This is a genomic window from Collimonas sp. (genome assembly GCF_035566555.1).
In the GTDB taxonomy this organism is placed as follows: domain Bacteria; phylum Pseudomonadota; class Gammaproteobacteria; order Burkholderiales; family Burkholderiaceae_D; genus Collimonas.
Genome location: NZ_DATMRB010000145.1, coordinates 1 through 40818 on the forward strand (window position 1 = coordinate 1; position 40818 = coordinate 40818).

29 protein-coding genes and 1 pseudogene are annotated in these 40818 nt (G+C 59.5%); 11 read left to right on the forward strand and 19 right to left on the reverse strand.

The window, feature by feature from the left end; genetic code table 11:
* From VNZ65_RS18085 to VNZ65_RS18095, 3 genes are all read right to left on the reverse strand, one after another.
* The coding region (locus VNZ65_RS18085) for a glutamate synthase central domain-containing protein (protein WP_325671458.1) at nt 1–2978 on the reverse strand (2978 nt) is incomplete at its 3' end.
* Between the two features lie 171 nt (nt 2979–3149).
* Nucleotides 3150–3881, reverse strand: coding sequence for a transposase (locus VNZ65_RS18090; RefSeq protein ID WP_325671460.1), 732 nt, complete (start codon nt 3879–3881; stop codon nt 3150–3152).
* A 97-nt stretch (nt 3882–3978) separates the two neighbouring features.
* A complete protein-coding gene (locus VNZ65_RS18095) occupies nt 3979–4872 on the reverse strand; it encodes a LysR substrate-binding domain-containing protein (protein ID WP_325671462.1) in 894 nt (297 codons plus the stop codon).
* 156 nt (nt 4873–5028) lie between these two features.
* Here VNZ65_RS18095 and VNZ65_RS18100 point away from each other — a divergent pair, with 156 nt between their 5' ends.
* Both VNZ65_RS18100 and VNZ65_RS18105 read left to right on the forward strand, forming a co-directional pair.
* Nucleotides 5029–6120, forward strand: coding sequence for a nitronate monooxygenase (locus tag VNZ65_RS18100; RefSeq protein ID WP_325671464.1), 1092 nt, complete (start codon nt 5029–5031; stop codon nt 6118–6120).
* A 58-nt stretch (nt 6121–6178) separates the two neighbouring features.
* The gene (locus VNZ65_RS18105; protein ID WP_414649169.1) at nt 6179–7357 is read left to right on the forward strand and encodes a YbfB/YjiJ family MFS transporter; all 1179 of its coding nucleotides are present in this window, start codon (nt 6179–6181) and stop codon (nt 7355–7357) included.
* A 1-nt stretch (nt 7358) separates the two neighbouring features.
* Here the strand turns inward: VNZ65_RS18105 and VNZ65_RS18110 are convergent, their stop codons facing one another.
* The 6 genes from VNZ65_RS18110 to VNZ65_RS18135 all read right to left on the reverse strand — a co-directional run bounded on the left by VNZ65_RS18110 (nt 7359) and on the right by VNZ65_RS18135 (nt 15530).
* On the reverse strand, nt 7359–7589 hold the full coding sequence (locus VNZ65_RS18110; RefSeq protein ID WP_325671466.1) for a hypothetical protein: 231 nt from the start codon (nt 7587–7589) through the stop codon (nt 7359–7361).
* Nucleotides 7589–9082 carry an AMP nucleosidase gene (locus tag VNZ65_RS18115; RefSeq protein ID WP_325671468.1) on the reverse strand — a complete coding sequence of 498 codons (1494 nt, stop codon included), beginning with the start codon at nt 9080–9082 and terminating at the stop codon, nt 7589–7591. Before VNZ65_RS18115 ends, VNZ65_RS18110 begins: the two co-directional genes overlap by 1 nt.
* 131 nt (nt 9083–9213) lie before the next feature.
* Entirely contained in the window at nt 9214–9885 is a 672-nt protein-coding gene (locus VNZ65_RS18120) for a glutathione S-transferase (protein WP_325671470.1), read from the reverse strand.
* Between the two features lie 112 nt (nt 9886–9997).
* The gene (locus tag VNZ65_RS18125) at nt 9998–11566 is read right to left on the reverse strand and encodes a thioredoxin family protein (RefSeq protein ID WP_325671472.1); all 1569 of its coding nucleotides are present in this window, start codon (nt 11564–11566) and stop codon (nt 9998–10000) included.
* A gap of 154 nt (nt 11567–11720) precedes the next feature.
* Nucleotides 11721–14456, reverse strand: coding sequence for a TonB-dependent receptor (locus VNZ65_RS18130; protein WP_325671474.1), 2736 nt, complete (start codon nt 14454–14456; stop codon nt 11721–11723).
* Nucleotides 14457–14642: 186 nt separating this feature from the next.
* Complete coding sequence (locus tag VNZ65_RS18135) at nt 14643–15530, reverse strand: HTH-type transcriptional regulator ArgP (protein ID WP_325671476.1); 888 nt, start codon at nt 15528–15530, stop codon at nt 14643–14645.
* 151 nt (nt 15531–15681) lie between these two features.
* Here VNZ65_RS18135 and VNZ65_RS18140 point away from each other — a divergent pair.
* Nucleotides 15682–18041, forward strand: a pseudogene (locus tag VNZ65_RS18140) (penicillin-binding protein 1A).
* Between the two features lie 9 nt (nt 18042–18050).
* Nucleotides 18051–18668 carry a trimeric intracellular cation channel family protein gene (locus VNZ65_RS18145; protein WP_325671511.1) on the forward strand — a complete coding sequence of 206 codons (618 nt, stop codon included), beginning with the start codon at nt 18051–18053 and terminating at the stop codon, nt 18666–18668.
* 126 nt (nt 18669–18794) lie between these two features.
* On the opposite strand, the gene VNZ65_RS18150 is transcribed toward VNZ65_RS18145, so the two are convergent.
* Complete coding sequence (locus VNZ65_RS18150; protein WP_325671478.1) at nt 18795–19070, reverse strand: hypothetical protein; 276 nt, start codon at nt 19068–19070, stop codon at nt 18795–18797.
* A 309-nt stretch (nt 19071–19379) separates the two neighbouring features.
* On the reverse strand, nt 19380–20555 hold the full coding sequence (gene chrA, locus VNZ65_RS18155; protein WP_325671480.1) for a chromate efflux transporter: 1176 nt from the start codon (nt 20553–20555) through the stop codon (nt 19380–19382).
* Nucleotides 20556–20719: 164 nt separating this feature from the next.
* Here chrA and VNZ65_RS18160 point away from each other — a divergent pair, with 164 nt between their 5' ends.
* A complete protein-coding gene (locus VNZ65_RS18160; RefSeq protein ID WP_325671482.1) occupies nt 20720–21424 on the forward strand; it encodes a glutathione S-transferase N-terminal domain-containing protein in 705 nt (234 codons plus the stop codon).
* Nucleotides 21425–21473: 49 nt separating this feature from the next.
* Here VNZ65_RS18160 and VNZ65_RS18165 read toward each other — a convergent pair whose 3' ends face one another.
* A complete protein-coding gene (locus VNZ65_RS18165; RefSeq protein WP_325671484.1) occupies nt 21474–22664 on the reverse strand; it encodes an acetyl-CoA C-acyltransferase family protein in 1191 nt (396 codons plus the stop codon).
* A gap of 348 nt (nt 22665–23012) precedes the next feature.
* Between VNZ65_RS18165 and VNZ65_RS18170 the strand changes: the two genes are divergently transcribed.
* Nucleotides 23013–23789: an alpha/beta hydrolase gene (locus VNZ65_RS18170; protein ID WP_325671486.1), complete on the forward strand. Its 777-nt coding sequence runs from the start codon at nt 23013–23015 to the stop codon at nt 23787–23789.
* Nucleotides 23790–23846: 57 nt separating this feature from the next.
* Here the strand turns inward: VNZ65_RS18170 and qhpG are convergent, their stop codons facing one another.
* The 7 genes from qhpG to VNZ65_RS18205 form a co-directional block, all read right to left on the reverse strand.
* Nucleotides 23847–25331, reverse strand: coding sequence for a flavin-dependent monooxygenase QhpG (qhpG, locus tag VNZ65_RS18175; RefSeq protein WP_325671488.1), 1485 nt, complete (start codon nt 25329–25331; stop codon nt 23847–23849).
* A 1-nt stretch (nt 25332) separates the two neighbouring features.
* Entirely contained in the window at nt 25333–26763 is a 1431-nt protein-coding gene (locus VNZ65_RS18180; protein WP_325671490.1) for a radical SAM/SPASM domain-containing protein, read from the reverse strand.
* Complete coding sequence (locus tag VNZ65_RS18185; RefSeq protein WP_325671492.1) at nt 26753–27577, reverse strand: hypothetical protein; 825 nt, start codon at nt 27575–27577, stop codon at nt 26753–26755. Before VNZ65_RS18185 ends, VNZ65_RS18180 begins: the two co-directional genes overlap by 11 nt.
* Entirely contained in the window at nt 27567–28982 is a 1416-nt protein-coding gene (locus VNZ65_RS18190) for a hypothetical protein (protein WP_325671494.1), read from the reverse strand. The genes VNZ65_RS18185 and VNZ65_RS18190 overlap by 11 nt, the downstream gene beginning before the upstream one ends.
* Nucleotides 28983–28991: 9 nt before the next feature.
* Nucleotides 28992–30524, reverse strand: coding sequence for a ferritin-like domain-containing protein (locus VNZ65_RS18195; protein ID WP_325671496.1), 1533 nt, complete (start codon nt 30522–30524; stop codon nt 28992–28994).
* 645 nt (nt 30525–31169) lie between these two features.
* Nucleotides 31170–31673: a single-stranded DNA-binding protein gene (gene ssb / locus VNZ65_RS18200; RefSeq protein WP_325671497.1), complete on the reverse strand. Its 504-nt coding sequence runs from the start codon at nt 31671–31673 to the stop codon at nt 31170–31172.
* Between the two features lie 55 nt (nt 31674–31728).
* Nucleotides 31729–32925: an MFS transporter gene (locus VNZ65_RS18205; protein ID WP_325671513.1), complete on the reverse strand. Its 1197-nt coding sequence runs from the start codon at nt 32923–32925 to the stop codon at nt 31729–31731.
* 630 nt (nt 32926–33555) lie between these two features.
* Between VNZ65_RS18205 and VNZ65_RS18210 the strand changes: the two genes are divergently transcribed.
* The 5 genes from VNZ65_RS18210 to VNZ65_RS18230 all read left to right on the forward strand — a co-directional run bounded on the left by VNZ65_RS18210 (nt 33556) and on the right by VNZ65_RS18230 (nt 40744).
* Nucleotides 33556–35493, forward strand: coding sequence for a S53 family peptidase (locus VNZ65_RS18210; RefSeq protein WP_325671499.1), 1938 nt, complete (start codon nt 33556–33558; stop codon nt 35491–35493).
* Between the two features lie 407 nt (nt 35494–35900).
* On the forward strand, nt 35901–36314 hold the full coding sequence (locus VNZ65_RS18215) for a hypothetical protein (protein WP_325671501.1): 414 nt from the start codon (nt 35901–35903) through the stop codon (nt 36312–36314).
* A 514-nt stretch (nt 36315–36828) separates the two neighbouring features.
* Nucleotides 36829–37224 (forward strand): hypothetical protein, encoded by a 396-nt coding sequence (locus tag VNZ65_RS18220; RefSeq protein WP_325671503.1) that lies wholly within the window; start codon nt 36829–36831, stop codon nt 37222–37224.
* Between the two features lie 5 nt (nt 37225–37229).
* A complete protein-coding gene (locus VNZ65_RS18225) occupies nt 37230–39242 on the forward strand; it encodes a DUF6531 domain-containing protein (RefSeq protein ID WP_325671505.1) in 2013 nt (670 codons plus the stop codon).
* A gap of 23 nt (nt 39243–39265) precedes the next feature.
* A complete protein-coding gene (locus VNZ65_RS18230; protein WP_325671507.1) occupies nt 39266–40744 on the forward strand; it encodes an RHS repeat protein in 1479 nt (492 codons plus the stop codon).
* Nucleotides 40745–40818: the final 74 nt, after the last annotated feature.

A 40818-nucleotide genomic window follows, 5' to 3' on the forward strand; every position in this document is an offset into this window, starting at 1 on the left:
CCCGGCTTGGCGCCTTGCGCCATCTTGATCTGGATCTGGTCGGCCGAAATCAGGTATTCCGCGGTGACGCCGAAACGTCCCGACGCCACCTGCTTGATGCGCGAACGCAGCGAATCGCCGGCTTGCAGCGGGATATCTACTTCGATGCGGTCCTTGCCGATCACCGACGCCAGCGTCTCGCCCTGCTTGATCGGGATGCCCTTGAGTTCCTGGCGATAGCGGTTCTCGTCCTCGCCGCCTTCGCCGGTATTCGACTTGCCGCCGATGCGGTTCATCGCCACTGCCAGCGTGGCATGCGCTTCGGTCGAAATCGAACCGAGCGACATCGCACCGGTAGCGAAGCGCTTGACGATTTCCTTGGCCGGCTCGACTTCGTCCAGCGGGATCGCCTTGCTCGGATCGATCTTGAATTCAAACAGGCCGCGCAGGGTCATGTGGCGCTTGGACTGATCGTTGATCAGCTGGGCGTACTCTTTATAGCTGTTGAAATTGTTGGAACGAGTCGAATGCTGCAGCTTGGCGATCGCATCCGGCGTCCACATGTGTTCTTCGCCGCGGATACGGAAAGCATATTCGCCGCCGGCGTCGAGCGCGTTGGCCAGCACCGGATCGTCGCTGAACGCGGCGCGATGCAGGCGCAAGGCTTCTTCCGCCACTTCAAACACGCCGATGCCTTCGACATTCGATGCGGTGCCCTTGAAGTACTTCTGCGTCATGGCCTTGTTGAGGCCGATGGCTTCGAAAATCTGCGCACCGCAATACGACATGTAAGTCGAAATACCCATCTTCGACATGACTTTCAGCAAGCCCTTGCCAACCGCCTTCTGGAAATTGTAGATGGCTTTTTCCGGCGACAGCGCGCCCGGCAAGCCGTGCGCCAGCTCGGTCAGGGTATCCATCGCCAGGTAGGGATGGATGGCTTCCGCGCCGTAACCCGCCAGCAGTGCAAAGTGATGCGTCTCGCGCGCCGAACCGGTTTCAACCACCAGGCCGGTCGAAGTGCGCAGTCCCTTGCTCACCAGATGCTGGTGGATGGCCGAGGTGGCCAGCAGGGCTGGAATCGCCACCTGCTCGGCATCGACCTTGCGGTCCGACACGATCAGGATGTTGTGGCCGGACTTGACCGCATCGACTGCCTTGGCACACAGCGAGGCCAGGCGCGCTTCGATGCCTTCCTTGCCCCATGCCACCGGATAGCAGATGTTCAGCTCATGCGATTTGAACTTGCCGCCGGTATGGGCGCTGATGTTGCGCAGCTTGGCGATATCGTCGTAGTTGAGGATAGGCTGCGACACTTCCAGCCGCATCGGTGGATTTATGTTGTTGGTGTCCAGCATGTTCGGCTTAGGACCGATGAAAGACACCAGCGACATCACCATCGCTTCGCGGATCGGATCGATAGGCGGGTTGGTGACTTGCGCGAACAACTGCTTGAAATAGTGATACAGGGTCTTGTTCTTGTTGGACATGACCGCCAGCGGCGAGTCGTTGCCCATCGAGCCGATTGCTTCTTCAGCGGCGGCCGCCATCGGCGACATCAGGAACTTGATGTCTTCCTGGGTGTAGCCGAACAGCTGCTGGCGATCCAGCAGCGGGATGGTGGAGCCGGATTCGGACGGCTCGGCTTTCAGCTCGTCCAGCTTGACCCGTACCGATTCGATCCATTGCTTGTATGGCTTGGCGTTGGCGAAGGTGTCTTTCAATTCCTTGTCGTCGATGATGCGGCCGGCGTCGAGGTCGATCAGGAACATCTTGCCTGGCTGCAGGCGCCATTTCTGGATGATCTTGGATTCCGGGATCGGCAGCACACCTGATTCGGATGCCATCACCACGAAGTCGTCGTCGGTGACGATGTAGCGCGCCGGACGCAAGCCGTTGCGATCCAGGGTGCCGCCGATGTGACGGCCATCGGTAAACGCCATCGCTGCCGGGCCATCCCATGGCTCCATCATCGCAGCGTGGTATTCGTAGAAGGCGCGGCGGTTGTCGTCCATGGTGGTGTGGTTTTCCCACGCTTCCGGGATCATCATCATCATCGCCTGGGCAATCGGGTAACCTGCCATCAGCAGCAGTTCCAGCGCGTTGTCGAAGCAGGCGGTGTCGGACTGGCCTTCATAGATCAGCGGGAACAGCTTCTTCAGGTCGTCGCCCAGCACGTGTGATTTCATCACGCCTTCGCGCGCGCGCATCCAGTTGAAGTTGCCCTTGACGGTGTTGATTTCGCCGTTGTGCGCCAGCAGGCGGTACGGGTGGGCCAACGGCCATTCCGGGAAAGTATTGGTGGAGAAGCGTTGATGCACCAGCGCCAGCGCCGACAGGCAGCGTGGGTCCTGCAGATCTTTATAGTAGACACCGACCTGGTCAGCCAGCAGCAAACCCTTGTAGACCACGGTGCGGGCCGACATCGATGGCACGAAGAATTCCTTGCCGTGCAACAGGTTCAGCGCCTGGATCGCGTGGCCGGAAGATTTACGGATCACGTACAACTTGCGCTCCAGCGCATCGGTGACCATGATGTCCGGACCGCGACCGATGAAGATCTGGCGGATCACCGGTTCCTTGTCGCGCACGGTCGGCGACATCGGCATCTCGATATCCACCGGCACATCGCGCCAGCCCAGCACGACCTGGCCTTCAGCCAGCACCGCGCGTTCGATTTCCTGTTCGCAAGCGATGCGCGAAGCGTTCTCTTTTGGCAAGAACACCATGCCGACGCCGAATTCGCCCGGTGGCGGCAAGGTCACGCCCAGCTTCGCCATCTCTTCGCGATAGAACTGGTCCGGCACCTGGATCAGGATCCCGGCGCCATCGCCCATCAGCTTATCCGCGCCAACCGCACCCCGGTGATCGAGATTCTTCAGGATCAGCAAACCCTGCTCAATGATCGAGTGGCTCTTGTTGCCTTTGATGTGAGCAATAAAACCGACGCCACAGGCATCGTGTTCATTAGCCGGATCGTATAAACCTTGCGCTTGCATAACGTTGCTCCACCACTTTGAGAGTAAGGACATTAAGAATAGTGCAGACGCTTCCAGACTTCAATCACAATAAATAGGGTCAGAGTCAAATTAATGAATCCATTTTTTGCACCAAAATTAAATAGGGACAGAGTAAATTTGGTGCATTTGATGGTTTCTTGATCATTTCTGTTATTTTTTTATTGCCGGGGCCGCCGACTCCTCCGCCACCTCAGGCTGCGCCTTGAACGGCCGCCCGCGCCGGGCCGGGCGCACCCGTACGGCGCCCTGCTTTTCCAGCTTGGCCTTGAAAACGTCCGAACCCAGCGGCCAGCCTTTGTTAGTGGCATCCATCAGTTGCTTTGATTGCTCGGATGTAAGCGCTTGCTCAGCCATTTCCTTATATGCTGCTTCACGGTCAAAGGGCGTGTTGCCCAAGGCCCAATACAATGCATGGTCAGTCACCAGCGGATCCGGCTTGACGCCAACATGGTGCAAGTAGCTCGACCAGGGATACTCTCCAGGCGTCGAAGTAATACCCGCACGCACCGGATTCTGGTCGATGTAGCAGCTGCACAACATGAAATAGCGCTCTGAATCGATCACTGTGGCCCTGTAGCGCCCTTGCCACAAAGTGCCTTCCCGCGCATATTTCTGATTGAAATAAGGTACGTAATGACGCCCTACCCATTGCATCATCCGTGCCAAGCCCTCCAAGTCGCTCGGCGTTGCCAGCAAGTGGATATGGTTAGTCATCAGCACATAACCATGGATGGCAACCTTGAACTGCCTGGCCGCATCGCGCAAACGGCCAAGAAAATTCACATAATCTTCTGTTTCGCGAAAAATTGCCTGCCGGTCAACACCTCGCTGAATAAGATGGTGCGGCTGATTGGGGATCACGAGACGAGGTAAGCGAGCCATGGCAAAAAGAAAGCAGTTTAGATGCCTTCATTTTATCCATTAATTCGACTCTGACCCCATTAGTGCTTTCTTAAATCGACTCTGACCCTAATTATTTTTACTTAATTGGGGTCGGAGTCGATTTTTTTGCTTCTTTCTGGAGGATCTGGCTGAGGGCGTCGAAGGCCGGGGAGCTGTAGTCGTGGCGGCAGATCAGGTAGGTTGGGACCTGGCCGGCGGGGCCGATGGGGTAGATGGACAGGCTTTCGTTGCGGTTGTGGAGTTCGAGTACGGAGCGCGGCGCCAGGGCGATGCCGGCGCCGGCGGCGACGCAGGCCAGCATGGCGTGATAGGAGCCTAGCTCGAGAATGCGGTCGGGGCGGCGGCCGGGGATGCTGCCTGAGGCTAGCCAGTTTTCGGCGTGGCGGCGATAGGCGCAGCCGTTTTCGAAGGCGATCAGGGTGTGGGTCTGCAGGTCGTCCGGGCCGTTGATCGGGGGGTGGTTACGCGGAGCCAGCAGCACTAGTTCTTCGGTATACAGGGGCAAGATCGTCAGCAGCGGGTCTTCCAATGGTCCGGCAACCAGTGCCGCATCGAGGGTGAAGGCGCGTACGCGGTCAATCAGTTGCTGGGTCGGGCCGGTGCTGAGTTCCAACTGCACCGCGGGCCATTGCTGGTGGAAGCGCGCCAGCGGCAACGGCAAACGGCTGGCAGCGGTGCTTTCCATGGATCCGATGCGTAGGCGCCCTTGCGGCACGGCCGGCTGCACCGCCTCGCGCGCTTCAATGGCAAGGTTCAGCAGGCGTTCGGCATAGCCCAGCAGGGTTTCGCCGGCCGGCGTCAGCACCAGACGCTTGTGGTTGCGCGAAAACAGGCTGACGCCCAGCGATTGCTCCAGTTGGCGGATGCGGGTGGTGACATTCGATTGCACCCGGTGCAACTGTTCCGCCGCCCGGGTAATGCCGCCCTCGCGCACTACCGTGCGGAAAATTTCCAGAGACAAGAGATCCATGGTTCATCTCATTTAAAGATGGGTAACATTCTTATTATTCATTTTTCAGGATGATAATGTCAAGGTAGGATGAATGCCATCCAGCCCGGTGCAGTGCCGGCGCCATGTCGCTAGAGTACAACCGCACCAAGATGGTCTTTCCTCAGGAGCCTCAACATGCCCAGCATCCACTTGCAATCCGCCCCGCACAGCGCATCGTTTGCAGCACAGCTCAACCTGCGCTATCCGATCGTGCAAGGCCCCATGAACGGCGGCTCGCCGATTGAGCTGGTGACGCAAGTCTGCAACGCCGGCGGCCTGGGTTCGTTTGCGGCCGCGCTGCTGTCGCCGGCGGCGATCATCGCAGCGGTCCAGAAAATCCGCACGCTGACGACGCGGCCTTTCAACGTCAATTTATTCATCCTGGAAACCAGCCAGCCTGCCGAAGCAGAAATCGCCAGGGCAGAAGAACTGCTGCTGCCGTTCCGTGACGCGCTCGGCCTTGGTCCCGCAACACGGCCGCAGAAATTCAGCGAGAACTTCGAAGAACAGTTGGCGGCCCTGCTGGAAGCCGCGCCGCCGGTGGTCAGCTTCACCTTCGGCATCCTGTCCGCCGATACGGTGGCGCAGTTCCATGCCAAAGGCAGCAAAGTGATCGGCACTGCCACCACGGTGGCTGAAGCGGTGGCATGGGAACAGGCCGGCGCGGATTTTGTTTGCCTGCAAGGCGCTGAGGCAGGCGGCCATCGCGCTACCTTCCTCGGCGACATCGAACAGTCCAGCGTCGGCCTGATGACGCTGATTCCTCAGGCAGCGGCGGCGGTCAAGCTGCCGCTGATCGCCGCCGGCGGCATCATGGATGGCCGCGGCATCGCTGCCGCCTTGCTGCTCGGCGCCCAGGCGGCGCAGCTCGGCACCGCCTTCCTGGCTTGCCCGGAATCCGGCATCGCGCCGGCCTGGCGCGCACAGCTGGCGGTCGCGCGCGACGACAGCACGCGCCTGACCCGTAGCTTCTCGGGCCGCCACGCGCGCGGCATCGTCAATTCCTACATGGAACAGATGGCGCTCCATGAAAGCGCCCTGCCAGCGTATCCAGTGCAAAATGCCCTGAGCGCCGAAATCCGCCAAACCGCAGCCAAGCTCAGCCGGCCGGAATTCATGTCACTCTGGGCCGGCCAAGGCGTGGCCATGGCGCGGCCGATGCCGGCGGCGCAGCTGGTCGCCACGCTGGCGGCTGAATTGCAGGCGCCGCATGCCATCAATTACTAATGTGAGAATTCAATTGAATGAAGCCCGATCCGCGGCAACTGACGGCATCGCGATGAAGATGGAGCAGCATCGGGAAGCATGGCGCGTAGCCTTGGCCGGCGCACTGTGCCTGGCAGTGGCGATGGGCATAGGCCGCTTCGCTTTCACGCCGCTGCTGCCGATGATGCTGCACGATGGCGTGATCGACCTGACGGCAGGCGGCTGGCTGGCGACGGCAAATTACCTTGGTTATTTCATCGGCGCCCTGCTGTGCATGGTATTGCGCGGCAGCGCCACCCGTTTCATCCGTATCGGCCTGGCCGCAACGGTGCTGCTGACCCTGGGCATGGGGCTATTGCAGTCTCCCGGCTGGTGGCTGGTGCTGCGTACGCTGGCAGGCATCGCCAGCGCCTGCACCTTCGTGTTCGCCTCCGGCTGGTGTTTGCAGCGCCTGGCGCAGCTGCAGGCGCCGGCGCTGGGCGGCATCATCTATTGCGGCCCCGGTCTCGGCATCCTGCTGACCGGACTGGCAACCAGCGCGATGGTGTCGCATCACTGGAAAGCATCTTATGGCTGGCTCAGTTACGCGCTGCTGGCATTGCTGCTGACGGCAACCGTCTGGCGCACCTTCGCCGGGCCTGCAGTCAGCTTGACTCCGGCTGCCGCGGCCGCTCCCCAGGCACTCCCGCCAACCCAGATCGTGCGGCAGACACGCGGCCTGACCATCGCCTACGCACTGGCCGGATTCGGTTACATCATCACCGCGACTTTCTTGCCGGTGATTGCGCGCCAGGCGTTGCCCGGCTCCAGCTGGCCGGACCTGTTCTGGCCCTTGTTCGGGATCAGCGTTTCACTGGGCGCGTGGCTGGCGACGCACTTGCCGGTGCATTGGGATAACCGTCTGCTGCTGGCTGCCTGCTACCTGCTGCAGGCAGGCGGCATCCTGATCGGCGTGGCCTGGCCCAGCGTGTTCGGCTTTGCACTCGGCAGCATCCTGCTGGGCTTGCCGTTTACCGCGATTACCTTGTTTGCCATGCGCGATGCGCGGCGCCTGCGCGGCGACCAGGCGCGCAGCCTGATGGGCTTGCTGACGGCCACCTACGGCATCGGCCAGATTGTCGGGCCGCCGCTGGCGACGCGCCTGGTGCAAGGGAGCGGCAGCTTCACCTCATCGCTGTGCGTGGCCGCCTTCACGCTGGCAGCGGGCGCCGGCCTGCTCGGCTTGATGTATCGGGAAAGCCGGCAGACGCGAGCTTGAGCTATTCGCTGCTGAATTCGGCGGCGGCCTTGGCGGTCCACAGCGCCTTGTTATAAGAAGGGAAAGCCGCGTCGTAGCTGTCGATGGCGCCATCCTCGCCGACAAAATGCACCCACCAGCCGGCGCCATCCTGCGCCAGCGCGATATCGCCGCTGCGGCAATGTTCCGGTATCGCTTCGCCCTCGGCCAGGGTGACGATATTGACGCGGCGATGCTTGATGACGCTCGCCACTAGCGGAACGCCGGTTCGCTGAAGCTGCGCAGCTTGCGGCTGTGCAACTGTTCCACGCCCTGGTTGCGCAGCAGCTCCAGCGCCTTGATGCCGATTTTCAAATGCTGGTTGACACGCTGCTCGTAAAAACGGTTCGCCATGCCCGGCAATTTGATTTCACCGTGCAGCGGCTTGTCCGAAACGCATAGCAAAGTGCCGTAAGGGACACGGAAACGGAAGCCGTTGGCGGCCACTGTCGCGCTTTCCATATCCAGCGCAATCGCGCGGCTCTGGTTGAAACGCAGCAAAGGCTTGCGATGGTCGCGCAGCTCCCAGTTGCGGTCGTCGATCGAGGCCACCGTACCGGTGCGCATGATGCGTTTCAGCTCATAGCCCTCCAGCTGGGTGATGGTGGCCACGGCATCCTGCAGCGCCAGCTGCACCTCGGCCAGCGCCGGCACCGGCACCCACAGCGGCAAGTCGTCGTCCAGCACATGGTCGTCGCGCACATAGGCATGCGCCAGCACGTAATCGCCCATGCGCTGCGAGGTCGACAAGCCGGCGCAATGGCCGAGCATGATCCAGCCGTGTGGACGCAAGACCGCGACATGGTCGGTGATGGTCTTGGCATTGGAAGGGCCGACGCCGATATTGATCAGCGTAATGCCGGAACCGTCGGCGCGCTGCAGATGGTAGGCCGGCATCTGCGGCTGGCGCGCCGGCGCCACGCCGGTCAGCGAGCGGTCGGACGGCAGGTCGTCGAGGTTGGCGTTCCAGGTAGTGAGATCGCCCGGTTCGACAAACGCGGAATACTGCTGACGGTAGGCGCGCTGCTCCGGATCGCTGGTGGCTTGCATCAGCTCGCGTCCCATGCGGATGAATTCGTCGATATAGAAAGCGTAATTGGTGAACAGCACATAACGCTGGAAACGGTCGGGCGAGGTCGCCGTGTAGTGCTTCAAGCGGTGCAGCGAATAATCGACGCGCGGCGCCGTGAATAGCGCCAGCGGATGCGGATCGCCGGGCAGCTCTTCAAAGGTGCCGTTGACAATGCGGTCGTCCATGGTCGCCAGGTTGGGCAGGTCGAACACATCCGGCAACGTGCGCAGATGATCGGGATCCAGCGTGCCTTCTACATGGATGCCTTCGGGGAAGGCGAAGTGCACCGGGATCGGCATTTCGCTGACGCCGATTTCCAGCGGCACATCGTGGTTATCGCGCAGCAGCTTGAACTGGCTGACCAGGTAATTGGTATACAGCGAAGGCCGGGTCAGCGTGGTTTCGTAGACGCCGGGACCTGAGACGAAACCGAAGGAATGGCGGGTATCTGCGCGGGTGTTGAATTCCGTGGTGACGCGCACGAAGGGATAGCAGGCGCGCACCCGTTCCGGCATCACCTCGCCATTGGAAAAGCGCTTGAATGCCTCGCGCAGCAAGGCGGTATTGTGATCGTAGATTTCGCGCACGCGCTCGACGGCGGCGTGGGGATCGGTGAATTTCTCGGTGGCGAACATTGACTCTCCGTTGCGGTAGCTTTGCGTTCAGGCCCGGAACATCTTGTCCCGGACGTACAACCCAATTCTACTGTGATTGGAGAAGCAGTGCGCAGAGAGAATACGCCTGCAAGCTGCGCAGGCGACAGCCCTTATTTCAGCAAATCGTACTTGCCGCCTCTTTCAATCGCACGCTGATAGGCTGGCCGCGCATGAATCCGCTGCAAGAAGTCGAGCAGGCGCGGACGGCTGGCGTCCATGCCGCCGCGCGACTGCATGGCTTCCAGCGGGAAGCTCATCTGGATATCGGCGGCGCTGAATTCCGCGCCGGCAAACCAGGCTGACTTTTCCAGTTCGCCTTCGAGGAAATCCAGGTGCGATTTGAGTTGCGGGTCGATGTAGCTGCGCTGCACGCCGTTCGAAATCATGCGCGCCAGCGGCCGCAGCAAGGCTGGCATCGGCGGCTTGCCGAGACGGCCGAAGATCAGCTTCATCAGCAAAGGCGGCATGGCCGACCCTTCGGCGTAATGCAGCCAGTAGGTATAGCGCAAACGGTCCTTGCTGTCGGCCGCGGGAATCAGGCGGCCATAGCTGTATTTCTGCATCAGGTATTCGATGATCGCGCCCGACTCGGCGATGGTGTTGTCGCCGTCGGTAATCACCGGCGACTTGCCGAGCGGATGAACCGCCCGCAGTTCGGGCGGCGCCAGCATGGTTTTAGGGTCGCGCTGGTAAGCCTTGATTTCATAGGCCAGCCCCAGTTCTTCGAGCAGCCACAGCACGCGCTGCGAACGGGAATTGTTGAGATGGTGAACAAGAATCATGGTCGGCAAGTCCGGTCAGGTAAATGGGTTCGCTGCAGCGCATATCGAGAAATAATTGCTGCTAGCGTAACCCATTTACCGGGAAATATCCCGGCAGATTTTTCCGACAGTGTTATGCCCGCGTCGGACTCAGCAAACCCTGGCAGGTGGCGCGCTGGGCATCTGCCGTCGGCAGCTTGGTGCAGACGCCATCGAGCTGGGCGCGCAAGCGCCCCACTGCGGCCTGATGGCTGCCGCCGCTATTCCAGGCCGTGAGCCTTTGTCCGAGGCGTTCCAGCACCGAGCGGTTGCGTTCATAAAACGCATTCTGGGTGCTGCCCAGTTCCTGGAACACGCCATGCGCCACCTTTTCGATGCGCGCTTCGTCTTGCGGCGCCAGTTCCAGCAAGCCGGACAGATAGGTGACGCCCCATTGCAAGCGCGTCGCCGGTCCCTGGGCAGCCTGATAAGCCTGCTCATACCAGTTGATGGCCACCCCCTTGTCGCCGCGTTTCTTGGCATTCGAGGCCAGGCTGAGCATGAAATAGTAAGGCGCATGCGAGCGCTTCAGCTCGGCTTTCAGCAAATTGTCCGAATCGTCCAGCAGGCCAGCGTCGCCCAAGGCATGCGCCGCGGTATTGATCACCGATTGCCGCTCGAAGGCGTCGGTCGTGGCGCTATCGGCCTGCGCCACCTTTTGCTTCACCTCTTTCAGCAGGGCCGGTGGCAAAGCACCATCAGGATTGTCTATGCGCGCCAGCGATACCTGCGCGGCGAGCGCCGACAAGCGGTCGGTCTTCGACAGGCTGGCGTCGACCGACAAGCGCTGCATGGCCAGGTTCGCCGCCGCCAGCAGTTTCGTGCGCGCCGCTGATTTGGGATCGCTCGCCAGCTGCACCAGCTCGGCCGGGTAGTTGGTCAGGATATCCATGTTCTCGCGCGAACTGCGGACATCCGCCAGCGTCTTGTTCAACTGCGCCGCCGCTGCGGTCTTGTCGACCGTGCCCGCCTCGCCCGGCTTCGCGGTCGCTGCCGCCACCAGTGCGCTCAAGGCCAGGCGATTGGCGATATCGCCCGCCGGACTGGCCGCCGCCAGCTTCTTCAGGGTAGCCGGCAAATCCTTGCCGACCAGCTGCTGCTCATCGGTATCCCAGGAATAGTAAGCCAGCAAACGCCATTCATCCGCGCTCAGCTTGCCGCCAGCCAGCGCCGCCTGCAAGATCTGCCGCACCGGACGGTTGGCGCTGATGCCCAACGTCAGAGTCTGCAGATAGCGCTCCGCATCGACCTCGCCCGGCAGCCGCGTGATTTCCGTGCCGTCCGGCTTGAACAGGATCATGGTCGGATAGCCGCGCACCTTGAAACGCTCGCCGAGCTTTTGCGCGCCGGCGCTATCGCCGTCGATATGCACCGGCACAAAGAAACGCGAGCGCTCGATGAAGCCCTGGCGATTGAAAATGGTTGCCTTGACCTGGTTGCAAGGCGGACACCAGGTTGCGCCCCAGTACAGGAACAGGGGCTTGTTGTTGGCCTTGGCGAAGGCGAAAGCGGCATCGACGTCGCCTTCATACCAGTTGATGCCTTCGGCTGCGGCAGTGGTGGCGGCCGCGGGCTTTTGGCCGGCGGCGGGCAGCGCGGAGGCCGGCCCGGCTGCGCATATCAGGGTAGCGATAATCGCAGCGGTTGCAGATTGAATTTTCATCGTGTATTTGTATAAATTATTAACGCCGTATTTAAGCCGACCGCGTCTGGCCGACCGCGTCATTCCCGCGCACGCGGGAATCCATTTTTACTGCCATATTCGGCAACTTGGATTCCCGCGTGCGCGGGAATGACGAAGAGATCGCTATGCGGCCCTAAGAACCAAAGTGATAATTGAATTCCAGCCATCCCATGCGGCCGTAGGGATTGTAGTTACCAACAGGATAATACGGCCAGCCGGCGGTATTGTCTTGCTTGACCGAATTGAAGACATTGTTGACGATCAGCGAAACCGATGCGCGCGAGTTGATCTGGTAGCCGGCACTCAGGTTGACCAGTGCGAACGGCGAGATGCGGCGGGTCTGGTCGGCGCTAGGCAGGCTGCCGTAGCGCGTGACCTGCACCGTGCTGGTCCATGGACCGCGCAGCCAGGTGGCGCTGGCGTTGACCTTGGAACCCCAGTCCGGATTGGTCAGCGAGTTCAGCAGGTCCTGGTCCGGATCGGCGGCAAACTGCCGGTAGTGATGGCTCAGCACCTTGGTGTAATTCGCCTTCAGCACGAAATCGCCGACGCCGCCGCCCTTGATGCGCCACTTGCCGCTGAAATCCAGGCCGCTGGTGCGCTCCTGCGCCGCATTGATCGGATTGACCAGGATGTCCTGGATCGCGTTCGGCTGGAATACGGCATTGGGCGGATTACGTATCACCCGCGCCAGCGCATCGACGCAGGTGGGCGAATTGATATCCAGCTGGCCGGCACGACAATTGGCTTCATTGTGCAGGATGATGTCGGGATCGAGGTTGGTCACCAGGTTGTCGATCTGGATACGCCAGAAATCGGCCGAGACATCGAAGTTGGAGGTCGGCGACCACACCACGCCATAGCTCCAGGACTTGGCGTTTTCCGGTTTCAGATCCTTGCTGCCGGTCTGGATGTAGTTGGCGCCGGGCGAATAATTGTTGTAGGTGCAACCGGCCAAGGCCTGTCCCGACTGCGCGCATCGATAGTAATCGGTGGTCGACGAGTAATAGCCGCGGGTGGTGGTCGAATAGATGTAATTCATGTCCGGCGCACGGAAACTGGTGGCGTAGTTGCCGCGGAATAGCAGGGTCTTTGCAGGACGGAATTCCAGCCCGGTGTTATAGGTGAACTTGCCATCGCTGCGGCCGGCAAAATTGTAGTCGTCGTAACGGCCGGCGACGGTCGCGACCAGTTGCTTGAGCAGCGGGATGTTCAATTCCGTGCCCAGCGCATAGCGCTTGCGCGAACCGCTGGCGCCCTCGGCATCCGAATTGTTATAAAACACGCCCTGGTTGATTTGCGGATCCGGCGTGTTGCTGAAACCCTGGCTGCCGAATTCGGTCACCGCCGCCAGCCGTACCGGGCCGGCCGGCAGATTGAACAGTTCGCCGTTGGCGCTCAGGCTCAAGGTCTGGGTCCAGGATTTATTGCGGGTAGTCGCCTCGCCGGTAATGGAGTTGAACTGGCCAGGCGTCAGCGGCTGGTACAGCCGGTTAGGATCCGGCGCATAGATGGCGACGCCGTCCGAGTTATAGCCAAGGCGCGGGCCGAGGAAAAAACTGTCGACATTCGCCAGCAGCAAAGGCGTGGTCTGCTTGCTGGTGTAGGCGGAGATATTGTAGGCCGCCTCGTATTTCCAGCTGCTGGTGGCAGGAATATCGCCACGCACGCCGACGGTCCAGTTGCCGGCAACGTCGTCCCATTTTTTGTTGTAGCGCGTCGCGCCGCCGATTTCTTCCGGCGCAATGCGGCGTGACCAGCTCTCGTTGGCGCCGGTGTTCTGGTTGAAGAAGTAGCTGTTGCCGCCGCCTTCCGAGGTCCAGTTCGGGCCGCGCGTATTATTCTGCGTGCTGTTAAAGCCCAGCATCAGGTCGCTGAATACCTCGGTCGTGGGTGTCAGCTGGTAAGTCAGGCTGCCGAACAGGTTCTTGCTTTCGTTCTGCGTCATGGTGGTCCAGTAGGACGGCTGCGCCTTGCCACTGGCGCAATACGGATCGCCGGTCTTCACCACGCTGCTGCTGAACAGCTTGCCCATCTGAGCGCACCCCGCGCCGGGATCGATATAGTCGCCGCTATCGGCGTTCAGGCGTCCAGCGATCCGGGTCGGCGCCGTGCCGTCGGAGGAAGCCGACGACATGAAATCGCGTTGCCGGCTCCAGATCGGCTGGGTCCGGCTCAGCTCGATGCCGAAGACACCGCTCAGGTTGCCGCTGCTGCCACCGCCGGTAAACTGGATGCGCTGGTTGGAGCCGCCGCCGTCCTGGGTGCCGCCGGCCTTGATATTGAGATCAAAACCCTCGGCCTTCTTCTTCAAGATGACGTTGACCACGCCGGCAATCGCGTCGGAACCGTACACCGCCGAAGCGCCGCCGTTCAGGATTTCGATGCGGTCGACCAGGGCCGAAGGGATATTCGCCAGGTTGACGAAGTTGACCGAGCCGTCATACGCCACCGGATAATCGGCAACGCGCCGGCCGTTGACCAGGATCAGGGTGTGGTTCGGCCCGAGGCCGCGCAGGCTGATGGTGTTTGCGGCGGGGGTAAAGGTGTTGCCGAAATCGGCGCCTTGCGTCATGCCGGTATTTTGCGTCTGCGCGCTGAGGGCGTCGTAGACATTGCGGTAGCCCTGCTTCTCGATGTCTTCGCCGGTAATCACGGTGACGCTGGTCGGCCCCTCCTTGCTGGCGCGCGGGATGCGCGAACCGGTGACCACGACCTGTTTGCCGTCGTTGCCTGAGGCGGCGGAGTCGTCTGCCGCCGGACTTGACTGTGTGGTTTGTGCTTGTGCTGACTGATAGACGTACGGGACGCCATAAGCGATGAATAGCGACAGTGCGGAGCGCACCGGCCAGGTTTTAAGTCTGTGCATGCGTATCTAACCCTTCCCATGTTTTTTATTGTAAAGAACTGTTACGTTCTTTAATGGGAGAATAGAATATAGTATCCGCAAGGAAATAAAAACTGCTGTATTCACATATCTTTATGCGTTACATAAACAGCAGCGGCAGCAGCCTGGCCGCTGGGCCGAAGGCTTTTCCAGGCACTTTCAAAACAGTCATTTCAGGATTTTCCGCGCCGCAGCAATAATCTGCCGCGACAGGTTTTCCATGCGCGGCGATTGCACTTTCCAGGTGTGCCAATACAGTTCAAGTTCCAGCGGCCTGGCCGGCGCCAGATGCACCATTTCATCTTTCTTGCCGGCCGCCTTGAGCAGCAGTTCCGGCACCATGCCGTAGCCCAGGCCGTAGCGGATAGCGTTGAAGTGCGAGGCGGCGCCCGGCACATAGTGGCAAGGATAAGCACCCGCCGGCAGCCCCAGCTTGCTGAGCAAAAAAGACGACTGCAAGGTGTCCTTATGGGTGTATGCCACCACCGGCGCCTGGCGCGCGGCCTTGCGTGTCAGGCCTTCAGGAAACCAGCGTTCACGGAAATCTTCCGCCGCCACCAGCCAGTAGCGCATCACCCCCAGCAGCTCAGCCGAACAACCGCGCATCGGCTTCGGCTCGGTGCTGATGCAGCCGATCGCCAGCCCGGTCTCCAGTAGCGAATACGTGTGATCCTGGTCTTCCACGGTCAGGTCCAGCAGCACGCGTTCGCGTATCAGCACCTCCGACAAGGCTGGGAAAAACCAGGTGCCGATCGAATCGGCATTAAGCGCCAGCACCAGGGTCAGCGGCGCATCCTGCTGCACCGCCAGTTCCGCCGCCAGGTCGGCTTCCAGCAGCTTGGTCCGCTTCAGGTATTGCATCAGCCGCTGCCCCATGCGGGTCGCCCGCGCCGGCCGGCTGCGCACGATCAGCGCGTTGCCGAGCTGGCTTTCGAGCGCCCGTACGCGCTGTGAAATGGCGGGTGACGTCAGGTGCAGGCGCGCAGCGGCCTGTTCAAAGCTGCCGCTCTCGATCACGGCGCGAAACGCCTCGGTGTGCTTGGGATTGAGGTTCATGCGCGCCATCCTTAGATAAGAAATATTTATGACTACTTAATAATACTTAATTTTACTAAGTATATCGTTTGCTGCCATCACAATAGCCGCCATCAACACCATCCACACCGCGTTCGCCTTCGATTCGTGCGCCATTTCAACAGGAGCGACCATGCGGCCAGCAGCAGAGCAAGCAACACCGCGACTTTCCCGTCGCCTCAAATTCATCTTCGGCTTCAGCATCGGCCTGATACTGGCCGCCGGCCTCGCCGGCGGCTACTGGTTGCGCCAGGCCTGGCAGCAACTGCCTTCGGTCGACCATCTGGCCCAATACAATCCGGCGCTGCCGTTGCGGATCTATTCCAGCGAAGGCATCCTGCTGGCGGAATACGGCGAAGAACGCCGCGAATTCCTGCCGATCGAAAAGATTCCACTAGTGATGCGGCAGGCCCTGCTGGCGATCGAAGACGCACACTTCTACCAACACGGCGCCGTCGATTTCGGCGGCCTGCTGCGGGCGGCGCTGGCCAACCTGACCAGTGGCCAGCACGGCCAAGGCGCCAGCACCATCACCATGCAAGTCGCGCGCGGCTTTTTCCTGACGCGTGAAAAAACCCTGCGGCGCAAGCTGAACGAAATCCTGCTGTCGTATAAGCTGGAACAGCAGTACAGCAAGGACAAGCTGCTGGAGCTCTACATGAACCAGATCTATCTCGGCGAGCGCTCGTATGGATTCGCTGCCGCGTCCAGCATTTATTTCGACAAGCCGCTGGAGCAGGTCAGCGTGGCGGAAGCGGCGATGCTGGCGGGCCTGCCGAAAGCGCCGTCGGCCTACAACCCGGTGGCCAATCCGCAGCGCGCGGAAATCCGCCAGCACTATATCTTGCAGCGCATGCTGGAGCTCGGCTATATCGGACAGGAGGTTTACCAGCAAGCCCTGCAAGAAAAACTGGTGCTCAATCCCAACCGCAATCCGTCGGTGCGGGAAGCCGCTTACGCGGTGGAAGAAGCGCGGCAGATGATGATGCAGCTGTATCAGGAGCGCGCTTACACCATGGGTCTGGATGTCACCACCACGATCCAGATGGCGCCGCAGCTGGCTGCCGACAAACAGCTGCGCTCAGGCCTGCTGGATGCACAGGGACGCAGAGGTTATCGCGGCCCGGAAGCGCAGCTTGGCGCAAGCGCTAACGATGATGCGAGCAGCTCGGCACATAGGCTGTTGCTGCCATATCCGGACAGTGGCGAAATCCGTGCGGCGCTGGTCACCGCGGCGACGCCGAAGCAAATCAAAGCCGTCTTGCGCAATGGCGAGACGCTGCAGATCAGCGCCATCGATCCGCGCATCGCCGGCGGCTGGAGCAAGTTGCCGGCCAGCGGTAAGCGCAGCATAGTTGCAGGCTCTGTCATCCGCGCCTATCGCGACAGTTCGGACCGCTGGCTGCTGAGCCAGACACCGGAAATGGAAGGCGCGCTGATCTCGGTCGACGCCAAAAACGGCGATATCCTGGCGCTGGCGGGCGGCTTCGATTTTTTCCGCAATCCTTTCGACCACGCCTTGCAGGCGTACCGCCAGCCCGGTTCGAGTTTCAAGCCGTTTGTCTATTCCGCAGCGCTGGAAAAGGGCTATTTCCCGGGCACCATGGTCGACGACACGCAACGCGTCCTGCTGCCTCAGGAAACCGGCGCCCGTGCCTGGCGGCCACGCAATTTCGGCAACAATTATGAAGGATTCATCACCGTCCGGCGCGGCCTGATGCGCTCCAAGAACCTGGTGGCGGTGAGCCTGATGCAAGCCTCCGGCGCCGCCTATGTACAAGAATTTGCCACCCAGTTCGGCTTCCTCTCCGAACGCAATCCGGTCTCGCTGCCGCTGGCGCTAGGCGCCGGCGCCGTGACTCCGCTGCAGCTGGCGCAGTCCTATGCCGTGTTCGCCAACGGCGGTCGGGTCCAGGCGCCACGCCTGATCAAGGAAATCCGCGACCGCTCGGGACAAGTGCTGTTCGCCGACAACGCAGGCAGGAATCCCGGTAAGAAAGTCGTCTCGGCGCGCAACGCCTACATCATGGACAGCATGCTGCAAGACGTCGTGAAGTCCGGCACCGGCCATGGCGCCAAGGTGCTGGCGCGTAGCGACACCGCCGGCAAGACCGGCACCTCGAACAATGCCTATGACGCCTGGTTCGCCGGTTATTCATCGGGCGTGGTATCGGTAGTGTGGCTGGGCTATGATCAGCCTAAATCGCTGGGCAACACCACCGGCGGCGTGGCGGCGCTGCCGATCTGGAGCCGCTACATGCAAGTCGCAGCGAACGGCCGCAGGAGGAACCGGCCGGACTCAGCGTCTATGACGGCGATTATGTCTATGCGGAATACCTGAAGGGCAGCTGCGTGACGGACAGCCATTCCTTCATCCACAGCAAGCTGAAATGCCAGGCCGACGGCAGCAGCGACCTGGCGCTCGAAAAAGAAGCCTTGAACGCGGCCCAGGAACGCGAGCAGATCCTGAAACTATTTTCTTCCGGAGACTAAGCCATGCTTCTGCATACCATCTACCTGATTGCCATCGTGGCTGAAGCGATGTCCGGCGCCATCATGGGCATGCGGCGCGACATGGACCTGTTCGGCATCTGCGTGGTCGGCACTATCACCGCGCTGGGCGGCGGCACTATCCGCGACGTCTTGCTGGGCAACTATCCGCTGGGCTGGATCGCTCATCCGCAATACCTGCTGTTCACCATCGGCGCCGCTATCGTCACCGCCATGGTGGCGCGTTTCCTGCACCATTTGCGCAGCGTGTTCCTGGTGGTCGACGGCCTCGGCCTGGTGGCGTTCAGCGTGATCGGCTGCGACATCGCCCGCGCCAATGGCATGGCGCCGGGCATCGTGATCCTGGCTGGCATGATCACCGGCGTCTTCGGCGGCCTGCTGCGCGATGTCTTGTGCAACGAGATCCCGCTGGTGCTGCAGCGCGAGCTGTACGCCACCATCGCGCTGTTCACCGGCGCGTTGTATGTCGGCCTGCTGTGGCTCAAGGTCGATCCGGCGGTTGCACCGCTGGCCGCAATCGGCAGCGGCTTCCTGGTCCGCCTGCTGGCGATGCGTTTCCACTGGAAGCTGCCGAGTTTCAACGGCAGCGGCATTCGGGGATTTGAATAAGTTATCTTCCTCCGGAAAGCCAACGCCTGGCCACCGAATGCAGCACCAGATGGACAAAAACCCCGAGAGCCGCGCTCGTCGGGGTTTTCAGCTGATCCAGATGGAAATCTTATTGCGAAGAATTCATCAAGGCTTGATTCTGGTAATTTCGCTGATGTGGGCCTTGCCGTTCAATGGCTTGAAAACGTGCACCAGTGCCGGAAAGCGCGGCGCGTTCGGCACCACGATTTGACCCGTGCACAGGAAGCAGTAATTGGTGCCGGCGACAATTTGCGTAGCGAAAGCCGACGGTGCGTAGGTCGCGCCGACAAAGCCCTCCAGCGCTTCTTTGAGCACCTCTTTTGCAACGCCAGTGATTTCATAGTCGAACGCGCTCCAGCCACCCGGAAATTCTGTTGTCATGATATTCACCCTTATGATGACCGCATGTTCGGATACCCGTCACCGTTGCGGCCTTCCAGTGACAGGCGACAAAATCCAGAAATCATGCTGCGCGCAGCGGCGCCATCCTGGGAGTCCGGCATCCCAAAAACGTTTCCACAGGGAAACTAGAAGATCATCCTAGTCGCAAGCACGGAGAAAAAATACTGTTGAAAGTGATAGGTTCCGCCGCCGGACCAGGGCGCCAATCCGGGGCAAAGAAAAAAGCATCCGGATTAGCGTGCGCTCACACGCGCTGAGCGTCCTTGCTGCCGTGCCAGGCAGAAAATCTCAAATGAGGACTGCGGCAAGCGCCGTCAGCACCACCACCAGCCAGGACGGCCACTTCCAGACCAGCAGCAGGAAAAAACCCAAGGCCGCCAGACAGAAATCCGCTGGCGTCAGGATGGCGCTGGTCCAGACCGGGTTGTAGAACGCCGCCAGCAACAGCCCGACCACTGCTGCATTAACGCCAGTCAAAGCGCGTCTGGCGCCGGCATGCTGGCGCAGCGTTTCCAGGAAGGGCAAGGCGCCGCACACCAGCAGGAACGAGGGCAGGAAAATCGCCACCACCGCAAGCATCCCGCCCAGCCAGCCGTTGGGCGTCCTGGACGAGACGCTGCCGAGATAAGCGGCGAAGGTAAACAAGGGCCCAGGCACTGCCTGCGCCGCGCCATAGCCTGCCATGAACAGTTCATTCGAGACCCAGCCCCTGGGTACGACTTCCGCCTGCAGCAACGGCAGCACGACATGGCCGCCGCCAAACACCAGCGCGCCAGTCCGGAAGAAGACATCGAATAGTTCCATGGAATAGTGCCTGGAAACCTCGGCCAGCAGGGGCAACGCAGCCAGCAGCGCCAGACAGAGTCCGATGGCGACAACGCCGGCGCGGCGGCTGATGTTCGATGCGGGCAGCTTCTCCAAAGAGAGCGGCGCGGCCTTCAGAAACAGTACGCCGGCCACGCCACCCGCCACGATGACGCCGATCTGGCCGAAGGCATTAGGCAGGGCCGTTGCCATGCACGCGGCCGCCAGCGCGATGACGGCACGCCGGGCATCAGGCGTCAGGGTCCGCGCCATGCCCCACAAGGCTTGCGCCACCACCGCCACGGCCACCACCTTCAAGCCATGCAGCCAGCCGCCAGCCAGGGCGGCGTCGGAATGCGTGACAAAGAGGCCGAACAGGATCAGCGCCAGCGCCGACGGCGCAGTGAATCCCAGCCAGGCGGCAAACCCGCCGGCATAGCCCGCCCGCGTCAAGCCCAGCGCAATCCCAACCTGGCTGCTGGCCGGACCGGGCAGCAGCTGGCACAGCGCCACCAGGTCGGCATAAGCCGCTTCGGCCAGCCATTTGCGCCGCTCCACGAACTCCGTCCGGAAATAACCGAGATGGGCGACCGGTCCGCCAAACGAGGTCAGGCCCAGGCGTAGAAAAATGAAAAATACCGCTAAGGGAGAATCACGCATTTTCGGGGATTGAGATTTTTCTGTTCGACTGCATCTTAGCCCAAGAGCTGGGCAAAACCATGCAGCGCGAAACCCATCATCCGGAAGACTGTTAATCTTCCAGTCTGGCACCTCAGCGCTACCGACTTTTCAGACAGACCAACATCAGCCAACAAGGAATCTTCATGAGCGATCTTTCGAATTTCCCCATCACCCAAAAGTGGCCCGCCAGCCAGCCCGACCGTATCCAGCTGTATTCCCTGCCGACGCCCAACGGCGTCAAGATCTCGATCATGCTGGAAGAAACCGGCCTGCCTTACGAGCCACACCTGGTCAGCTTTGAAAGCAACGACCAGACTTCGCCGGAATTCCTGTCGCTCAATCCGAACAACAAGATCCCTGCCATCCTCGATCCGGACGGCCCCGGCGGCAAACCGCTGCCATTGTTTGAATCCGGCGCGATCCTGCTTTACCTGGCGGACAAGAGCGGCAAGTTCATCCCAGCCGATCCCGCCGGGCGTTATGAAACCATACAGTGGCTGATGTTCCAGATGGGCGGCATCGGGCCGATGTTTGGCCAGCTTGGATTTTTCAACAAGTTCGCCGGCAAGGATTATGAAGACAAGCGTCCGCGCGACCGCTACGTAGCGGAATCGAAGCGCCTGCTGGCGGTGCTCAACCAGCGCCTGGCCGAGCGCAGCTGGATCATGGGCGACGCCTATACCATCGCCGATATCGCGACCTTTCCGTGGGTACGCAACCTGATCGGCTTCTACGAAGGCGGCGACCTGGTCGGGATTGCCGACTTTCCGCATGTCACGCGCGCGCTCAACGCCTTCATCGCGCGGCCGGCGGTGATCGCCGGCCTGACGATTCCAAAACGGCCCTGAGCCTGCATTGCCGCTGGAACCGCCGCACGGCAGTTCCAGCGCAATCACATCACAAACGTTCTATGATCAAGGCAATGCCCTGGCCGCCGCCGATGCACATGGTGATCAAGCCATAGCGCTTGCCGGTGCGGATCAGTTCGTACAGGCACTTGACGGCAATGATGGTGCCGCTCGCACCCAGCGGATGGCCGAGAGCGATGGCGCCGCCGTTGACGTTGGTCAGCGCCGGATCCAGGTCCAGGCCTTTGCACACACCCAGCGACTGCGCAGCGAAAGCCTCATTCGATTCGATCACCGCCATGTCGGCCAGGCTGAGGCCGGCGCGCTTCAGCGCCAGCTGGACCGCCGGAATCGGACCGGTGCCCATGATGCTCGGATCGACCCCCGCCACACCGTAGGAAACCACACGCGCCAGCGGCTTCAGGCCGGCTTGCGCGGCAGCGTCCGCCGCCATCAGCACGCAGGCAGCGGCGCCGTCGTTGATGCCGGAGGCATTGCCTGCGGTGACCGTGCCGCCATCTTTCTTGAACGCCGGCTTGAGTTTGGCCAGCGATTCCAGGGTGGCGTCGGCCTTCGGATATTCGTCGGTGTCGAACAGTGCGATGCCTTTACGGGTCTTGATTTCAACCGGCACGATCTGCGATTTGAAATGGCCGGCAGCGATTGCCGCCGTGGCGCGCTTCTGGCTTTCCAGCGCAAAGGCATCCTGCGCCTCGCGCGAGATGCCGTATTTCTCCGCCACGTTTTCAGCGGTGATGCCCATATGGCCGCCGCCGAAAGGATCGGACAGAGCGCCGACCATCATGTCGATCATCTTGATGTCGCCCATGCGGGCGCCGAAGCGCGCGGCCTGGCTCGCATACAGCGCACGGCTCATGCTCTCGACACCGCCGCCGACGGCAACCTCGGTCTCGCCCAACTGAATGGCGTTGGCGGCGCTGATGATGGCCTGCAGGCCGGAGCCGCACAGGCGGTTCAAGGTCAGCGCCGTGGATTCCTTGCTCATGCCGGCATTGATGCCGACCACGCGCGACACATACATGTCGCGCGCCTCGGTATGGATGACGTTGCCGAAAATGATCTGGCCAGCCTGCTGCGGATCGACGCCAGCGCGCGCAAACGCTTCCTTGACCGCTACCGCACCGAGTTCGCCCGGTGCAATATCTTTCAATGCACCGCCATATGTTCCGATCGCCGTACGGGCTGCGCCGACGATGACTACTTCTTTTGTATTTGCCATGTTTATCTCCTTGCTTTAGTCGTGTATGACAAGACTTGCTTGCCGCCTTGCCAGAATGCATGTCACGGATAGCGTTCAATGAATTCCGGGCGCTGCCAACGCTACTCTAGCAGGCATCGGCTTCTCAGTCCTGTCCGAGGCGGAAATTCTCCGCTTCGGCAGATGAAGCAACCCGCCGAATGTACATTTACGTAGGACATCCTTCTGGATGATACCCTCAGTTTTTCATGTGAAAAATATCAACTCCGGAAGGACATCTCACAACGTGTCATCATGCACGGCACACATCATCCCCTGAGGACTGGGCATCAAATTTTTCTTGTTATTTTTAACGAAGGTGATTTATTCATGACTGTGATTTCGGCTGCCGGCACTAGCGTGCATTACACAAGCAGCGGCAAAGGCCCCGGACTGGTGCTGGTGCATGGAACCAGCATCGGCGCACAGGCAAATTTCGGCCACGTGGTGGAACGTTTTGCCGACCAGCGCCAGGTGATCAGCCCTGATTACGCCGGCTGCGGCAATTCAACGATCCCGCCAGGCGATTTGCAGCTTGAAACCTTGGTTGAGCAGATTGCCGCGACGATACGCCATGCCTCGGACGGGCCGGTTGACTTGCTTGGCGACTCCCTCGGCGCGGTGGTGGCGGCAGCGACCGCGGCGCGCTACCCTGCCCTGGTGCGCCGGCTGGTGCTGGTGGCCGGTTGGGCCGACAGCAGCGATGCACGTCATCAGATGGTGTTTGGCAGCTGGGCAAGGCTGGAGCGACTGGATGCCGAGCTGAGCAATCGCTATGTCATGTCGCTGGCGGTCAGCCCGCCGTTCCTCACAGCGCTCGGGCACGATAGGATTTCGATGTTCCTGAAACAGGCGGCACCGCCTGACACCAAACGGCGAATTGAACTCGGTTTACGAATCGATATCCGGGAACTGGCCAAAAAAATTGCCGCCCCGACCTTGGTCGTTCGCGGCGCCTATGATTATCTGATCCCGGAATATCAAACCCGCGCTTTGCATGAACTGATACCAGGCAGCGAGTACGCGCAGCTTGAAAGCGGACACGCCGCTTTCCTGGAACAGCCTGAAGCATTGGTCAAGCTAGTCCGGAAATTCCTGTTCGATTGACACACAGGAATATCTGGCTGGCGCCCCGCCATTCAGAATGCGCTCTCACGGGCGCCGTCAATCGCTTGCAATTTCCACCAGTCCGCGCTGCCACAACCAGGCTAGCAAGCGTCGGGCCTTTTGCAGACTCATGGATTGACCAAGCAGGCCGAGTACCGACGCCGAGCTCGCCTTCTGCAGCAAAATCCCGAGGCCCGGCAATATCGCTTCATTTTCCCAAAATGCCAGCGGACGCTCCAGATGAGGGTGCCGCATGGCAGGCAGCAGTTCAACTTTATCGCCCACGACGCAGGGTAGCGAAACGATCTGCACCAGATGATGAAAGCGAATCATCTGGTGCACAAGCATTTCCGGAGCAGCTTCAATTGCCGGTTCACGGTAACTGCCAAGCTGATCGATTTCCTTTTGCAAGGTTTCGATCATGAGCCCGGCTTCGCGATTCCCGGGCGCCGCTATCATTCCTGGTGTTGCGCGCTCCTGCCAAAACGCCTGTTCGCTGCACCAGGCCTGCCGGTAATATGCCGCCGTCCAGAAATGATGGCGGGCATAGGTTTCAATCAAGCGCTGCTGGTAAAACTCACGCGCCAGTGTTTGCTGCGCCGGGGCTTCTGCCTGCAGAAAAGTGTGAATGGCAATCGCCGCCTGCAAGGAAAAGCGCATCGCCTTTTCTACGCCGGACGACGATATCGGATCCAAAGCAAATGCCGCGTCACCAATTTTCAAGCGGCCATCCTGCCAGCCGTCGATTGCCATATACGGCGTGGCGACGCACATTTGCAACGGACTTTGAAACGGCAGCTGCGCCACGCCGGCGAACAAGCGGCTGGCGCCGCAACTGCCACGCAGCCAGGACTCGGGCCGGCCTGCACTGAGCCGGCGCGATGCAACGGGATCGGACAACAACATGACGCGATAACGCCGATCCGGCAGGCGGGTGCCCCACAACCAGCCTTGCTCCAGCGCCTCCACCAGGGTGACATGCGCCAGTTCGGATGGAATGTCGTTTTCCGCCACTTCAGCCCACAAGGCGGATAGGCGCGGCGCACAGAGCAATTGCTGAGACTGGCTGCTTTGGCGTCCCCGCGCATCCAGAATCATCCGCGCCTGCACCTGATGGGTGGCGTTCGGCGTTGAAAAGCTCAGCTGCCAGTCTCCTGCGCTGCCGGCAACGCTATTCAGGCTGGCTGGCCGATGCACTTCTATGCCGCGCGCCTGCGCCAGTTGCAGCAAGGCCGCATCGAAAGCCGAACGGTCGACTACCGCGGCATCGGCGTGCGCCACCGTTTCGGCAATCCTGCTGCGCCAGCTCAGGCGTGTCGGCAAACGGGTCAGGTGAGGCACGTTTGCCAAAGCCTCGTTGGCATCCAGATAGTCGATAATATTTTTTACGCCTGGCGTCAAGGCTTCGCCAATCTGGCTGCGCGGCCAGACAGTGCTGCGTTCGATCAGTACGACACGATAGCCGAGTTGCTGCAAACGCAGCGCCGCACATAAACCGGCCGGGCCGGCGCCGATGACGAACATGTCGGTTTGGTGCTGCATCTCACCCTATGCTTGCGCTGTCGGCGCCGGCAAACCAGGCCGGCGCGAGCTGGCTGAGGCGGCCGTGCGCGCCGATGGTGTAATGCAGCCAGCCTCTAATGTAATCGCAGGCGCTGCGGCCACGCGCCAGCACTTCATGGTGGCAGCCGCCGCCGCACATGTAACGCGCCCAGCAAGAATTGCAGGGCTGTTGCTGGTGCACGTGGCGCTGCTCCAGCCAGACAGTCTGGCGGCCGCTATCTACGCCGCTGGCAAGATCGCCCATCTTGCCGGCCTCATCGCCGACAAAACGATGGCAGGCAGCGAGTTCGCCTTCGGCGGATACGCCGAAATAGCCGGCGCCGGCGCCGCAGGGATAAGGACGATGCGTGCCGCGCTGAATTTCACGCAGGGCGTTTTGCATGTTCATGAACGGATAGCGCCGCCCCAGCATCACATTTTGTTCAAACGCCAGGCCGCAGGCGATCATTCCTTGCAGCATGTCTTCCATATCCTCCGGCGTCATTTCCGCCTGTCCGTTGGAAGCGCGCAATAGCGGCGAAAAACCGACGCTATGGAAGCCCATGCCTATGAATAAATCCAGCGTCTGCGGCAGGTTCAGATTGAACGGCGTGACGGTCACCCTGGCCGATACCTGCATCCGGCGTTGCCGTTCCAGCAGCGGCGCCAAGCGTTCGACGATCTGATCAAAAGAACCTTTACCTCCTTTGAATGGGCGCAAACGATTGTGCTGCTCCGCCGGACCATCGAGGCTGACGGTGACGGCGAAGCCGTGCTCCTCGAAAAAATCGGCATCGTCCGCTTGCAGCAGGCTGCCATTGGTCGTAATCGAAAAATGGCAGTTGACCGAACGTTGCCTGGCTTGCTCTTCGGCATAACGGGTGACGGCACGCAGCGCCGGACGATTGGCCAGCGGCTCGCCTCCCATGAAGGCCAGGTTGACCTTGGCTCCAGGCGCGGCCTTGGCCAGCAGCAGGTCCACGGCTTGTTTCGCCGTATCCAGCTCCATGTTTTTGGCTTTGCCGCCAAACTCGCCTTGCTGCGCGTAACAGTAGGTGCATCCCAGATTGCATTTCTGCGCAATCGCCAGCGACAAGGCGTGCACCGGCGGCGCAGCCAGCGGCGTATCGTCAATCAGCGGCGCCGACTGCAAGCCGCTGCTGGCGATCAAGCCTTGCACGACAGAGTCGTCCATGCCATCCAGCGCCGCCCGGAATTCGGCTGCCAGCGCGGGCGGCAAATGGAACAGGCGACTGCCGTTCACCACCAGCAGCTGTGCGCCCTGTGCATCTTCGACCAGATGGGCATCGCGTTGCCGCGGCCGCGAAGCCGCTGCGATACGCGCCGCCAGCGCAGGAGCCAGGCTGGCTCCTGCGGCCACCACTGCGGAAGCCCGCCCGGATTCGCGATGCGTTGCTTGATCATGCTTCATCGGCATCTTTCCCGCGAATCACGAATTGCAAATCCTCCTGCCAGGATTTGAACAAGTCATCGTAAGACCACAGGCGAGTATCGACCCGATTATCTGGAATGTAGGTGCCGGTGCGTTTCTTTGCAAACCACATATCGCCCTTGGCAAGACCGTCCTGGCCCGGCTCCACGTTCACATAGTCGGGGCGTGACGCGGCCCAGTAATAACAGGCGCATTCGCGATAGTCGTTTTGCCATGGGGCGCACAGCCCCTGGGTCAATTCCCCCGGTTGCAGCATGTCGATATTGATGGCGGCGGTTTCTTCCTCAAAGAAACGACGCATGGTCAGGCTGACCTTCAGCGTTTCCATTTTCGGCGTCAACAGCACTTCATTGGTAGCGTTGGCATAGGTGGTAAATTCACATTCGACCTGCTGTCCCTGCAAATGCATGATGCGAGCGAAGGAATTCGACCACTCCATGAACGAGACCGCATTCGGATTGGCGGAGCTGGCCAGGGTGCCGGAATCGCCATTCGGCAAAACCGGGCCGCTGGTAGCGACCATGGTGCCGACATCCAGGCCGGCAAAGCGCAGCAGGCGGCGTGTCGCCAGATGCTGGAATGGCGGATCGGCATCGATGACGTAGTTGTTGTTCTCCACCAGCGTGATGCCTTCGAAAGCGCGCCGCCATAGATTCCGGAAGTCGAACTCCAGCCCCGGAAAACAATTGGAGATGGCGCTGCGCGGCAGCACCGAAGCCGGATTGCCGGCGCCGCGATGGTGGATTTGCGCGGTCAGGTTGCTGGCGCGGATCGTCATGTTTTTAGCGGACATTTTTGCCTCCGTCTGGATTGGTTTGGCCGAACATCGCATTGCGCGCGGCCTTGATCACCATGTTGATGTGACGCCGGGTCAGGGTCAGGCTGCGGCCATCGGCGCCGCGCATCAGGGCCGGCATCTTGCGCAGTCCTTCCGACGACAGGTCGCCGATTTCCTCCGGCTGGCGCAACACCTTGGCGAACCAGGGCGCACCGCCGGCGGTCAAGGTGCTGAACACCCTTTCGTGCAGGGCGCGCAAGGCGAGATTGTCAACGATGGACGGCGCCGCAATCGGTTCGTAATAGCGTTCGAAATCGGCGCTGTTTTGCCGCACCATGGTGCTCGCCACATTCAGTTGCCCATTGAATGGATTACCGTTCATCACGGCGGAATTCATCAGCCGCACCGTTTCCAGGGCCCGCAACACGATTTCCGTTGCGGCGTCGAGCGACACGCTTTCTTCCGCCACTTCCGGGCCGTACAGGATTTGCTCCATTTCGTCCGACACGACCCGGATCGGCAGCGTGTCCGGCGCGAACGCCGGTGGCCCGGCGCCGATATAGCCGTGCGCCCATAACTGGCTGCCGTCCTTGCGCGTCAAACCGATACGCGCCACGCCGTCGCATTCGTCGTCAAGGTAGCCCCAGCTGACCTGGTTGCCGTCTTTGTCGGCGTAGCCGGCATAGATACCGGCCGGATTGGTCAGGGTCGGGCCGGTGCTTTCGGTGTAGTTCAGCCAGTCACCGTTTTTTTCGTCGTACAGCACCAGGTCTTCGCAATCGATCACAGGATCGTCGCGCAGCTTCGGGTCTTGATACGATTCGCGCCGTTTCATCCGGGTGCCGTACACGATGCCGGCAGCCGGCGTGTAACGCAGCCGGATTTCCGGGAACTGCGCACTCGGCTTGATGAACTGGATGTAACCAAGCGGCAGTTTTTTTCCTGAATGGAAATTGAGACAATGGCCCTCCATCGCATGGCGCTGATGGTCTTTCAGGGTATGCAGGCTGGCGTGGATCTTGTCTTTTTTATTGTTGGTGCGGCGGTAGATCTTGATGTTGCCCAGATCGATATCCCAATGCAGCGCCGTCAAATCGAGGTTTTCTGCCTGCAGCAGGGCGAGCGTCAGCGGCTGCAGTTCTTCGGGCAGCTCGCTGGTGCGCGCATACACTTCCAGGAAAGGCGCGACCGGCCGGATTTTTTTGTTGTCGTCTTTGAAGCGGATGGTTTCCGGTACATAGCTGCGCAGGATTTCCCCGCTCGCCGGATCTACTTCAAAACTAGGTTGCGGCACGATCCGGCGGTAATCAAACGGCTGATCGGGATTGACTTCCAGGTCAAACGCTTCCAGCGGTGTCGCTGCAGCCCCCAAACGTCCGATGGCGATGGGCGGCAGGATACGGAGTTCTAAGATCGGCATGACGGGCTCCTAAAGTAAGGCGGGATCGATACTGCCGGACAAAATGCGGGTCGCAATCGCGATCATGCCTTTATCCGCTTCGCGCAAACTGTGCAGATAGGTATGCCGGTCCGGGCTGCTGGTCGCCAGCAGGGCCGCAATCAGTCCCTCGGAAGCGGTCAGCAGGTCGAGATGGCCGATCCAGCGGTTGGCTTCACCGAACGGGCTGTCCAGGGTGTACGGCATCTGGAATGGCGGCCCGGCAAACCCGGCATCTGGGTCTGTGGCGGAAACCGGGGATTGCATCAGAATTTCCGAGATGGCCCGCAAGTTGTACATTTCGCCGAAAGTGGCGTTCACAATCGTGCCGCGCGGCGTGATCAATCCGGCTGCATTCAAGCCGCCGTAGAGCGTAAAGCTGTGGATCAGATAGCTCAGCAGCATGCGATAGCGCACATTGTGCAGCGTCGCCCACAATGCCGATTCCGGATCGGTGATTGCCGTGACGGGAGTCCCGCCTTGCTCCGGTTCTTCATCCGTGTCGAGCGACACATAGGGATTGACCGCAACCGGGCGCGATGCGCTCCATGAGCCAGCGTTGACCTGGGGCGCCGCGCTGGCGTCAGGGTAGGAACGCGCCCACGCATCCGCCAGGAAATCGGCGGGGCGCGCATTGTTCCACAACTCCAGGCTGCAGGGTTGATGGGTCAGCGCCGCGCGCATTTCAACGTACACACGCAAGAAGCGCACAAAATGCGATGGTTCCGATCCATGCGGAGCCTCTCCTTGCTTGGCGATTGCCTTCAACGCATTCACCGCATCGTCGCGGCAAGTCACCGGAACCACCAGCACATCGGGCGTCTTGCCCACGCTCTTGCCTTCGCTGTTGCCGCGGTTGCCGCCCTGGTAACCGCGTCCCCATTCGGCAAAATTGGCCTGGCAGGAAAAGGTATCGGCCTGGAATACGTAGTCTGGCAAATACAGCGGGTCTTCCACCAGCGGAATCAGGGTATCGAATAATTCTGCAACCTGGTGCGGATTCGACGTCTGGGTAGCGACCCGCGCCCTAATCTCATCGCCCAGGGCGCCGCCATTCCAGCCCACGGATGCTTCGGTGTACACGTACTTGGCCAGTGAATCCAGGGTCAGCGGCTGCAGCATGAACGGAAACGGGTAAAACGGCACATCCCACGGATAATCTTCGCGCTCGAAGTGCAGCGGCGCGCCAATCAGACGCAACACGTTCTGCACCGAGATCAGGTGCCCCATTTCTTCCTTGGCGATGCCAAGAATCACTTCTTGCCAGTTGCGTACCGCCTCGCGAAACTGCGGCGGCACCTGCGGTCCGCCCAGAGAATAGGCCGCATACAAGTACTGCACCATCAGGCAGTGCTCGATTTCGGCATCAATGGAAAGCAGGTAAGCGACGTAGTCGCGTGGGGAAAATTCAAGATTGAGCAAGACTTCGCTGGAACCGTCTTGCGCGGCCAAGGCCATAGTCGCGGTACGGGGTAATAGCCCCGCTCCGCCACCAAGATGGCGACGTATTTGTGAAGCTCGCATTGTTTCTCCTCGCATCAACTTCGTTAAGAAAGGTAGGGCTTGTGAAAACAACGAAATACAAGTGACAGCCTGGCATGCTGAAATGCCGGGGCGGCGGCGCCGCCCGCTGACACTGCGGCAACGACCATGCCAAGACATCTGTCCATCGGCTGGCTGCTACTGATCGGTCAAGGTGAAGCAGAGTTCAAGTGGGAAGACGGGGCGAGACATTTATTTTTTCTAACGTTCAATCTGCATATCTGTTGCTCCGCAAACATGAAGTCCGCAGCAAGATTGTTCCTCAATCCGTATTTGAACAACTGTCAAAATTGATAGGACTTGCGTCAAGCGCCCGGAATCGTCCTCGGCAAGCCCAAGACCTGCGGCAAGGACCATGGCAGCCGCAGCGTTTTCATTGTTGCAGGTGGATGGGATGGGATTTCTACAATGGCGGCGGACACGGATCAGATCGTGCTGGCGCGGGTTCTGCGCGTCTGCGGGGTACGGTAGCAGCGAAAAATCGAGGAAGTTGGCCCGGACAGGAAATGATGCGATCAAAATTTCACGTCGTCGCGGCTTCCAGTTTGCATAAAGGAAGCAAGAATGAAAAAACCCGCTAAATCAGTGACTTAGCGGGTCTAGTTTACAGAATTAAATTACCGGGTCTCAGAACGGAATATCGTCATCCATATCCGAGAAATTCGGCGCCGGACGCGAAGCAGGCGCTGGGCGGGAAGCTGCTGCCGCCGGTGCACCGCCGCCGGTATTCTGGCGTGCCGGCGGCGCACTGTTGTAACCGCCGCCGTCATCCATAGGCGCACTGCCGCCGGCGCCTTGGCGGCTGCCGAGCATCTGCATGGTGTCGGCGATGATTTCAGTGGTGTAGCGCTCGGCGCCATCCTTGTCTTGCCATTTGCGGGTCTGCAGGCGGCCTTCGACGTAGATCTGCGAACCCTTCTTCAGGTACTGGCCGGCGATTTCCGCCAGCTTGCGGTAGAAGGTGATGCGGTGCCACTCGGTTAATTCCTTTTTCTCTCCGCTGTTCTTGTCTTTCCAGCTTTCCGTGGTGGCAACGGCAATGTTGGTGACTGCTTCACCGTTTGGCATGTAGCGTGTTTCCGGGTCGCGGCCGAGATTGCCGACGATGATGACTTTATTGACCGATGCCATGTTTCTCTCCTGATTACGAATATCTTGATAAATGCGTTGAACAATGCCTTGAAACTTATGCTGCCGCTGAAACGGCCGCCTGGCTGCGGCGTGGCAAATTTTTCATGCTGGATGCGATTATAAGCCAGCACAGGGTCGCTACCCCTCCTAAAATGAACACGGAAGGCGCTCCGGCATGCTGTTTAAGCAATCCGCCTATGGCGCCGCCGGCGAACAGGCCCAGGGCCTGCATGGTGTTATACACGCCGAGGGCGGCGCCTTTGGCGGCCGGCGGCGCGATGCGCGACACCAGCGAGGGCTGGCTGGCCTCCAGCACGTTGAAGGCAATAAAGAAGCCCAGCAGCAGCACGACCAGCCATTGCCAGCGGATTGTTTCCATCGAGAATGTCGCCAGCAAGCCAAGTTGCACGATAAACAACAAGGCCACTGCCGCCACCATCACCTGTTTCATCTTGCCTTGCTTCTCGCCGACAAATACCGGCGGCAGCATCAGGACGAACGACGCCAGCACCACCGGCAAATAAATCTTCCAGTGCGCGGCAACCGGCAGGTTGGCGTATTTGACCAGCGCCGCCGGCATCACCACGAACATCGCCATCTGCGTCATGTGCAGGGCGAATACGCCATAGTTGAGACGCATCAGCTCGCCGTTGCGCAGGATTTCCGACCAGGCCACGCGCCTGGCCTTGACCAGCGGCACGCTCGGCACCAGCCACAGCACCACGGCGATGGCCGCCAGCGACAGGATGCCGGTCATGGCGAAGATGCCGCCCATGCCTATCCATTCATACAGCAGCGGCGAAATGATCAGCGACAAGGCGAACGTCAGGCCGATCGAACCGCCCACCAGGGCCATGGCCTTGGTGCGGTGTTCTTCGCGGGTGGAATCGGCGATGAAGGCGGTCACCGCCGCCGAAATCGCGCCGGCGCCTTGTATCGCGCGGCCGATGATGACCCAGTAGATATTCTCGGCGCCGGCGGCAATGAACGATCCCAGCGCAAACAGGATCAGGCCGATGACGATGATTTTCTTGCGGCCGTATTTATCGGAGGCGACGCCGAACGGGATTTGTCCGAACGACTGCGCCAGGCCGTAGATCCCCATCGCCAGGCCGACCAGCGCTGCGCTGTCGCCGCCGGGCAGGGTCCTGGCGTGCACCGCGAACACCGGCAGGATCAGGAACAGGCCGAGCATGCGCAAGGCGAAGATCGAAGCCAGCGAGGCGCTCGCCTTGACTTCGGCGCGGCTCATGCCGCTGCCGGCGTCGCTGGCGGGGATGGAAGACGGATTATTCATGTTGAGCTATTACCAGAGGACGGCGCCGAGGCAGCGCCGGAACGAAGATCCAAACCCAATATAGTAGCAGGGAATGGAGGGGCCACAATCGGCGCGCATGCCGGACCGTGCCGATTGCGCCGTGCGCCTTGATGTTTTGCCATGGACTTTCCAGCGCCTGCGCCGGCCACAAAACCGACGCTAACATTTGCTTACAAATATTAGACAGATCTGTTCAAATATTTCCCAAAAGCATGACCCCTTTTCCCATTTCGATTGGCATAACTAGTAGGACTCCATAAGAGTCACTACGGTGTTGTTCATCCTCAAGAGGGAAATCCCATGATTTTCACGCAACGATGCTTCTCCCTATTTTTTCACTTGCCACCCGCGCACGGCCAGATCCGGCCGGCGACCACACCTCCCCCTTTACGGCACAGGCAGCGTTGACGCTGCCGCCATCCCCTTAACGGACTGACGTCCGTTATCTCCTGCATCGCCGCCGGCGACGCAGGCTCCAGCGCCAGGTCAACCTGTGCAGGGCGGAATGCCTTGCAGGGAAAGCGGCGTCCTTTATCGGTTGTTCTATTCAAGAGGAATAAACGCATGAAATCCGAAACAGTAACGAAAACAGCAGTGCAGACATCGGCAAGAAAATCGGCAGCAGGCTTTGCGATTCCCCGTGCTTCGGCATTGTCATTGGCGTTGTCGCTGGCGTTCGCATCCTTGTCCGGCGTAGCGCACGCCGCGGCCGACGACACCTGGGTCGCCACCAAGACCAAGGCCTTCCTGCCGCAAGTGCAGGCGAAACAGAAAAGCACCGCAGTCGACGCCAGTGTGCCGACGCCGGCAGAAGCCGCGGTACAAATGGCGCAAGGCGAGCCAGTGCATGTCACGCTGAGCCTGAACCTGCGTAACGAAGCCAAGCTCGACCAATTCCTGAAGGAGCTGCATACGCCAGGCAGCGCAAACCATCGCAAATACCTGACGCCGGCCCAGTTCAAGGCAGAATATGCGCCTACCGAAAAAGATGTAGCGACCGTAGTAGCGCACTTGCGCAAGGCCGGTTTTGTGAATATCAAAGTCGCGCCGAACCGCCAGCTTGTGTCAGCTTCCGGCACGGCAGCCACCGTGCAGGCCGGCTTCCATACTGCGCTGAAACGCTTCCAGCAGGACGGCCGCCCGGTATTCGCCAATACCGACGCCGCCCAGGTGCCGGCAGCCCTGGGCCACATCGTCGGCTCGGTGCTCGGCCTGCAGAACGTCGAACTGGCCCATACCAACTTTGTCATGCAAGCGCCGCAACAAGCCCGCGCTGCCGTGCTAGCCAAGGCACGCACCAATGCAACGCCAGTACAAACCTCGCACAGCCCGGCGGAATTCCCAGGCATCTATAACGCCGGCAGCACGCCGACCGCGTCGAACACGACCGTCGCCGTGATTTCCGAAGGCGACCTGACGCAGACTATCTCGGACCTGAACACCTTTACCGACAGCAATAATTTCGCCACCATCAACACCAACGTCGTGCAAACCGGCGCCGACGGCAGCGACTACAGCGACACCGCCGGCATGGTCGAATGGAACCTGGACAGCCAGACCATTGCCGGCACGACCGGCGGCGCGGTGCAACAGCTGATTTTCTACGCATCGCCAGACATGCAGTTGAGCAGTATCACTGCTTCCTACAACCAGGCTGTGTCGGATAATCTGGCCAAGGTCATCAACGTCTCGCTCGGGGTCTGCGAAGCAGCGGCCAATAGCGAGGGTTCGCAGGCAGCTGATGACAACATTTTCAAACAGGCGGTTGCACAAGGCCAGACATTCTCGGTATCAACCGGCGATGCCGGCGCCTACAACTGCCAGGTCAGCTCGATTTCCGGTGCACCTGGCGTGCCGAAGAACAAGTCGACCTATGACGTCAGCGAACCAGCCAGCTCGCCCTACGTGATCGCAGTCGGCGGCACCGCCCTGTATACCAACGCTGGTGCATACAGCAGCGAGATCGTCTGGAATGAAGGCTTGCGGGCGATCGGCCAGTACGATGCTGCCGGCGACGTCGACAACACCAAGCGCATCTGGGCCACCGGCGGCGGCTACAGCAAATACGAAGCGGCGCCAAGCTACCAGTCCGGCGTGACCGCCTCCGGCGCCACCACCCGCGGCTTACCGGACATCGCCTTCGACGCCGCCAGCGCCAGCGGCGCCAACCTGGTCATCAACGGCAGCACCACCAACCAGAACGGCAATCTGTACACGGTTGGCGGCACCAGCCTGGCAGCGCCGATCTTCACCGGCGTGTGGGCGCGCCTGCAATCGGCCAATGCCAACGGCCTGGGCTTCCCTGCCGCCAGCTTCTACAAGTACTTCCCGCTGGCAGCCAACGCCTCGCTGTTGCATGACGTGACTTCCGGCACCAACGGCTACAGCAGCTCCTACGGCTTCAAGGCCGCCAAGGGCTGGGACGCGGTGACCGGCTTCGGCAGCCTGAATATCGGCAACCTGAATGCCTTTGTCACGAACACGGCGGATTTTGCACGTTAATCGTCATCGTTCTGATTTACCTGCCTGACATCGCCGCCGCGCTTCTTCGGGAGTGCGGCGGCGATCGCGCCAAGCACCATTCCACGGCACAAAACCAAACCATATCCGCATTGCCGCCGACGGCAAGAGTAGCCGGTCAAACCCAAATATCCCTACCCTGATATAGTGTCAGGGTGCAATATGGCTGTAACCCGCATGGATATTAGGTCTACGAAGAACTTGTCTAATATCTGCGCGGAATACGTTGATTTATTTCCGGGGCATAGCGTTTAACTACTAAACTAATATTAGACAATCTTTGATCAAAATTTCATTCCCAAAGCTACCAATTTCGCTCAACTATTGCCCTTGCCTAAGCCTGCCTGATCAAAGACGGTGCGGAAATTGTGCTTACACACAGGAGGACCATGCATCACATCACCATCAATGGCAATCGACCAGACTTTCGCGTATTCCTCGATCTCTTGTATGGTATGGATCGAAATGTCGATACCGACGGGGACTCCTTTCCAGTGAACAGCCGCACATGGAGTTACCTTTACATCGCAGATCGTGAAAGCGACGATCCTTCCGTGGAAATTGCGGCACTCATCGAACAACCGAAGATATTTAGCGTAGAGTCCAAGTCCGAACGGCTTGAAGAACTGGCGGCGCTTTATCTCTTCATGTATTGCGGCGCTATGATTTCAAATTCTTCAGTTACGCTTAGCTCAGAGCAGATTGATGCGCTAAAGGCTAAGTATTCCGTCGAGTTGAGCCGGGCGGCTGTCGCTCGATGGCACAGTTCCTCCAATGAAGACCCGTACCCAAAATCTGCCTAAACCAACGAATAGTGTGCATAGAATGTACTTGTCTTAGCAGTATTCGGACGCGGGTTCGATTCCCGCCGCCTCCACCAATATATCGTTTTAAATCAATATCTTAGAAATATAACGCTGTCATTAATTGGGGTGTTTTGGGGCTGATTGGGCTCCAGAATGACAGCATAATGACAGCATTTCATTTTCTGACTTCCAAAATTCCTCCATCTATAACGCAAGTGTCTGTGATCGGCACCTACTGTCGCGTTGGCACGATTCGCTATCCCATATTGCATATTCAACATTTCTCTTTAGCTAATAGGCTGTAGAAATATTGCAAAGTGTTGTTATTTGAATGTCTATGAATGTGCAGTGCAATAAATTGTGATTTCTGGATTGCCGGAATTGCTTTCCCGCAATACATTTGCGTTGCCGTATGTAACTTAATGTGCGGTGAGCATGATTGAGTCGAGAAAACCTGGGCCAGCTCAAAGAATGAGGATCTTGTCCTTGGATCTGACACCGCTTCTTAGTTGTGCAAGAAGAAACTGCGCAATCAAAGGCCGATGACAGCGCAGCACAGGAATTTTGTTTCGGGCGTATAAAAGGGATAGAAATGACGGAAGTGATAAGTACGAGAGCGCAGTCAATTTGGCCGGCAACAGCAGAACATCCTGAAAACAATAGCTGCGTGAATATTGTTCCGATGCATTTTTTATCGAAGCGGCTCATAGCATCCGTTTGCGTCGCGCTGATGATGATTCTTGCGCACTATGAAGCTTGTGCAAGTGATGCGCTGTTTAGGTTTAATTCTTATAGCGGAAATTATTACTCTACGCCTGCGGCGTCTTGTGCTTCGATGGGTTTCCCGCTTGGTGACGGGCCTAATTGGTTTCCCGGGGGGCTGTTGTTTCATATCAGTGTAATTTAAATTACTTGGGCACTTTAGGTTCGGCGTACTGTGCTGATGGCTCAATTCCGGTAGATGCGTCTGCCGGGCCAGCGCAGTGCGCTGCTCCGGCACCTATTGTTCCTTACGATCCTTCTTGCAGGCCTGAACTCAACAACCCAAATAGCTGTAGCTACAATCCTGGGGCAGCACCAGTCGACAAGAATGTAGGCAAGCCTGCTTGCACTGCCTGCCCCTGCCCGCTTGAGGACGGCAACCCGATCAACCACGGCAATGGCAACAAACGGCAACTGGAATCTGATTATCTGGGTGCCGTAGGTGGTGGTGTGGAATTGCAGCGCACCTACAACAGTAACAGTACCCGTAACGGCCGCTACGGCGCGCGCTGGAGCAGCAACTATGAACGCATGGTACGGACCAACAGCGCCTATCCCAACAATGCTGGCGTCCAACGCATTGATGGCAAGATCTTGACGTTCACCTTGACGGGAGGCGTGTATCGCCCGGATGCCGATATTACCGATAGTCTGACGCGGCAAACCGACAGCGCAGGCAACACTATGGGCTGGCAATACCGAGTCGCCGCAGATCAATCACTAGAAAACTATGACGCTGCAGGCAAGCTACTCAGCATTACCAGTCGCGAAGGTTGGACTCAGACGCTGAGCTATTCTGATACGACTACACCAGCAGCCATTGCACCGCAACCAGGATTGTTGTTGCGTGTGGCAGATCAATTCGGCCGCCAACTCAATTTCACTTATGACAGCAGCAGCCGTGTGGTCCAGATGACGGACCCGACCGGCAAGACGGTCAGCTATAGTTACGACAGCAATAACGATCTTAGTACCATGACCTATCAGGATGGCAAGACTCGTACCTATGTTTATAACGAGCCGGCCTACACGTCAAAAGTCAATCTACCCGGCGCTCTGACTGGCATTGTCGATCAGAACAACGTGCGCTTTGCCACATTTAACTATGACAACACCGGCAGAGGTATTTCAACTGAGCATGCCGGAGGTGTCGAGAAATACAGCATTGCCTACACCCAGTCTGGTAGCCAAGGTACCGTCACTGATCCCTTGGGGACGGTCCGCACCTACACGTTTCAAACCTTGCTCAACACGATCAAGAGCACAAGCCAAAATCAGCCCGGTGGCGCCGGTTGTGGCGCCGCGTCGTCTGCCGTCACGTATGACGCAAACGGCAACGTTGCAAAACGCACTGATTTCAATGGCACAGTCACCACCTACAGCTACGACCTGACGCGTAACTTGGAAACTAGCCGTACGGAAGCGTCCGGGACGTCGCAGGCCAGAACGATCACGACGGCTTGGCATGCCACCTACAGCTTGCCATTGCAGATCGCCGAGCCGAAACTGTTGACAACCTTTGCGTACGACACCTCCGGTAACCTGTTGAGCAAGACGGTGCAAGCCACCAGCGATGCAAGCGGCGCCCAGGGCTTGTCGCCAACGTTGGTCGGCACAGCGCGCACCTGGAGCTACATCTACAATACTGTCGGCCAGGTCTTGACCGCGACCGGTCCGAGAACTGATGTGGTGGACAAGACCACCTACACCTACGACAGCAGCGGCAATCTGAGCACGATCACCAATGCAGCAGGCCTGCTGACAACCCTGTCGAATTACGATGCCAATGGACGCGTAGGACGCATTGTCGATGCCAATGGTATTGCAACGACGCTGACCTATAGCCCTCGTGGCTGGCTGACCGGTAAGACTGTCACCGCAAGCAGCACAGTCGAGACCACCACATATGGCTACGACGGCGTCGGTCAACTGACGTTAGTCACGTTGCCGAATGCATCCACGATCAGCTACACCTACGATCCTGCCCATCGTCTTATCAACATTGCCGACAGCCTCGGCAACAGCATCGTCTATACCCTCGACAACATGGGTAACCGGATCAGTGAGCAAGTCAAGGATCCGAGTGGCGCCTTGGTACGTCAGACCAGTCGCGTGGTAGATGCTTTGAATCGGGTACAACAAATCACAGGAGCAGCGCAATGAGTGGGCGTTTAGGACGGAAACAAATGGGCATCAAGACCCTGGTCAGCGCGGTACTGTTCACGCTGGCCTATAGCCCAATGCTGGGTAGCGTGAATGGCACGGCAGCACTGGCCCAAGCAGTCCAGAACACGACCGCTAGTTATGAATACGACGCGATGGGAAATCGGACCAAGATCACCGATCCCCTTGGACACGTTACCACCCAAGGTTACGACAGTCTGGGACGTCTCATCCAGCAAGCATTACCGGTTCCGGCTACAGGAGTCACTAGTCCCACCGTCAGCTTTACCTATGACGGCCAAGGCCAGCTAAACACCGTCACGGATCCGCGCAACTTGGTGACCAGTTATACGGTTGATGGTCTAGGCAATCAGAACGCGATTTCCAGCCCCGACACTGGCAGCGCCTACACGACATATGACGCTGCCGGCAATCTGAAGACCCGCACCGATGCCCGTGGCAAGACCACTACCTATAGCTATGATGCGCTCAACCGCCTGACCCAGATCAGCTATGCCAGCGGCACTCCAACCCAGTTCGAATACGATGGTGGTACGGCAGGTGCACCGAATGCAATCGGTCACCTGACCCGGATGACCGATGGATCTGGTCAGACGACCTATATCTATGGCAGCTTTGGCCGCTTGGTCACCAAAGTGCAGACACTCAGTAGCACTGGTATCAGCAGCACGATTAGCTATACCTATGGCAGCAGCGGCACCACCACCGGCCAATTGGTCAGCATGACTTACCCAAGCGGTAACCGGATCAACTACGGCTATGATGCCGCAGGCCGAGTTAATAGCCTCACCCTGAACCCGACCAATACCACTGGTGGCGGTACCAATACCGGCATCAACATTCCGTTACTCACCGGGATCGGCTATCAAGCCTTTGGTCCTGTGAATACCTGGACCTGGGGCAATAGCAGCAGTACCAGTACGAACACCTATGCCAGAGGGATCGATCTGGATGGTCGCGTGACCAGCTACCCACTGGGCAATGCTTTGAGCAATGGCACCAACCGGACGATCAGCTACGATGCAGCCAGCCGGATCACGACAACCAGCCACAGCGGTGCAGGAACCGGCAACAATGCCCCAGCGAACTTCAATCAAAGCTACGGCTACGACAATCTGAACCGGCTCAACAGTGTCACCGGAAGCAGTAGTACCAATACTCAGAGTTTCCAGTACGATCAAAACGGCAACCGTACTCAAGCAACCTTCGGTAGTGGCAGCTACACCAATACGATTGCCGCAAACAGCAATCGGCTGACGGCCACGACTGGGCCGACACCGGCGAAGAGCAACACCTATGATGCGGCGGGGAATCTGACCAGCGACGGCACCATCAGTTACACCTATAGCGATCGTGGAAGAATGGTCACCGCTACCGCTGCCGGTATCACAATCACTTACGCGCATAACGGTTTAGATCAGCGGGTTCAAAGTAAGCGTGACGCTAGTAGCGTTGTTGACTTTGCTGGAGTTCGTTCTTAGAGATCGATGATTTTTCGCAGCAGTCCAGGCGACACTCGCCATTGCTCGCCATCACAAAGTAGTGAATAAGTTTT

Coding starts and splice junctions, on each gene's coding strand:
- VNZ65_RS18090 (WP_325671460.1), bottom strand. CDS start 3,881: ATGGCTCGCTTACCTCGTCTCGTGATCCCCAATCAGCCGCACCATCTT.
- VNZ65_RS18095 (WP_325671462.1), bottom strand. CDS start 4,872: ATGGATCTCTTGTCTCTGGAAATTTTCCGCACGGTAGTGCGCGAGGGC.
- VNZ65_RS18100 (WP_325671464.1), top strand. CDS start 5,029: ATGCCCAGCATCCACTTGCAATCCGCCCCGCACAGCGCATCGTTTGCA.
- VNZ65_RS18105 (WP_414649169.1), top strand. CDS start 6,179: ATGGAGCAGCATCGGGAAGCATGGCGCGTAGCCTTGGCCGGCGCACTG.
- VNZ65_RS18115 (WP_325671468.1), bottom strand. CDS start 9,082: ATGTTCGCCACCGAGAAATTCACCGATCCCCACGCCGCCGTCGAGCGC.
- VNZ65_RS18120 (WP_325671470.1), bottom strand. CDS start 9,885: ATGATTCTTGTTCACCATCTCAACAATTCCCGTTCGCAGCGCGTGCTG.
- VNZ65_RS18125 (WP_325671472.1), bottom strand. CDS start 11,566: ATGAAAATTCAATCTGCAACCGCTGCGATTATCGCTACCCTGATATGC.
- VNZ65_RS18130 (WP_325671474.1), bottom strand. CDS start 14,456: ATGCACAGACTTAAAACCTGGCCGGTGCGCTCCGCACTGTCGCTATTC.
- VNZ65_RS18135 (WP_325671476.1), bottom strand. CDS start 15,530: ATGAACCTCAATCCCAAGCACACCGAGGCGTTTCGCGCCGTGATCGAG.
- VNZ65_RS18150 (WP_325671478.1), bottom strand. CDS start 19,070: ATGACAACAGAATTTCCGGGTGGCTGGAGCGCGTTCGACTATGAAATC.
- chrA (WP_325671480.1), bottom strand. CDS start 20,555: ATGCGTGATTCTCCCTTAGCGGTATTTTTCATTTTTCTACGCCTGGGC.
- VNZ65_RS18160 (WP_325671482.1), top strand. CDS start 20,720: ATGAGCGATCTTTCGAATTTCCCCATCACCCAAAAGTGGCCCGCCAGC.
- VNZ65_RS18165 (WP_325671484.1), bottom strand. CDS start 22,664: ATGGCAAATACAAAAGAAGTAGTCATCGTCGGCGCAGCCCGTACGGCG.
- VNZ65_RS18170 (WP_325671486.1), top strand. CDS start 23,013: ATGACTGTGATTTCGGCTGCCGGCACTAGCGTGCATTACACAAGCAGC.
- qhpG (WP_325671488.1), bottom strand. CDS start 25,331: ATGCAGCACCAAACCGACATGTTCGTCATCGGCGCCGGCCCGGCCGGT.
- VNZ65_RS18180 (WP_325671490.1), bottom strand. CDS start 26,763: ATGAAGCATGATCAAGCAACGCATCGCGAATCCGGGCGGGCTTCCGCA.
- VNZ65_RS18185 (WP_325671492.1), bottom strand. CDS start 27,577: ATGTCCGCTAAAAACATGACGATCCGCGCCAGCAACCTGACCGCGCAA.
- VNZ65_RS18190 (WP_325671494.1), bottom strand. CDS start 28,982: ATGCCGATCTTAGAACTCCGTATCCTGCCGCCCATCGCCATCGGACGT.
- VNZ65_RS18195 (WP_325671496.1), bottom strand. CDS start 30,524: ATGCGAGCTTCACAAATACGTCGCCATCTTGGTGGCGGAGCGGGGCTA.
- ssb (WP_325671497.1), bottom strand. CDS start 31,673: ATGGCATCGGTCAATAAAGTCATCATCGTCGGCAATCTCGGCCGCGAC.
- VNZ65_RS18205 (WP_325671513.1), bottom strand. CDS start 32,925: ATGAGCCGCGCCGAAGTCAAGGCGAGCGCCTCGCTGGCTTCGATCTTC.
- VNZ65_RS18210 (WP_325671499.1), top strand. CDS start 33,556: ATGAAATCCGAAACAGTAACGAAAACAGCAGTGCAGACATCGGCAAGA.
- VNZ65_RS18215 (WP_325671501.1), top strand. CDS start 35,901: ATGCATCACATCACCATCAATGGCAATCGACCAGACTTTCGCGTATTC.
- VNZ65_RS18230 (WP_325671507.1), top strand. CDS start 39,266: ATGGGCATCAAGACCCTGGTCAGCGCGGTACTGTTCACGCTGGCCTAT.